This is a genomic window from Streptomyces sp. NPDC046215 (assembly GCF_040646215.1).
Lineage (GTDB): Bacteria > Actinomycetota > Actinomycetes > Streptomycetales > Streptomycetaceae > Streptomyces > Streptomyces stramineus.
This window is the reverse complement of sequence record NZ_JBEYZW010000063.1, coordinates 1-42,588: the sequence shown is the minus strand read 5'-3', so window position 1 is coordinate 42,588 and position 42,588 is coordinate 1. Positions and strand designations below refer to the sequence as shown.

At 72.6% G+C, this 42,588-nt stretch carries 40 protein-coding genes; 23 read left to right on the top strand and 17 right to left on the bottom strand.

What is annotated here, in order from left to right:
- Positions 1-116: 116 nt before the first annotated feature.
- Together ABZ951_RS24205 and pyk are read left to right on the top strand one after the other, a co-directional pair.
- Positions 117-1,328 carry an acetate kinase gene (locus tag ABZ951_RS24205; protein WP_344092758.1) on the top strand — a complete coding sequence of 404 codons (1,212 nt, stop codon included), beginning with the start codon at positions 117-119 and terminating at the stop codon, positions 1,326-1,328.
- Between the two features lie 84 nt (positions 1,329-1,412).
- Positions 1,413-2,840 carry a pyruvate kinase gene (pyk, locus tag ABZ951_RS24200; protein ID WP_344092755.1) on the top strand — a complete coding sequence of 476 codons (1,428 nt, stop codon included), beginning with the start codon at positions 1,413-1,415 and terminating at the stop codon, positions 2,838-2,840.
- A gap of 80 nt (positions 2,841-2,920) precedes the next feature.
- Here the strand turns inward: pyk and ABZ951_RS24195 are convergent, their stop codons facing one another.
- From ABZ951_RS24195 to ABZ951_RS24180, 4 genes are all read right to left on the bottom strand, one after another.
- Entirely contained in the window at positions 2,921-4,297 is a 1,377-nt protein-coding gene (locus ABZ951_RS24195) for a hypothetical protein (RefSeq protein ID WP_344092752.1), read from the bottom strand.
- Positions 4,287-4,799: a DUF6114 domain-containing protein gene (locus tag ABZ951_RS24190; RefSeq protein WP_344092750.1), complete on the bottom strand. Its 513-nt coding sequence runs from the start codon at positions 4,797-4,799 to the stop codon at positions 4,287-4,289. Before ABZ951_RS24190 ends, ABZ951_RS24195 begins: the two co-directional genes overlap by 11 nt.
- Positions 4,800-4,912: 113 nt before the next feature.
- A complete protein-coding gene (locus tag ABZ951_RS24185) occupies positions 4,913-5,548 on the bottom strand; it encodes a DUF6230 family protein (RefSeq protein WP_344092747.1) in 636 nt (211 codons plus the stop codon).
- Between the two features lie 592 nt (positions 5,549-6,140).
- The gene (locus ABZ951_RS24180) at positions 6,141-7,115 is read right to left on the bottom strand and encodes a tetratricopeptide repeat protein (RefSeq protein WP_344092745.1); all 975 of its coding nucleotides are present in this window, start codon (positions 7,113-7,115) and stop codon (positions 6,141-6,143) included.
- A gap of 234 nt (positions 7,116-7,349) precedes the next feature.
- Between ABZ951_RS24180 and ABZ951_RS24175 the strand changes: the two genes are divergently transcribed.
- Positions 7,350-8,000: a TetR/AcrR family transcriptional regulator gene (locus ABZ951_RS24175; RefSeq protein ID WP_344092743.1), complete on the top strand. Its 651-nt coding sequence runs from the start codon at positions 7,350-7,352 to the stop codon at positions 7,998-8,000.
- A 6-nt stretch (positions 8,001-8,006) separates the two neighbouring features.
- On the opposite strand, the gene ABZ951_RS24170 is transcribed toward ABZ951_RS24175, so the two are convergent.
- The 3 genes from ABZ951_RS24170 to ABZ951_RS24160 all read right to left on the bottom strand — a co-directional run bounded on the left by ABZ951_RS24170 (position 8,007) and on the right by ABZ951_RS24160 (position 10,780).
- Positions 8,007-9,707 carry a methylmalonyl-CoA mutase family protein gene (locus tag ABZ951_RS24170; protein ID WP_344092741.1) on the bottom strand — a complete coding sequence of 567 codons (1,701 nt, stop codon included), beginning with the start codon at positions 9,705-9,707 and terminating at the stop codon, positions 8,007-8,009.
- A gap of 139 nt (positions 9,708-9,846) precedes the next feature.
- Entirely contained in the window at positions 9,847-10,179 is a 333-nt protein-coding gene (locus ABZ951_RS24165; protein ID WP_344092739.1) for a DUF3817 domain-containing protein, read from the bottom strand.
- Positions 10,180-10,234: 55 nt separating this feature from the next.
- Positions 10,235-10,780, bottom strand: a complete 546-nt coding sequence (locus ABZ951_RS24160; protein ID WP_344092737.1) for a MarR family transcriptional regulator — start codon at positions 10,778-10,780, stop codon at positions 10,235-10,237.
- A gap of 182 nt (positions 10,781-10,962) precedes the next feature.
- Here ABZ951_RS24160 and ABZ951_RS24155 point away from each other — a divergent pair, with 182 nt between their 5' ends.
- Together ABZ951_RS24155 and ABZ951_RS24150 are read left to right on the top strand one after the other, a co-directional pair.
- Complete coding sequence (locus ABZ951_RS24155; RefSeq protein ID WP_344092735.1) at positions 10,963-11,250, top strand: hypothetical protein; 288 nt, start codon at positions 10,963-10,965, stop codon at positions 11,248-11,250.
- Positions 11,247-11,645, top strand: coding sequence for a hypothetical protein (locus tag ABZ951_RS24150; RefSeq protein ID WP_344092733.1), 399 nt, complete (start codon positions 11,247-11,249; stop codon positions 11,643-11,645). The genes ABZ951_RS24155 and ABZ951_RS24150 overlap by 4 nt, the downstream gene beginning before the upstream one ends.
- Positions 11,646-11,747: 102 nt before the next feature.
- On the opposite strand, the gene ABZ951_RS24145 is transcribed toward ABZ951_RS24150, so the two are convergent.
- Positions 11,748-12,959 (bottom strand): MFS transporter, encoded by a 1,212-nt coding sequence (locus ABZ951_RS24145; protein WP_344092731.1) that lies wholly within the window; start codon positions 12,957-12,959, stop codon positions 11,748-11,750.
- Between the two features lie 72 nt (positions 12,960-13,031).
- On the opposite strand from ABZ951_RS24145, the gene ABZ951_RS24140 reads away from it, so the two are divergent.
- The 4 genes from ABZ951_RS24140 to ABZ951_RS24125 all read left to right on the top strand — a co-directional run bounded on the left by ABZ951_RS24140 (position 13,032) and on the right by ABZ951_RS24125 (position 16,183).
- Complete coding sequence (locus ABZ951_RS24140; protein WP_344092728.1) at positions 13,032-14,024, top strand: DUF5937 family protein; 993 nt, start codon at positions 13,032-13,034, stop codon at positions 14,022-14,024.
- Between the two features lie 23 nt (positions 14,025-14,047).
- A complete protein-coding gene (locus tag ABZ951_RS24135) occupies positions 14,048-15,259 on the top strand; it encodes a helix-turn-helix transcriptional regulator (RefSeq protein WP_344092726.1) in 1,212 nt (403 codons plus the stop codon).
- 115 nt (positions 15,260-15,374) lie between these two features.
- Positions 15,375-15,701: a hypothetical protein gene (locus ABZ951_RS24130; RefSeq protein WP_344092724.1), complete on the top strand. Its 327-nt coding sequence runs from the start codon at positions 15,375-15,377 to the stop codon at positions 15,699-15,701.
- Positions 15,698-16,183, top strand: coding sequence for a hypothetical protein (locus ABZ951_RS24125; RefSeq protein ID WP_344092722.1), 486 nt, complete (start codon positions 15,698-15,700; stop codon positions 16,181-16,183). Before ABZ951_RS24130 ends, ABZ951_RS24125 begins: the two co-directional genes overlap by 4 nt.
- A 5-nt stretch (positions 16,184-16,188) precedes the next feature.
- Here the strand turns inward: ABZ951_RS24125 and ABZ951_RS24120 are convergent, their stop codons facing one another.
- Positions 16,189-16,485, bottom strand: coding sequence for an MTH1187 family thiamine-binding protein (locus tag ABZ951_RS24120; RefSeq protein ID WP_344092720.1), 297 nt, complete (start codon positions 16,483-16,485; stop codon positions 16,189-16,191).
- Positions 16,482-16,826: a DUF3817 domain-containing protein gene (locus ABZ951_RS24115; protein WP_344092718.1), complete on the bottom strand. Its 345-nt coding sequence runs from the start codon at positions 16,824-16,826 to the stop codon at positions 16,482-16,484. The genes ABZ951_RS24120 and ABZ951_RS24115 overlap by 4 nt, the downstream gene beginning before the upstream one ends.
- 158 nt (positions 16,827-16,984) lie before the next feature.
- Here ABZ951_RS24115 and ABZ951_RS24110 point away from each other — a divergent pair, with 158 nt between their 5' ends.
- The 4 genes from ABZ951_RS24110 (at position 16,985) to ABZ951_RS24095 (ending at position 19,612) form a co-directional block, all read left to right on the top strand.
- Positions 16,985-17,623 (top strand): AIM24 family protein, encoded by a 639-nt coding sequence (locus tag ABZ951_RS24110; protein WP_344092716.1) that lies wholly within the window; start codon positions 16,985-16,987, stop codon positions 17,621-17,623.
- Complete coding sequence (locus tag ABZ951_RS24105) at positions 17,623-18,273, top strand: AIM24 family protein (protein ID WP_344092714.1); 651 nt, start codon at positions 17,623-17,625, stop codon at positions 18,271-18,273. The genes ABZ951_RS24110 and ABZ951_RS24105 overlap by 1 nt, the downstream gene beginning before the upstream one ends.
- Complete coding sequence (locus tag ABZ951_RS24100) at positions 18,270-19,034, top strand: AIM24 family protein (protein ID WP_344092712.1); 765 nt, start codon at positions 18,270-18,272, stop codon at positions 19,032-19,034. Before ABZ951_RS24105 ends, ABZ951_RS24100 begins: the two co-directional genes overlap by 4 nt.
- A 101-nt stretch (positions 19,035-19,135) precedes the next feature.
- Positions 19,136-19,612, top strand: coding sequence for a MarR family transcriptional regulator (locus tag ABZ951_RS24095; RefSeq protein WP_344092796.1), 477 nt, complete (start codon positions 19,136-19,138; stop codon positions 19,610-19,612).
- A 44-nt stretch (positions 19,613-19,656) separates the two neighbouring features.
- Here ABZ951_RS24095 and ABZ951_RS24090 read toward each other — a convergent pair whose 3' ends face one another.
- From ABZ951_RS24090 to ABZ951_RS24070, 5 genes are all read right to left on the bottom strand, one after another.
- The gene (locus ABZ951_RS24090) at positions 19,657-21,690 is read right to left on the bottom strand and encodes a transglycosylase domain-containing protein (protein WP_344092710.1); all 2,034 of its coding nucleotides are present in this window, start codon (positions 21,688-21,690) and stop codon (positions 19,657-19,659) included.
- 120 nt (positions 21,691-21,810) lie between these two features.
- On the bottom strand, positions 21,811-22,722 hold the full coding sequence (locus ABZ951_RS24085; protein WP_344092707.1) for a nitroreductase/quinone reductase family protein: 912 nt from the start codon (positions 22,720-22,722) through the stop codon (positions 21,811-21,813).
- Between the two features lie 312 nt (positions 22,723-23,034).
- Positions 23,035-25,224, bottom strand: coding sequence for an FUSC family protein (locus ABZ951_RS24080; protein ID WP_361280657.1), 2,190 nt, complete (start codon positions 25,222-25,224; stop codon positions 23,035-23,037).
- 123 nt (positions 25,225-25,347) lie between these two features.
- The gene (gene meaB / locus ABZ951_RS24075) at positions 25,348-26,304 is read right to left on the bottom strand and encodes a methylmalonyl Co-A mutase-associated GTPase MeaB (RefSeq protein ID WP_344092702.1); all 957 of its coding nucleotides are present in this window, start codon (positions 26,302-26,304) and stop codon (positions 25,348-25,350) included.
- A gap of 57 nt (positions 26,305-26,361) precedes the next feature.
- Positions 26,362-27,537, bottom strand: coding sequence for an acetyl-CoA C-acetyltransferase (locus ABZ951_RS24070; RefSeq protein ID WP_344092794.1), 1,176 nt, complete (start codon positions 27,535-27,537; stop codon positions 26,362-26,364).
- Between the two features lie 172 nt (positions 27,538-27,709).
- Between ABZ951_RS24070 and mce the strand changes: the two genes are divergently transcribed.
- The 8 genes from mce to ABZ951_RS24030 all read left to right on the top strand — a co-directional run bounded on the left by mce (position 27,710) and on the right by ABZ951_RS24030 (position 39,490).
- Positions 27,710-28,150, top strand: coding sequence for a methylmalonyl-CoA epimerase (mce, locus tag ABZ951_RS24065; RefSeq protein ID WP_344092700.1), 441 nt, complete (start codon positions 27,710-27,712; stop codon positions 28,148-28,150).
- A gap of 179 nt (positions 28,151-28,329) precedes the next feature.
- On the top strand, positions 28,330-33,204 hold the full coding sequence (gene scy, locus ABZ951_RS24060) for a polarized growth protein Scy (RefSeq protein WP_361280655.1): 4,875 nt from the start codon (positions 28,330-28,332) through the stop codon (positions 33,202-33,204).
- 114 nt (positions 33,205-33,318) lie between these two features.
- Entirely contained in the window at positions 33,319-34,257 is a 939-nt protein-coding gene (locus ABZ951_RS24055; protein WP_215081657.1) for a cellulose-binding protein, read from the top strand.
- A gap of 132 nt (positions 34,258-34,389) precedes the next feature.
- Positions 34,390-35,373, top strand: a complete 984-nt coding sequence (locus ABZ951_RS24050) for an ATP-binding cassette domain-containing protein (RefSeq protein ID WP_344097658.1) — start codon at positions 34,390-34,392, stop codon at positions 35,371-35,373.
- Positions 35,374-35,377: 4 nt separating this feature from the next.
- Positions 35,378-36,148, top strand: coding sequence for an ABC transporter permease (locus ABZ951_RS24045; RefSeq protein ID WP_344097655.1), 771 nt, complete (start codon positions 35,378-35,380; stop codon positions 36,146-36,148).
- Positions 36,149-36,302: 154 nt separating this feature from the next.
- The gene (locus ABZ951_RS24040) at positions 36,303-37,250 is read left to right on the top strand and encodes a hypothetical protein (protein WP_344097653.1); all 948 of its coding nucleotides are present in this window, start codon (positions 36,303-36,305) and stop codon (positions 37,248-37,250) included.
- Positions 37,251-37,328: 78 nt separating this feature from the next.
- Complete coding sequence (locus ABZ951_RS24035) at positions 37,329-38,549, top strand: ATP-binding cassette domain-containing protein (protein WP_344097650.1); 1,221 nt, start codon at positions 37,329-37,331, stop codon at positions 38,547-38,549.
- Entirely contained in the window at positions 38,546-39,490 is a 945-nt protein-coding gene (locus ABZ951_RS24030) for an ABC transporter permease subunit (RefSeq protein WP_344097648.1), read from the top strand. The genes ABZ951_RS24035 and ABZ951_RS24030 overlap by 4 nt, the downstream gene beginning before the upstream one ends.
- Before the next feature lie 17 nt (positions 39,491-39,507).
- Here the strand turns inward: ABZ951_RS24030 and ABZ951_RS24025 are convergent, their stop codons facing one another.
- Positions 39,508-39,840 carry an ATP/GTP-binding protein gene (locus ABZ951_RS24025; RefSeq protein ID WP_344097645.1) on the bottom strand — a complete coding sequence of 111 codons (333 nt, stop codon included), beginning with the start codon at positions 39,838-39,840 and terminating at the stop codon, positions 39,508-39,510.
- A gap of 201 nt (positions 39,841-40,041) precedes the next feature.
- Between ABZ951_RS24025 and ABZ951_RS24020 the strand changes: the two genes are divergently transcribed.
- Positions 40,042-41,067, top strand: a complete 1,026-nt coding sequence (locus tag ABZ951_RS24020) for an LLM class flavin-dependent oxidoreductase (RefSeq protein WP_344097643.1) — start codon at positions 40,042-40,044, stop codon at positions 41,065-41,067.
- Between the two features lie 138 nt (positions 41,068-41,205).
- On the opposite strand, the gene ABZ951_RS24015 is transcribed toward ABZ951_RS24020, so the two are convergent.
- Entirely contained in the window at positions 41,206-41,598 is a 393-nt protein-coding gene (locus ABZ951_RS24015; protein WP_344097641.1) for an SCO5389 family protein, read from the bottom strand.
- A 212-nt stretch (positions 41,599-41,810) separates the two neighbouring features.
- On the opposite strand from ABZ951_RS24015, the gene nucS reads away from it, so the two are divergent.
- On the top strand, positions 41,811-42,473 hold the full coding sequence (gene nucS / locus ABZ951_RS24010) for an endonuclease NucS (RefSeq protein ID WP_344097639.1): 663 nt from the start codon (positions 41,811-41,813) through the stop codon (positions 42,471-42,473).
- The last annotated feature ends 115 nt before the right edge of the window (positions 42,474-42,588 follow it).

Genomic DNA, 42,588 nt, shown 5'->3' with positions numbered 1-42,588 from the left:
CCCCGCCCCCGCGCCCCGGCCCGCCCGCCCCCCGCCGCGGCCCGGGGGGGGCCCCCCCCCCCCCCCCCACGGCCCCCACGACGCCCCGTCACCGCACCCGACCCGGAAAGCCCTTCATGACTGCCAACCCCACCCGAGTCCTCGTCCTCAACTCCGGTTCCTCCTCGGTCAAGTACCAGCTGCTCGACATGGCCGACGGCGCCCGGCTGGCCGTCGGCCTGGTCGAGCGCATCGGTGAGGAGACCTCCCGGCTGGCGCACACCCCCCTCGCCACGGGCGGCGCCAAGCGCGAGACGGAGGCGCCGATCGCCGACCACGAGGCCGCGCTGCGGGCCGTCGCCCGGGAGCTGGCCGAGGACGGGCTGGGGCTGGACTCCCCCGAGCTGGCCGCGATCGGCCACCGTGTGGTGCACGGCGGCCTGAAGTTCACCGAGCCGACCGTGATCACCGAGGAGGTGGTGGCGGAGATCGAGCGGCTGGTCCCGGTCGCCCCGCTGCACAACCCCGCCAACATCACGGGCATCCGGACGGCCCAGGGCCTGCGCCCGGACCTGCCGCAGGTCGCGGTCTTCGACACCGCCTTCCACACCACGATGCCGGAGTCGGCCGCGCGCTACGCGATCGACGTCGAGACCGCCGACGCCCACCGCATCCGGCGCTACGGCTTCCACGGCACCTCGCACGCCTACGTCTCGCGCGAGACCGCGAAGCTGCTGGGCAAGGACCCCTCCGAGGTCAACGTCATCGTGCTGCACCTGGGCAACGGCGCCTCCGCCTCGGCGGTCCGCGGCGGCCGCTGCGTGGACACCTCGATGGGCCTGACCCCGCTGGAGGGCCTGGTCATGGGCACCCGCTCGGGTGACATCGACCCGGCCGTCATCCTGCACCTGTCCCGCAACGCGGGCATGTCCACCGACGAGATCGACTCGCTGCTCAACAAGAAGAGCGGTCTGATCGGTCTGTGCGGCGACAACGACATGCGCGAGATCCGCCGGCGCATCGACGCGGGCGACGAGCGGGCGGCGCTGGCCTTCGACATCTACGTGCACCGGCTGAAGAAATACATCGGCGCCTACTACGCCGTGCTCGGCAAGGTCGACGCCATCGCCTTCACCGCCGGTGTGGGCGAGAACGCCGCACCCGTCCGGGAGGCGGCCGTCGCGGGTCTCGCGGAGCTCGGCCTGGCCGTGGACGCCGACCTCAACGCCGTGCGCGGCGACGAGCCGCGGCTGATCTCCCCGGCGTCCGCCCGGGTCGCGGTCGCCGTGGTGCCCACCGATGAGGAGCTGGAGATCGCCACCCAGACGTACGCCCTGGTCAGCGCTTGATCGTCGACCGGTCCACGGTCCGGTTCCCGTCCTTTCCCACAGCTCGAATATTCCGCTCCGAAACAAACCGATAGGATCTGCCCCATGCGCCGTTCCAAAATCGTCTGCACCCTGGGCCCCGCCGTCGACTCCTTCGAGCAGCTGAAGACGCTGATCGAAGCCGGTATGAACGTGGCCCGCTTCAACATGAGCCACGGGACCCACAAGGAGCACGAGGAGCGGTACGACCGTCTCCGCAAGGCGGTCGACGAGACCGGCCGTGCCGTCGGTGTCCTCGCCGACCTCCAGGGCCCGAAGATCCGCCTGGAGACCTTCGCCGACGGTCCGGTGGAGCTGGTGCGCGGTGACGAGTTCACCATCACCACCGAGGACGTCCCGGGCGACAAGACGATCTGCGGCACCACCTACAAGGGCCTGCCGGGCGACGTCTCCAAGGGCGACCAGATCCTGATCAACGACGGCAACGTCGAGCTGCGCGTCACCGAGGTCGAGGGCCCGCGGGTCAAGACCATCGTGATCGAGGGCGGTGTGATCTCCGACCACAAGGGCATCAACCTGCCCGGCGCGGCGGTCAACGTCCCGGCGCTGTCCGAGAAGGACATCGACGACCTGAAGTTCGCCCTCGCGATGGGCTGCGACATGGTCGCGCTGTCCTTCGTCCGCGACGCCTCCGACGTCCTGGACGTCCACCGCGTCATGGACGAGGTCGGCCGCCGGGTCCCGGTCATCGCCAAGGTCGAGAAGCCGCAGGCCGTCGCCAACATGCAGGACGTCGTCATGGCGTTCGACGGTGTGATGGTGGCCCGTGGTGACCTCGCGGTGGAGTACCCGCTGGAGAAGGTCCCGATGGTGCAGAAGCGCCTCATCGAGCTCTGCCGCCGCAACGCCAAGCCGGTGATCGTCGCGACCCAGATGATGGAGTCGATGATCACCAACTCGCGGCCGACCCGCGCCGAGGCGTCCGACGTCGCCAACGCCATCCTCGACGGCGCCGACGCGGTGATGCTCTCCGCCGAGTCCAGCGTGGGCGCCTACCCGATCGAGACCGTCAAGACGATGTCCCGCATCGTCGAGGCGGCCGAGGAGGAGCTGCTCTCCAAGGGCCTCCAGCCGCTGGTGCCGGGCAAGAAGCCGCGCACGCAGGGCGGCTCGGTCGCCCGCGCGGCCTGCGAGATCGCCGACTTCCTGGGCGCGAAGTCGCTGGTCGCCTTCACCCAGTCCGGTGACACGGCCCGCCGGCTGTCCCGCTACCGCACGGCCCAGCCGATCCTGGCCTTCACCACGGACGTCTCGACCCGCAACCAGCTCGCGCTGAGCTGGGGCGTGGAGACCTACGTCGTCCCGCACGTGGAGAACACGGACGCCATGGTCGACCTGGTCGACGCCGAGCTGCTGAAGCTCAAGCGCTACAGCGAGGGCGACACGATGATCATCACGGCGGGTTCCCCGCCCGGCGTGCCCGGCACGACGAACATGGTGCGGGTGCACCACCTGGGCGGCGAGGGCCGCTAGTCCCGCCCCCCCCCCCCCGCACGGCCGTGGCCGCCACCCCCTTCTTCCGGGGGCGGCGGCCACGGCCGTTTCCGGCGGCGTTACGGATACGTGCCGTCGGTGATGGTCTGCCGGAGGTTCGGGATGTGCAGGGTCCCGCCGAACTGACCCGCCTGACGGATCTTCACATCGGTGAAGAAGATGGGGATGGGCAGCTTCACCCCGGGGATCAGCGGCGGCAGGCTCGTCGGGCTCTGGGTGGAGGGGATGAGACCGAGGAGCTTGCCCTTCAACTCCTCGGTGTACATGGTGATCTCGCCGCCGCCGACCGTGGACTGCGTCCCCGCGCCCGCGACGTGGTACTGCTTGCCACCCTTGTTGACGATCTGGTGCAGGTCCTGGATGGCCAGGGCGTCGGCGGTGAACTTCAGGACGCGCTTCTTCTCGTTGTTCACCATCGTGATCTCTTGGACGCCCCGGTAGGTCAGCCCGGTCAGCGTGAGCTTGCCGGCCTCCAGGTACCAGGGCTGGTGGGGGAAGGCGTGACCGTCGTTCCCGTCCGCCGCCGCGCCCTTGGGACAGGGCGGCAGCCCGCCCGGCCCCGGGGAAGCGGACGCGGAGGGCGACGGGGACGCGGACGAGGAAGCGGACGGGGACGCGCCGGAGTCCGCCTTCCGCGTGGGCGTGCCGCCCGACGGCTTCGCGGACGGCTCGGCGCCCGCCTTGCCCCGGGGCGTGGCCTTGCCGTCCTCGGGCGTGGCCTTGCCGGAGGGCGTCCCGCCGGGCGCGGGCGCCGGTTTGCGCGTGGCCCCCGAGGCGGACGGGGACGGTGAGGGGGCGGCCGGGGGCTTCGCCCCGGTCCCGTCGCCGCCGGTGAGGATGTCCTTGAGCTTGTCGCCGAGCCCCAGGGGGTCCAGCGGGTCGGTCGCCTTCGACGCCGAGGGGGCCGGGGAGGACTCACCGGCCGGGCCCGGCTTCTTCCCGTCGGGCTCCGGGGACGGCAGCGTGCCGGGCGGAATGAGCTTGTCGATCGCTTCCCTGGCCTTCTCGGCGGCTTCCCTGGCCTTCTCGGCCGCGTCCTTCGCCGCGCCCTTGGGACGCTCGGGGTCGACGGGGTCCTTGGGCGGCTCGGGGGCCGCGGGGCCGCCCTTGCCGTCCCCGGCGCTCTTCGACGGGCCGGGGGCCGGGCTCTTGCCCGATTCCTTGCCGGCGCCCGCGCTCGGTGAGGCGCCGGGGGAGGGTGATTCGTCCGGCGCCGTGGCGCACTGCCCCTCGAAGGGTTCCGGCAGCGGCGGCTTGGCCAGGGCCAGTTGCGGCGTGAGCCCCATGCCCATCAGGACCGCGCTGGGCATGGCCGCCAGGGCCACGGCCTTGCCCGCGGGCATGTGCAGGCGGTGCAGCAGCGGCTTCCTGGGGGCGGCGTGCCGTGGACCGGTTCTCGCACGGCCCGCGGCCTCTCGGGTTTCGTCAGTGGGCACCGTGACCCCCGTCGGTCTCCTTTATGAGGCTCAGCCCGGGCAGCTCCGTGCGGGTCCCGTCGTCCCCCGCCGGGTCCCCGTCCCCGGGCGCGGCTCCGGCGGCCGGCTTCCCCGGCATCCAGGAGACCCCGAGGGCCCCGCCCACGAGGGCGAGCAGGAAGCCGATGAGGAAGGCCCCGAAGTTGGAGACGACCAGGGAGACGAGGGCCAGCAGGATCGCCGCGACACCGGCGAAGATCCGCGACTGCTGCTGGAACCAGAGCGTGAGGCCGAGGACGACCAGCAGCACTCCTATGATCAGCGACCCGGCGCCCGCCGTGGTGGCCATGCGGAGGTGCAGATCGCCCAAGGTCATGGTCTGGTACGGGATGTACATGATCGGGATGCCGGACAGCAGGGTCCACAACCCGCCCCAGAACGGGCGCCGCCCGCGCCAGTCCCGGAAGGAACGGCGGGCGCGGCCGAACGAGGCTGTCTGCAGGGGTCGCGTGTCGGCGCTCATGTCGTACAGCTCCTCGGGACTGGCGAACTCGGTGGTACGCGTCGTTCACATGCGGCGCGGTGGAGGGGCGTACGGGCGCGGGGGCGGTTTCCCGGGGCCCCGCGCCCGCACCCTCATTCCAGCTCCGAGTCCTTGAAGCACTCGTTCTTGCCGAAACTGACGCCCATCTTCAGGCCCTTGAGGTTGAACGTGCCGGCCGTGGTGGCCCAGGCCCGCTGCTTGGCGTCCTTGAAGATCACTTCCTTCGCCTGCTGGGCGAAGGACCCCTTCTCGATCAGGTCCCCCGGCGCCGGGCCGGGCCCCTTGGTGCTGCCGTCGACCGGCACGCCGATGTCGATGTCCTTGAACGTGGCGTCGGCCTTGAGGACATCCGCGTCGATGTACAGCGTCTGGGCGGTGACCTTGTCCTTGCCGCCACCGGCCGAGAGCTTCATGGACACGTCTTTGTTGAGCATCGGGATCGGGATGACCACCGACTGGCAGAGGTTGCTGATGGTCGCGCTCTTCAGGCCGACCACGGCGACGGGGTGGGCACCCGACTTGTTCTTGTCGAGGGCTCCGTACTGGACGAAGTCCTGGCCCACCAATTCACCCGCCTGGACCTTGAACTGCTGGCCCGACACACTGAACGACGCCGCGAGCGCACCCTGCGCCACCGCCACACCGATCGCGGCCGTCGCCGCGACGCTGGGCACCATGACGACGGCGAACCGCCGCCATCTGGTCCCACCACGAGTCTGGGACTCCATGACTTGCCTCCTTCTCGGACGTACACCCCCGGCCCGGATCCCGTGGTGCGGATCCGCGCCCGGAGATGGGAGACGTGCTACGTCCTCGGGAAGAAGAGCGCCGCCGCACGACCGGTGGCGGCAGAACCCCTCCGGCGACAACGGCGATCACCCCCGAGCGACAACCACAGGCCGCGCCTGCGCGCAACCGCCGGGACAGGCAGTGCCGTTGACGGCACCGACCCCCCTGTCCCCGGGCCGGCCCCGGCTCGGGTCCGGCCCGCCCGGTGGGGACCCATGTCCCGCACACCGACCGGCTGCCGGGTGGGGAATGGACCGAGCTTGGCCGATCGTGGTCCATTCCCGGCCGGGGCACAAGAGGTTCATTACTAGCGAGTAACGGGCCGATAACCGTGGGGAGACCAGTGCGCATCGGCCGGTATCGGGGGACTGCCGCACCGTGTCCGGAAGGAAGGGGAGATACAAGAAAAACCCGGGCGAAAGCCCGGGCTTTTCTTACTCGCAGTAACGGGGCGCGGGTTTACCAAGTTTTGGCAAAGTGCCGCCGTTGTGCCGCTTGTTGCACAGGGGGAGGCGAGGGCCCGTCAGACCCTCAGAACAGCGCGCGGGACAGCGCGGTGCGCGCCGCGCCCACCCGCGGATCGTCCGCCCCGATCACCTCGAAGAGCTCCAGCAGCCGCACGCGCGCGGCGTCCCGGTCCTCCCCCGCCGTGCGCTTCACCGTGTCGATGAGCCGGCCGAAGGCGTCCTCCACATGACCGCCCACCAGGTCGAGGTCGGCGGCGGCGATCTGCGCCTGCGCGTCGGCGGCGTTCTCCGCGGCGGCCTTGCGGACCTGCTGGGGGTCCATGTCCTGCACGCGGCGCAGCAGCTCGGCCTGAGCGAGGCCCAGCTTGGCCTCGGCGTTGCCCGGGTCGTCCGCCAGCACGTTCTTGTACGCCTGGACGGCGCCGCCCAGGTCACCGGCGTCCAGCGCCTGGTGGGCCAGGCCGAGGGCGTGCTCGTGCGGGCCCGCGGGGGCCTCCTGCGGCACGGCGGCCGCGTCGGGGGCCGCGTCGGCCGTGAGCGGCGGGCCCACGATGCCGAAGCGCTGCTCGGCCACCTGGATCAGCTGGTCGAGGACCTGGCGGACCTGGGCCTCGGGCGCGGCGCCCTGGAAGAGCGGCAGGGCCTGCCCGGCCACCACCGCGAAGACCGCGGGGATGGACTGCACGCCGAACTGCTGGAAGAGCATCTGGTTGGCTTCGACGTCGACCTTGGCGAGGACGAACCGGCCGGCGTATTCCTGCGCCAGCCGCTCCAGCAGCGGGCCGAGCTGCTTGCACGGCTCGCACCAGTCGGCCCAGAAGTCGATGACGACGGGCACCTCGGCGGAGCGCTGGAGGACGTCCGGCTCGAATCCGGCCTCGTCGGCATCGAAGATCAGGGGCTGTGCGCCGGCCGCGGGCACCCCGCCCTGGCGGGCCGCTTCGGCCCGGGCCTGCTCCGCCTTCTGCTTGGCTTCCCCGGCCGCCTTCACCGCGGCGAGGTCGACCACTCCACTCATGGACATGTTCCGTGGCTGCATGGGCCTATCCTCCCCCCTTCGCGCGGCGATCGGAAAAGCGCGTCGTGAAGTGAGCTCTGAAGCGGTCTCGAAGCGGTGCGGTCGGCGCCGGGTCCCCACCTGGCGCCTGTGGTTGTCGCTGTTTCGCTACGAGTCGTAGCGTAACTGCCCGGGGCGCCCCGGCGGCAAGCGGTGGCGAAGCTTTTGCGTGATCTGGCTCATACCGCCGGAGCTACTCGGCGGTAAGGTCGCGGCATGACTTCCGCCCCTCCCCCCGGCTGTGCCGGGCGGCGCGTCCGGGGGCGCACGGGACGGCCGCGCAGCCCCGAGACCGACCGCGCCATCCTCGACGCGACGCGCGCCGCGCTGGTCGAACTGGGCTGGGGGAAGCTGACGCTGGGCGACGTCGCGGCGCGCGCGGGGGTCGCGAAGACCACCCTCTACCGCCGCTGGGCGGGCAAGAACGAGCTGGTCGTGGACGCCGTGGCGGCCCTCTTCGACGAGCACCTCGAACTGCCGGACCGGGGCAGCCTGCAGGCCGACGTGGAGGGCGTCGTCCTGCAGTTCGCCGCCCTGCTGGAACGCCCCGAGGCCAAGACGGCCCTGATGGCGGTGGTCTCCGAGTCCACCCGGGACGACGCGCTGCGGGCCCGGATCCGCTCCGCGATCGTGGACCGGCAGAAGACGCTGGTGCTGCTGGGCCGCCGGCGGGCGCAGGCGCGCGGCGAGCTGCCGTTCGAGGAGTCGCCCGCGGCGGCGGCCCGCGACGCCGACCTGATCTTCGACGTGATCGCCGGGGCCGTCGTCCACCGCGCCCTCGTCAGCGGGGAGCGGGTGGACGCGGAGTGGACCGGCGCTTTCGTCGCCCTCCTGCTGTTCGGCCTGGCGGGGCGGACCGCCACCTGAAGCCTTTCAGAACCCGGCCGGTTCGGTGTACGTGCCCCATTCCTCGCGCAGGGCGTCGCAGATCTCGCCGAGCGTCGCCTCGGCCCGGACGGCCTCCAGCATCGGCCCGATCATGTTGGAGCCGTCGCGGGCGGCGGCCAGCATCCGCTCCAGCGCCGTGGTGACCGCCGCGTCGTCCCGCCGGGCCCGGCGGCCGGCGAGCTCGCGCACCTGCTCGCGCTCCACCTCGTGGCTGACGCGGAGGATCTCCAGGTCGCCGGTGACCGAGCCGTGGTGGCAGTTGACGCCGACGACACGCTTGGCGCCCTTCTCCAGGGACTGCTGGTAGCGGAAGGCGCTCTCGGCGATCTCCCCGGTGAACCAGCCGTCCTCGATGCCGCGCAGGATGCCGGACGTCATCGGCCCGATGGGGTGCTTGCCGTCCGGTACGGCCAGGGCGCCGCGCTCACGGATCCGTTCGAAGATCTTCTCGGCGTCGGCCTCGATCCGGTCGGTGAGCTGCTCGACGTACCACGAACCGCCCAGCGGGTCGGCGACGTTGGCGACGCCGGTCTCCTCCATGAGCACCTGCTGGGTGCGCAGCGCGATCTCGGCGGCCTGCTCGCTGGGCAGGGCCAGGGTTTCGTCCAGGGCGTTGGTGTGCAGGGAGTTGGTGCCGCCGAGGACGGCGGAGAGGGCCTCCACGGCGGTGCGGACGACGTTGTTGTACGGCTGCTGGGCGGTGAGGGAGACCCCGGCCGTCTGGGTGTGGAAGCGCAGCCACTGGGCCTTGTCGGTCCGTGCCCCGTAGACCTCCTTCATCCAGCGGGCCCAGATGCGGCGGGCGGCGCGGAACTTGGCGATCTCCTCGAAGAAGTCGAGGTGCGCGTCGAAGAAGAAGGAGAGGCCGGGCGCGAAGGCGTCGACGTCCAGGCCCCGGCTGAGGCCGAGCTCGACGTAGCCGAAGCCGTCGGCGAGGGTGTACGCGAGCTCCTGCGCGGCCGTGGCCCCGGCCTCGCGGATGTGGTAGCCGGAGACGGAGAGGGGCTTGTAGGCGGGGATGGCGCGGGCGCAGTGCTCCATCAGGTCGCCGATCAGGCGCAGGTGGGGCTCGGGCGGGAAGAGCCACTCCTTCTGCGCGATGTACTCCTTGAAGATGTCCGTTTGCAGGGTGCCGTTGAGGACGGCGGGGTCGACGCCCTGCCGCTCGGCGGCGACCAGGTACATGCAGAAGACGGGGACGGCGGGGCCGCTGATCGTCATGGAGGTGGTGACGCCGCCGAGGGGGATGTCCCGGAAGAGGGTCTCCATGTCGGCGGCGGAGTCGACGGCGACGCCGCAGTGGCCGACCTCGCCGAGGGCGCGGGGGTCGTCGGAGTCGCGGCCCATGAGGGTCGGCATGTCGAAGGCGACGGAGAGGCCGCCGCCGCCGGCGGCCAGGATCATCCGGTAGCGCTCGTTGGTCTGCTCGGCGTTGCCGAAGCCGGCGAACTGGCGGATGGTCCAGGTGCGGCCCCGGTAGCCGGTGGCGTACAGGCCGCGGGTGAAGGGGTACTCGCCGGGCCAGCCGATCCGCTCGAAGCCTTCGTAGGCGTCGCCGGGGCGGGGGCCGTAGACGGGGTCGACGGGATCACCGGAAAGAGTGGTGAAGTCCGCGTCACGCTTGCGTGCCGCGTCGTAGCGGGCCTGCCAGCGACGGCGGCCTTCGTCGATGCGTTCGGCGTCCATGACACCAATTTACTTGGACGTCCTAGTAAATGTCGACGGCAAAGCGGTGGACAGAACGGCGGGAAATGACGGGCCGCCCGCACCCAGGGGGTACGGGCGGCCACGAACCCACGGCCGGCGGCGGGCCGGCTCCGGCGTGTCAGGCGCGGGCGACGCCGCCCTCGGCGTCGGCGATCAGCGGCTCGACCTCGCGGACGACCTTGCGCTCCACGAAGAAGGCGGCCGTCGGGATGGTGCCGGAGACCAGCACCCACAGGAGCTTGCCGAACTTCCACCGTGCCTTGGAGCCCAGGTCGAAGGCGAAGATCAGGTAGATGATGAAGAGCACGCCGTGGATCTGGGAGATCACCAGCGTGAGGTCCGCGCCCTTGTCGAAGCCGTACTTGAACACCATGCTGACGCACAGCACCAGCAGCATCACGGCGGTCAGGTAGGCCATCACCCGGTAGCGGGTCAGCACGCTTCGCTTCATGCCCACGAGCCTAACCGCCCGTTCCGGGGCGATCTTCGCCACCCCCGGCCGCGCTTCAGTCCCGCGCCGGCTCCCGCTCCCGTTCGGCCGGCCGGTCCTCCGCGAAGTCCCCCGCGGCGACGCGCAGCGGCCGCAGGATCTCGAAGATCTCCCCGCACGCCTCGGCGTCGTAGGCCCCGAGCCCGAAGTCGATCGCCATCAGGTCCCGGGTGGCCGACTCGACGACCTCCCGGCCCTTCTCGGTGATCGACGCGAGCGTCCCGCGGCCGTCGTTGGGGTTGGGGCGCTTGGCGACCAGCCCGGAGGTGACCAGCCGGTCGACGGTGTTGGTCACCGACGTCGGGTGGACCATCAGCCGCTCGCCGATCTTGGACATCGGCAGCTCGCCCTCCTTGCTGAAGGTGAGCAGCACCAGCGCCTCGTAGCGGGCGAACGTCAGCCCGTACGGCTTGACGACGGCGTCGACCTGGCCGAGCAGGATCTGGTGGGCACGCATGATCGAAGTGATCGCCGCCATCGACGGCACGGGCCCCCAGCGCTGCTGCCAGCGCTCGTCCGCTCGGGCGATGGGATCGAAGGGGAGGCTGAGGGGCTTCGGCACGGGATGAGCCTACCGTCCGGTCATATCGTGGTCACCGGTATCTCAGATCTCGGGACGCGCGGGCCCCGCCGGGGCCGCCTCGGGCAGCTGATCACCGCGAGCGTACGACGAGCGGCACGGCGAGTGCGCGGGGCCCGTGAATTCCGGCCACCCTCGCACCATAGAAGGTCTATGGTGGCGCTATGGCCACGACGACGATTCAGGTGCCCCGGAAGACCCGTGATCATCTCGCCGAGCTCGCGAAGGAGCGCGGCTTGAGCATCGGCCAGCTGGTCGACGCCCTGGCCGCGGAGCAGCCGACCGCCGCACAGCGCGCCGAGCGGCTGGCCGCCGACCGGGAGGTCGTGCGCCACGTGATCGGTGTCGACATCAGCGAGCAGGAGTTCGACCGCGCGTCGGACGTCAGGGCGAACCTCTACAGGATCGCCGCCGAGAAGGCCGCCCGGGCCGCCCGGGGTGACACCGCGTGATCATTCTCGACACCAGTGCGGTCAAAGCGCTCGCCGGTGGCCACAAGACCCTGAACCTGCTCGCGGGCAACATGGCGCACACGCCTGGTGATCACCTGAGCATCCCCGCTTTGTGTCTGACACAAGCCGAAGCGGACGAGGAGGGCGTCTCCCGCCGGGTGCTCGCCTTCTCCTCCGCGGTCGTCGACACCCTCGACGCGATCGCCTCCGTCAGCGTCGGCACGATGATCCGCGACGGCTACGGCGGCGCGGACACGTGCCACGCCTTGTACTGCGCGCTTCCGCGCCCGGAGTTCACCGGAATGTCCATCCTGCTGACCGGCAACGAGGGCGCCTATCCGCCCGGCGTGGTCACCGTCGGCATCGACTCCCCCGGCATGCTGGGCTTCAACTGAGGCTCACCCGCCCGCCTATGCCCGTGCACGGGCACGGGCACGGGCACGGGCACGGGCACGGGCACGGGCACGGGCACGGGCACGGGCACAAGTAACTCCTGATCACCGCGAGCGTACGACCAGCCGCACCGCGAGCCCCACCGCCAGCGTGCCGAGCGCCCCGGTCCCGGCCACCACGAAGTGGGCCGGCGCGAACTCGGCCGCCGCGCCGGCGAGGGCCATGCCCAGGCCCTGGATCGTCATCACCCCGGCGGTCTGGAGGGTCATCGCCCGGCCGCGGAGCTCCTCGGGCACGGCGGCGATGAACCACTGGTCCAGCCCCAGGGTGTAGGCCACGCCCGTACCGGCCAGGGCCACCACGAGCAGCGCCCAGCCGAGGGAGGGCCGCAGGACGTACGCGAGGAACGGCAGCAGGGTCACGGCCGCCAGCGGCAGGACGCAGCGTTCCCGGGCCCGCGGGCTCAGCAGCGAGCCGGCGAGCACCTCGCCCGCGATCGACCCCACGGGCATCCCGGCCATCAGGAGCCCCAGGCCGACCGGTCCGGCACCGATCGCGTCGGCGTACGGGGCCGCCAGCGCCTCGGGGGCCACGATGAAGAACGGCGGCAGCCAGGACAGCAGGAGCAGCGCCCGGATCCGCCGGTCGGCGAAGAGCCGGCGCGCCCCGGAGAGCGAGGACTTCAGCAGCGCCGCCCCCTCCCCCGCGCGCCCGGGCCTGCGCCGGGTGCCCAGGCGCAGCAGCAGCGCGGTGGCGAGGAATCCGGCCGCGGTGGCCAGGAGCGCGGTGCGCGGCGCCAGGGCCGTCAGCAGCAGTCCGCCCGCGGCGAAACCGGCGAGCTGGGCTCCCTGGCTGACGATGCGGATGAGTGAGCGGCCGAGGATGAAGAGATCGCCTTCGCCGAGGATGTCGCCCATCGTCGCGGCCCGGGTGCCGGCGAGCACGGGCCCGATCGCGGCGGTGGCGCAGCGCAGGGCGAGCAGCGCGGGCACGGGCGTCCCGGGCAGGGCCGTCGCGGCAGCGGCGGTGGCGCACAGCAGGTTGCCCACGACGAGCACGCGCCGTGCCGGGTAGCGGTCGGCCACCGCGGACAGCAGGGTGCCGCCGGCGGCGTAGGGCAGGAAGCCGAGGGCGAAAGCCAGGGCGCTCATCAGCGGGGACCCGGTCAGCTGGTACACGAGGACGGAGAGGGCGAGTTCGCCGACGACGAGGCCGAGCAGGGACAGCAGGTGGGCGGCGAAGACCGCCCGGAACTCCCGGACCGCGAAGACGGACCGGTAGCCGGCGGCGGCAGGGGCGAGGAGTGGCGAGGACATGACGGGAAGCGTGCCGAGGGCGCCCCGCTCGGCCTAGTGTTTCGGTTCGGGCCGAATCAAGGGGGTGCCGTCATGCCGCTCCGCATGCGGTTGGGAACGTCGGACCTGCTGCGGTGCCGCTTCGGCATCTCCCCGCTGTGGGAGACGCACCAGGCCGTCCACGCGCTGCTGAGCCCGGAGCGGCACGGCTACCACCTGCCGTGGCTGCGGCGGCACCGGGCCGCGGCTGCGCGGCTCGACGCCCGGTGGCTGGCGCTGCTGATGCCGTCCCGCGGGTACCACCCGGATTTCCTCTGCCCGCCGCCGGAGGGGCCGCTGTCGTCGTTCGAGGACGAACTGGCGCGGGTACGGGCCACCGACCCCGCGGTCGCGCGCCGGGACCTGGCCCGGTCGCTGGCGGAAACGCCGGGTGCCGCGCGGAGCTCGGCGGGACGGGCGATGCTCGCGGACCCGGCCCGCGCCGTGCGGGAGCTGACGCAGGTGCTGGAGCGGGCGTGGCACACCCTGCTCGCCCCCGACTGGCCGCGGCTGCGCTCCCTGCTGGAGGCCGACGTGGCCTTCCACACCCGGCTGTTGGCGGAAGGCGGCCTGGAGCGGCTGTTCGCGGATCTGCACCCGTCCCTGGTCTGGGCGGAGAACACCCTCACGCTCACCAAGCCCGGCCACCACAGCCGCGAGCTGGACGGGCAGGGCCTGATGCTGGTCCCGAGCGTCTTCGCGTGGCCGGAGGTGATCGGCGGTTTCGACGCGCCGTGGCAGGCGACGGTGGTCTACCCGGCACGCGGCATCGGCGGCCTGTGGACGGACCGCCCGGCGGGAACGACGCAGGCACTGGCCCGCCTCATGGGCCCGAACCGCGCGGCGATCCTGGCGGGCCTGACGGAACCGTCGTCGACCACGGCCCTGGCCCACCGCCATGGTTTGGCCCCGTCGTCGGTGTCGGCCCACCTGTCGGTACTCCAAGCGGCGGGCCTCCTGACGTCCCGCCGCCACGGCCATCAGGTGCTGTACGAACGCACGCCGTTGGGCATGGCGCTGGCGGCCGGTGCGTGGGAGGGGGAATAGGCCCGGAGCGGTAGCTTGGCCCCATGGCTGAGCACCTGGGCGATCGACTGGGCCGACTGCGCCGACTCGCCGACCTCACGCAGGAAGGGCTGGCGGACACGTCCGGGGTATCGGCCGACGTGATCCGGAAGCTGGAACAGCGCCGCAAGCACAGCGCCCGCCTGCCGACGCTCCATTCGCTGGCCCGGGGGTTGGGCGTCGAGCTCACCGCTCTACTCGGTGACCCGCCGGGGGTGCCGTCCAGCGGCGAAGCCGACCCGCCCCAGTTGGTCGCCGTGCGGCGCGCGATCATGCCCCCACTGTTCGCCCCGCCCGTCGAACCTGCGGGCGCTGAGATGCTCTCCCCGGCCCTTCTGCGGGCCGAACTGGCCGGGGGCTGGACGCTGTACCACGCCGCCGACTTCGGCCGCCTCATGGACGTGCTGCCGGGCATCATCGCGGACGCGCGGCTCATGACCGCGGTCGGCACCCCGGAACAACGCGCCCTCGGGCAGGCCGCGTTGGGGAAAGCCTTGCAACTGGGCGGACACCTGGCCATCCGGCTGGGCAAGACCGACCTCGCGCTGTCCGCTCTGGAGCGCGCCTATCTCGCCGCCGGGGATTCGTCGGACCCGCTGCTCGCCCCGATGGTGTCCAACTCCGCCGCGTGGGCGTACCAGCGCCAGGGCCGGCTGGACGATGCGCGCAACCTTGCCGTGCACGCCGCCGACGGGGTGGAGCGGGAGCACACGGGCACGTCGGAGGGTGTGCGCGTGTGGGGCGGCCTGCTGATGTCCGCGGCTACGTCGTACGCCCGAAGCGACGACTACGAGACCGCCAACGAAATGATGGTGACAGCGGAGAAAGCGGCCGGTCGGCTGGCCAAGCTTCCGCCCCCGGCAGACGGCAAGCTCGTTTCCGTGTTCAGCCGGTCATCGGTGCGCATCGAGCGAGTGCGTCTCGCTGTCCAGCACGAGCGGCCGGAAGAGGCCCTGACGCTGGCGACGGGCATACGGCTCAGCAAGGACACTCCACCGTCGTGGCGAACGTGGCTGCTGCTGGACGTGGCGCGGGCGCACACCGACCTCGGGGATTCCGCGGGTGCGGTGCGGACGCTGGAGAGGCTGCGGAAGGTAGCCCCGGCGTGGATGCGGCACCACACGCTGGCGGTGGCGATCATGTCGGACCTGTGGGCGGGCTCACGTCACACCCCCGGCTTGCGGCGACTCGCGGAGTTCTTGAGGGTCGCCAAGTAAGAACGGCTGCCGGGAGCGAGCCGCGGTTCGCTCCCGGCAGCCACCCGACACAGACGCCCGCCCGGAGCGCGAGCAAACGCTTGGCGGGGCGTAATACGCGTCATACACTACGACTGTGGCAAAGACCAGGATCAGCATCAGCCTTGAGCAGCAGCAGGCCGAGCGCATCCGGCGGCATGCCGAGCGGGCCGGCCTCGATCTCTCGGCGTACCTCGTGCATGCCGCGACCCGGCAGATGGCGGAGACCGAGGCCGTAGAGGCACAGTTCGCCGGCGTGGACGCCTTGATCGCGGCGACGGAGGCCGAGGCCGCGAGCGTTCCTCCGGAGCCGGATGCGGCGGTCGGGGAGCTGACGGAAGAGGAGCGGCTGGAAGTCGAAGCCGCCCTCGGCCTCGTCTACGGGCCGGATCGAACGGGTGCACGGCCAGGTCAGGCCGCGTGAGTACGAGAATCCCCGTCTACGACAGCGGGATGCTCATCGCTCTCGCCGACCGCAAGGCCAAGGCGGTGCACCTGCATGAGGCGCTGAAAGCCACTCCGCACCGCGCCCTTGTCCTCGGACCCGTGCTGGCTCAGGTGTGGCGCCCGAACCCGGCGCTGGTCCACGCGCTGGCCACGGTACTCAAAGACTGTTCCGTGCCGCAGGCGCGCGGCTCGGCCCCGCCGATGCGCGAGACGAAGGCAGGCCGACCCGAGTGCGTCGCGTGCGCGACGGGCTTCGACCTGACGGACTGGCGCCGTATCGGCACCACCCTGGGCCAGGCCGAGCTCCCCGCGAAGAAGCGGCCGGACGCGGTGGACGCTTGTGTGGCCCTGGCCGCCGCGAAGCACGGCAGCGCGGTGATCTTCACCAGCGAGCCGGAGGACATCGCCGCGTACCTGGCGGTGCTGAACCCCACCGATGTGCACGTACACGCCGTGTGAGCGCGTCAGCCCTCGGCGAGGTACCGCTCCACCGTCTCCACCTTCGACGTCAGGCCGTCCGTGACGCCCGCCCGGATGTCGGCCTTCAGGACGAGGGACACCCGGCCCGCCCGTGCCTCGACCGCCGCGACGGCGCGCTTGACGACGTCCATGACCTCGTCCCACTCGCCCTCGACGGACGTGAACATCGCGTCCGTACGGTTCGGCAGGCCGGACTCCCGCACCACGCGCACCGCCTCGGCGACGTACTCGCCGACGTCCTCACCCACACCGACCGGTGAGACGGAGAATGCGACGATCATGCGTTGACCACGCCTTCCTTGCGGGCGCGGGCGGCGATGAGGCTCGCCTCGGCCTCGCGGCGCAGCATGCGCTCGGCGAAGAAGCCGCCCGTGGGCAGGACGGAGAGGACGAAGTAGAGCGCGGCGGTCTTCACGCTCCACTTGGTCTTGTTCCAGGCGTCCGCCCAGAAGATCACGTAGATCACGAACAGGATGCCGTGGATCGCCCCCATGACCGGCACCCCGTTGAAATCGGTGGTGCGCTTGAGCACGGAGCAGACCATCAGCAGCAGAAAGGAAACGGCCTCCGGTGCGGAGACCAGGCGGAGCCGGCGCAGGGCGGAGGCGGTCTTGATGTCCACGGGGGCACACACCTTCGTGAGTGGCAGGGCGACTACAGCTTGTGACGGCATTCACAAGCCGGTCCATTGTCGCAGCTCGGATGTCGATCAAGAGATCCGGGTCCGATCCGGGACCAAGGGCCTGTCGGAGGGGCGGGCCGTGCCGCTAGCGTCATGGGGTGGCTCAGTTTCGGCTCCAGGGGAGCAAAGTACTCGCCGTCGATCTCTCGGGCGACGCGGTCAAGGCCAAGAACGGGGCCATGGTCGCGTACGAGGGCGAGATGGCGTTCAAGAAGATGACCGGTGGCGGTGACGGCCTGCGCGGCATGGTCACCCGCCGGCTCACCGGCGAACAGATGGAAGTCATGGAGGTGAAGGGCCACGGCACCTGCTATTTCGCCGACCGGGCGAGCGAGGTCAACCTCGTCACGCTGAGCGGCGACACGCTGTACGTCGAGGCCAGCAATCTGCTGTGCACGGACGCGTCCCTGCGCACCGGCACCTCCTTCACCGGGCTGCGCGGCGCCTCCCAGGGCACGGGCCTGTTCACCACCACCGTCGAGGGCACCGGCCAGGCGGCGATCATGTCGGCGGGCACGGCGATCGTGCTGCGGGTGACCCCGGCCATGCCGCTGCAGGTCGACCCGGGCGCGTACATCGCCCACACGGGCAAGCTCAAGCAGCACTTCCAGTCGGGTGTCAATTTCCGCACGGTCATCGGCGAGGGATCCGGCGAGGCGTTCCAGATCCGCTTCGAGGGCGACGGACTGGTGTACGTCCAGCCCAGCGAGCGCAACACCATCGGAGGCGACGTCTGATGCCCTTCCGGCTCCTCAACTCGCGGATGGTCGAGGCCCACGTCGTCCCCGGGCAGCGGATGTTCAGCCAGCGCGGCGCGATGCTCGCCTACCGGGGCGACGTCTCCTTCACGCCCAGCATCACCGGCGGCCAGGGCGGTGTGATGGGGATGATCGGCCGCCGGATCGCCAATGAGGCGACGCCGCTGATGACCGTCGAGGGCAGCGGAACGGTGATGTTCGGCCACGGCGGCCACCACGTCCAGGTGGTGGAGCTCGCCGGCGAGACCCTCTACGTGGAGGCCGACCGGCTGCTCGCCTTCGACGGCTCCCTCCAGCAGGGCACGATGTTCATGGGGTCGCAGGGCGGCGTGATGGGCATGGTGCGCGGCCAGGTGAGCGGCCAGGGGCTGTTCACCACCACGCTCAAGGGGCACGGCGCGGTGGCGGTCATGGCGCACGGCGGGGTGATCGAGCTGCCGATCCGGCCCCAGCGGCCCGTGCACGTGGATCCGCAGGCGTACGTCGCCCACCGCGGCGAGGTGCGCAACAAGCTCTCGACGGCGATCGGCTGGCGCGACATGGTCGGCCGCGGCTCGGGCGAGGCGTTCCAGCTGGAGCTGTCGGGCGAGGGCACGGTGTACGTGCAGGCATCGGAGGAGAAGCTGTGAACGGCCCGGTCATCCATGACGCCGCGACGCTCCCGGCGGACGACAACGTCAACCCGTACGCCTTCAGCGTGGACCTCGACGGCCAGTGGTTCCTGCAGAAGGGCAAGATGATCGCCTACTACGGGCGCATCGAGTTCAACGGCATCGGCCACGGCCGCCTGGACCGGCTGATCGCCTCCAGCTTCCACTCCCCCCTGCACGCCGCCGACTGGGTGGTCGCCGAAGGGCAGGGCAAGATGCTCCTCGCGGACCGCTCCTTCGACGTCAACTCCTTCGATCTGGAGGACGGCAACCTCACGGTCCGGTCGGGCAATCTGCTGGCCTTCCAGCCGTCGCTCTCCCTCAAGCAGTCGATCATCCCGGGCTTCCTGACGCTGATCGGCACGGGCAAGTTCGTGGCGGCGTCCAACGGTCCGGTCGTCTTCGTGGAGCCGCCGATCCGGGTGGACCCGCAGGCGCTCGTCGGCTGGTCCGACTGCCCGTCGCCGTGCCACCACTACGACCACCAGTACCTGCGCGGGGTCCTGGGCGGGGTGCGGGCGCTGACGGGCGTGGGGGGCACCTCCGGTGAGGAGCACCAGTTCGAGTTCGTCGGGGCGGGCACGGTGCTGCTGCAGTCCACCGAGCAGCTCATGGCGGAGATCGCGACGGGCGCGACGCCCCAGCAGGCCGGCGTCCCGGGCGCAAGCCCTGCGAATCAGCCATCCACCCCTCGCATGCCCGGCCAGCTGGGGGACCTCCAGCGCCGCTTCGGGCTGTGAGCGGTACCCTGCAGAGTGTGACGGGTCGAACGCCTGACCTGACACCTCGCGTCCTTAGTGGTTAATCTTTCAACTTTCTTAGGTAGAATTCCTCTATGTCTATGGACACCGAGAACGGCACCCGCTGGCTCAGCGAAGAGGAACAACGCGCCTGGCGCGCCCACCTGGACGTCAGCCGGCTGCTGATGCACCAGCTGGAGCGGGATCTCCAGCCGTTCGGCCTCACCAACAACGACTACGAGATCCTCGTCAACCTCTCGGAGTCCGAGGACCACCGGATGCGGATGAGCGACCTCGCGACCGCCACCCTGCAGTCCAAGAGCAGGCTCTCGCACCAGATCACCCGCATGGAGAACGCGGGCCTGGTCCGCCGCGAGAACTGCGAGTCCGACCGGCGCGGTCTGTACGCGGTGCTCACCGAGCAGGGCTGGGAGACGATGCGGGAGGTCGCACCGCACCATGTCGCCTCCGTGCGGGAGCACTTCATCGATCTGCTGGGCGAGGCGGATCTGAAGTCCCTGCACGCGTCCCTGGCGCCGGTGGCCCAGCATCTGCGGTCCGCGCGGGGCCGGTCCTAACCCGAGCGGCGCACGGCGGGAGGCCCGCCGTGCGCCGGCCGCTCTCAGGAGCGCGCGGCGCCCGTGTAGTCGCCCCAGATCCGGGCGGGGAAGACGTTCCCCCGCCGGGAGTCCTCCCCTCCGACGTCCGACATCGGCAGCAGCTGCGGCTCGGTCGGCTTGGTACGGAACATCGTCACGGCGGTGGACAGCTCCTTCGTGCTGCCGACGAACCACGCGGACCTCAGCCGGTCCTGGTCGCCGGTCCGCCCGGCCGCGAACGCGCCGGCCTTCGCGGCGGCGGCCGGGTCCATGTCCTCGACGCTCTTCGCGCCCACTTCCCGGAGCGTGTCGAAGACGTCGTCGGCCACGTCCTTCGGAAGGGCCCGCCGGGCCTTGGCCCGGCTGTCGAAGCCGCCGACGGGGGTGCCGTCCTTGAGGAGCTTGGTCACCGAGTACGGGTCGTTCTGCAGGCCGCGGTTGGCGAACGTGCCGTACGCCCCGGCCATCCGGATCGCGCTGGGGGTCGAGGTGCCGATGGGAAAGGTCTGTTCCAGCTTGGCCATGCTGTCCTTGAGCAGGCCGGCGCCGACGGCGGTGTCCCGGACGTTCTCCAGGCCCACGTCCCGGCCGAGCCGGCCGTAGGTGGCGTTGCCGCCGGTCGCGAGGGCCTGTCCCAGGGTGGGGTGCGCGTCGTCGGGGCCCTCGGGCGAACCGGCCGGGGCGCCCTCGTCCGCGGCGTCCTCCGAGGAGTCGTCCGCGGCGGGCCGCAGCTTGCCGTCCTTGCCGTAGAAGCTGCCGGGTGTCACCTCCCGCCGCTCGTCGTCGCCCGCCTCGGGGCGCGCGCCGTGCCGGAGCGCCGCCGCGAGGACGAACGGCTTGAAGGCCGACCCCGCGGGCACCCCGGCGGTGTCGGCGTTGTTGGCGAAGTGCTTCGTGGCGTCCGGGCCTCCGTACAGGGCGAGGACGGCGCCGTCCGAGGGCCGCACGGAGGCGGCGCCGACCTGGACACCGGCGTCCTCGGGGCGCTTGCCTTCGTCGATGTTCCGGTCCAGGACGCCCTGGACGGCCTGCGTCAGCTGCCGCACCCGGTTCTTGTCGAAGGTGGTGTAGATCTTGTAGCCGCCGTGGGCGAGATCCTGGTCGGTGAGCATCGCGCGCTGCTTGATGTTCTTGTTGGCGACGTCCACGAGGTAGCCGGTCTGGCCGCCGAGGCTGGTGGACAGGGACTGCTTGCGGGGCTCGGGGTACTCCCGGTAGGTGTCCCGCTCCTTCTGCGGGAGCAGGCCGACGGCCACCTGCCGGTCGAGGATCCACTTCCAGCGGTCCACGGCGCGCCGGTGGTTCCCCTCGCTCACCGACGGGTCGTACAGCTCGGCGCCCTTGAGCAGGGAGGCGAGCACGGCGCTCCTGCTCGGGTCGAGCTTCTTGGCGGGGATGCCGTAGTACGCCTGTGCCGCCGCCTCGATGCCGTAGGCGCCGCGCCCGAACCAGCTGGTGTTGAGGTAGCCCTGGAGGATGTCGTCCTTGCTCTTCGTCCGGTCCACCTTCAGCGAGATGACGAACTCCTTGACCTTCCGGGAGACGGTCTGCTCCTGGGAGAGGTAGGTGTTCTTCACGTACTGCTGGGTGATGGTGGAACCGCCCTGGGTCTCCTCCCCCTGGGCGGTGCTGGCGAACGCCCGGAGGATGCCCTTGAACGACACACCGGCGTCGCTGTAGAAACTCGCGTTCTCGGCGGCTATCACGGCGTTCCGGGCGCTCTCCGGCACGTCGGACAGCTTGACGATGTTCCGGTTCACCTCCCCCAGGCTCACCATCTGGGAACCGTCCGACCAGTAGTAGGTGTTGGCCTCCTGGCGGGCGGCCGCGTTCTCGTCCGGGATGTCGACGGCCGCGTAGACACAGGCGAAGAGGCCGGCGACGCCGCCCACGAGGACGGCGACGACGGCGAGGACCTGCCGCCACGACGGGAGCCAGCGCCGCACACCGCGCCGGCCGCGCCGCGGGTAGTCGACGAAGCGCCTGCGAGCCTTGTCGGCCGTCTTCTCCCTCCTGGTGCGGCGGGGGCGCGCTGTGGTGGTCCGGTGCTTGCTCAAGGGTCGGTCGCTCCTGAACGAGGCGTCTCCCTGCGGAAAGGGCTGTACAGAGAAGGACGACCTTGAACAAGGTCCGGTTCGATCATGTGTATGAGCGTTGTGTGACATCCCCCCGCCGGGTCAGGCGGCCGGCGGGCCCGGGGGCCAGGGGATCTCGGCGAGGACGGGGATCAGCGACTCTTCCTCGTAATCCAGATGGGCCGTCAACTGCCGTGACATGCGTCGCAGTTCGGTGCGGAAACGGGTCGGGTCTGCGGTGCCGATGTCGGCCAGCAGCGCGGCCAGTTCGCCCTGGACGGCCGCGACCGTGCGGTGTTCGTCCCGGATCCGCTCCAGCGCCCCGCGCAGGTGGGGGTGGTGCTGGGCCAGAGCCGGGAAGAGGTGCGCGTCCTCGGTGGTGTGGTGGAACTCCAGGGACTGGCAGAACGCCAGGCAGTGCTGCCGGATCTGGAGCCCCAGCCCGGGCGGCGGCGGCGCGCCCGGCCCCCGGTGGGCGGCCCGGGCGGCGAAGTGGGCGTCGGTCTCGGCGCGGACGTGCCGCAGCTGCGCGCGCAGCCAGGTGTGGACCTCCAGGAGCTTCTCCGCGAGGTTGGTGACCTCCCGGGCGGCCTCCCCGGCCGGGACGCGCTCCAGCGCCACGACGGGCAGGATCCGGCTCGTGCGCTCCTGGTACTCCCCGTACCCCGGCTCGACGTCCGCCACGTGCGCGAACAGCCGGTCGCGGCGCTCGCCCTCGGCGGGCACGGCGACCGCTTCGTACTCCTCGGTGCCGATCTCCACGCTCACCACGGGGTGGGCGAGGAGGTTGTGGTACCAGGCGGGGTGCCGGGGCGCGCCGAGGTTGGACCCGATGATCAGCAGCAGGCCGTCGTGGCGGACGTAGCCGAGCGGGGTGGTGTGCGGCTCGCCCGACTTGGCGCCGGTGGTGGTCAGCAGGAGGAGGTCGGCGCCCTCGAAGGGGCCGCCGACCTTTCCTCCGTCGGCCCGGAACTCCTCGATGACGGACTGGTTGAAAGATGTGGGCGTGGACATGCGGATGCGGTCTCCGGTGAGGTGTGGTCCGCGGTGGCACGCGCGGCGGCGGCACGGGCCGCACGGGGGCGCCGGGCCCGCGGATCGATCAAGGGAAGACGTACGGACGCGCCGACGTCGGGACGTCGGGGCAGGCGGCTGGGCCTGCGGGTACGTCAGACGCGGGGTGCGGAGGATGAGCTCATGGCGTGGTCCCTCGATGATGGTGTTCGCCCGATCGCCGTCCTGCCCACTGCTCTTCGGTCGGCGTCACGCGACACGTGATCATTGAAACCACCCGGGCGGCCGCCTGTCAACGCCGCGGGCCGGCGGTCAGCCGGGGTGTCTCGCGGCGCGGACCGTCGCCCGGCGGGCTCGTTCCGCGTCGTGGGCCACTCCGGTCAGCCACGCCTCGATGTCGGTGATCAGCAGGGCGTCGTCCACCGTCATCCCGTGCGCCTGCGGGTGACAGGCCAGCCGCAGGGGCCCCGACGCGCTAGCGGGGTACGGGTGCGGCGGCGCGTCCGGGGCCGGGGGCGGCGGGGTCCGCAGGGTGTCGGCGGTGCGCAGGCACTCCGCGGCCACCCGGTCGGCCAGCGTCGACAGTTCGGCGGCCGCCTCCACCGGCAGCGGCTCCCCGGCACCCTCATGACGGCGCGTCAGCATCAGTTCGCCGCCGACGACGACGTGGCGGCCGGGCAGCATGACGGCCTCCCAGGACGGGTCGGCGGCGTGCCGGGAGGCGGTCTCCGTGCGGTACTGGAGGTAGCAGGACCCGGCCAGATCCTGCTCTCTGCGGAGCGGCTTCAGCCGCGCTCCCGTGAGGTCGCGGCCGTCGGACAGCTGGGCGGTGACCGCCTTCACCCCCTCGGCGGCCAGGCTCAGGAAGTCCCGTACGACGCAGCGCAGTTGCCCGTGGCCGCCGCGCGGCCAGGCGAGCAGGCTCGCCGCCATGCCCAGGGAGCCGCCCACCAGGACGTCGACGAGCCGCACGGCGGGCAGCTGCCACTCGGGGGGCGCGATCTGGGCGAAGAGCACCATGAAGGTGAGGGTCATCGCGGCCTGCGTCCAGGCGGGCCCGAGGACGGGGCCGACGCTGAAGCCCACCAGGATGACGACGGGGGTGGCGACCGCGTAGAAGACGGGCACGTCCCCCACCAGCATGAGCAGCAGGGTGGCGACGGCGCCGCCGAGGGCCGTGCCCACGAAGGCGGGGACGAGCGCGCCGCGGGTGTCGGCCGCCGAGGTGCGCATCAGGCTCAGGGTCCCCAGCAGCACCCAGAAGCCGTGCGGCAGGTCCAGGACCCCGGCCACCAGGCGGGCGCAGGCGAGGGCCACAGCCAGGCGGAGGGCGTTCTGCAGGAGCACCGAGCGGAGCGTCAGGTGCAGGCGGAGCCGCCGCCACCAGCGCCTCAGGGGGCCGGCGAGGGCGTAGGCGAACGGGCCGCCGGGGTCGCGCCACCTCGGGCCGGGCTGTGCCCCGCACGCGATCCGGGCGGCCTCGCAGGCCAGCAGGGCACCCTCGGCCGCCGACCGGACGACCGCGCCCTGCCGCAGCCGTTCGGGCGTGACGCCGCCGTGGTGCTCGGCGCGCGCGGTGTCGAAGGCCCGCACGGCGCCGGACAGGGTGTCGCCGCCGGGCTCGGGCGTCCCGGCCCGCAGGGTGCGCGCGGCCTGCCGCAGGGCCTCGGCGGCCGCCTCCAGCAGGCGGGCGGCGGCGGGGTCGGGGACACAGCCGCCGAGGGGGCCCCGGCCGAGGCTGTCGAGCTGGTTGCGGAGGTGCCGGGCGGCGGCGCGGGAGTGGTTGAGGGCACGGTCGCGCAGGGAGGCGGCGGTGGGGCGTTCCGTCGGGGGCACCTGCGAGAGCCGGGTGGCGTGCAGGGCCCGGTCGGCCGCCTCGCCCAGCTCCCGGACGGCGGGCCCGGGCCCGCCGTCCGCCAGGAGCCGTCCGACGGCGCCGCAGTAGCCGGCCAGGGCGGCCGTCGCGTCGGCGAGGCGCACCCGGTACGGGCGCGGGGCCGGGTCGGCCCACAGCAGCCGGTCGGCGACGGTGGTGAGCAGGATGCCGGCCGTGAGCCCGGCGAGCCGGTCGCCCAGCGTCTCGGGGGCGTAGGGCGGGAAGCACGGGAGGACGTAGTAGAGCTGGAAGGCGGCGGCGGGCCCGGCCGGCCGCGGGGCGCCGATCCCCAGGAACGAGACGGCGAAGCCCACCACGAGCATGCCGCAGGCCGCGGCCCAGTCGCTGACGGCGAGCAGGGTGCCTGCGGTGACCAGCGCGCAGCCGACGGGCAGCACCACCAGGAAGACCGGGGTGCGCTGCCGCGCGGGCCCGGGGAGCTGCGCGAAGAGGACGAGGGGCAGCGCGCCGAACATGGCGTAGAGGGCCATGACGCGCTCGTCCAGGGCGTAGGCCAGGGTGTAGAAGCCGGTGCAGCCGGCCACGGTCACCCAGACGGCGCGCCGCACGGCCGGCGGCCCCTCCTCGCGGCTCAGGAGCCGGCGGACGGGCCGGGTCACGTCCACGGGTGGGCCCGGGGTGCCGGGCCCGGGCGCAGGGGGCGCGGGGCCGAGCCGGTCGTCGGGGGGCGGATCACACTGTCACCCTCGGGCGGGCCGCCGGTCACCGCAACCGGAGCGCCCCCGGGCTCAGGTCTCGGTGATCCCCGCGACCAGTTCGTCCGCCGCGGTGTACGGGTCGAGGGTGCCGGCGACGATCCGCTCGGCGAGGGCGCCGAGCCGCCGGTCCCCGTGGAGGTCGCCGATCCGCTCGCGCAGGGTGGTCACCGCGATGGTCTCCACCTCGCGGGCGGCCCGGGCCGCGCGCCGCTCCGCGAGGATGCCGCGCTCTTCCATCCACGCCCGGTGCTTCTCCAGGGCGGCGACGACCTCGTCGGTGCCCTCGCCGCGGGCGGCCACCGTCTTGACGACGGGGGGCCGCCAGTCTCCGGGGCCGCGGGAGGCGCCCAGGCCCAGCATGTGGCCCAGCTCGCGGACGGTGGCGTCGGCGCCGTCGCGGTCGGCCTTGTTGACGACGTAGACGTCACCGATCTCCAGGATGCCCGCCTTGGCGGCCTGGATGCCGTCGCCCATGCCGGGGGCGAGCAGCACCACGGACGTGTCGGCCTGGGAGGCGATCTCCACCTCGGACTGGCCGACGCCGACGGTCTCGACCAGGATCACGTCGCAGCCCGCCGCGTCCAGCACCCGGATGGCCTGCGGGGCGGCCCAGGCCAGCCCGCCGAGGTGGCCGCGGGTGGCCATCGAGCGGATGTAGACGCCGGGGTCACAGGCGTGGTCGGACATCCGCACCCGGTCGCCCAGCAGGGCGCCCCCGGAGAAGGGGGACGAGGGGTCGACGGCCAGCACCCCGACGCGCTTGCCCGCCCGCCGGTAGGCCGAGACCAGGCCCGACGTGGAGGTCGACTTGCCGACCCCGGGCGAACCCGTCAGCCCCACGACGTACGCCCCGCCGGTCAGCGGGGCGAGCGCCGCCATCACCTCGCGCAGGAGCGGAGACGCCCCCTCCACCAGGGAGATCAGCCGGGCGACGGCGCGCGGCCGGCCTTCCCGGGCCTGCTCGACCAGTGTGGGGACGTCCGCCATGTCTGCTCCGATCCGCGCTTTCGGGGTGCTCCCGGCCCGCCGGTTACCTACCCCCGGTCACTTCTTGGGCACGCGGACGATCAGGGCGTCGCCCTGGCCGCCACCGCCGCACAGGGCGGCCACGCCGACGCCGCCGCCGCGCCGCTTGAGCTCCAGCGCCAGGTGCAGGACGGTGCGCGCGCCCGACATGCCGATGGGGTGGCCGAGCGCGATGGCACCGCCGTTGACGTTCACCTTGTCGGGGGAAACGCCGAGGTCCTTGATTGACTGCACGAGGACGGCGGCGAACGCCTCGTTGATCTCGATGAGGTCGAGGTCCTCGACGGTCAGCCCCTCCTTGCGCAACGCGTGGTTGATCGCGTTGGAGGGCTGGGAGTGGAGGGAGTTGTCGGGGCCGGCCACGTTGCCGTGGGCGCCGATCTCGGCGATCCACGCGAGGCCCAGCTCCTCGGCCTTGGCCTTGCTCATCACGACGACGGCCGCGCCGCCGTCGGAGATCTGCGAGGAGGTGCCGGGGGTGATCGTGCCGTCCTTGGCGAAGGACGGGCGGAGCTTGGCGAGGACCTCGACGGTGGTGTCGCCGCGGACGCCCTCGTCCTTGCTGAAGACGACCGGCTCGCCCTTGCGCTGCGGGATCTCCACGGGGGTGATCTCCGCCTCGAAGACGCCGTTCTTCTGGGCGGCGGCGGCCCGCTGGTGGGAGCGCGCGCCGAGCTCGTCCTGCGCGGCGCGGCCGATGCCGAGGCGGGTGTTGTGCTTCTCGGTGGACTCGCCCATGGCGATGTTCTCGAAGGAGTCCGAGAGGCCGTCGTGGTGCATCGAGTCGAGCATCTCGATCGAGCCGTACTTGTAGCCCTCACGGGACTTGGGGAGCAGGTGGGGGGCGTTGGTCATCGACTCCATGCCGCCCGCCACGACGATCTCGAACTCGCCCGCGCGGATGAGCTGGTCGGCGAGCGCGATGGCGTCGAGGCCCGAGAGGCAGACCTTGTTGACGGTCAGGGCGGGGACGCTCATGGGGATGCCGCCCTTGACGGCCGCCTGGCGGGCGGGGATCTGGCCCGCGCCGGCCTGGAGGACCTGACCCATGATCACGTACTGCACCTGGTCACCGCCGATGCCCGCCCGGTCCAGCGCGGCCTTGATGGCCAGGCCGCCCAGGTCGGCCGCGGAGAACGACCGCAGGGACCCGAGCAGCTTGCCCATGGGCGTACGGGCGCCCGCGACGATCACGGAGGTGGTGCCGGTCGAACCGTTCGTACCAGACATGAGGCGCGGCCCCTTCGAGCGAGAGGTTAACGATGGTTTCCGTCAATGTACTGAGCGGTAGGCGCCCGGTCACCGGGCGGAAGGTGTGATCGCGCGCACGTTGCGTAACCGAGCCGGAGGGCGGTGCACTGGTTCCATGCTGACGCGCATCGACCACATCGGGATCGCCTGCTTCGACCTCGACACCACTGTCGAGTTCTACCGTGCCACTTACGGCTTCGAGGTGTTCCACACCGAAGTCAACGAAGAGCAGGGCGTACGTGAGGCCATGCTCAAAATCAACGAGACCTCCGACGGCGGGGCCTCCTACCTCCAGCTCCTGGAGCCCACCAGGGAGGACTCGGCGGTCGGCAAGTGGCTCGCCAAGAACGGCGAGGGCGTTCACCACATCGCGTTCGGTACGGCGGACGTGGACGGCGACGCCGCGGACATCCGGGACAAGGGCGTCCGGGTCCTCTACGACCAGCCGCGCACCGGTTCCATGGGCTCCCGCATCACCTTTCTCCACCCCAAGGACTGCCACGGCGTACTGACCGAACTGGTCACCTCGGCACCCCCCGCGGACCCTGAGCACTGACCCGCACCTCCCCCGGCCGGTAGAGTGCTGGTTCGGCCGGGGTTCATGGGGTGGGGGCCCGGCCCAGGCTGTACCGATGATCTGACACCATTTCTTCGGAAGGGCGGGCTCCGGGTTCCACCGGTTACGCGGGACAGGGCCGGCCGCCAACGCGACCAGGGGACGGATGGGACCGCGCAGTGCGGGGCAACGACCGCTACGAGGCTGACGACCACCTCTCGCAATTCGAAGCCGAGATGGAGCGGCTGAAGAAGGAGCGGGAGAAGGCGGTCCAGCACGCCGACGACCTCGGCTACCAGGTCGAGGTGCTGCGCGCCAAGCTCCACGAGGCGCGCCGCAATCTCGCCCATCGCCCGGCGTACGACACCGCCGACATCGGGTACCAGGCGGAGCAGTTGCTCCGCAATGCCCAGATTCAGGCCGAACAGCTGCGCACCGACGCCGAGCGCGAGCTGCGGGAGGCGCGCGCCCAGACGCAGCGGCTGCTGCAGGAGCAGGCCGAGCGCCAGGCCCGGATGGAGGCCGAGCTCCACGCGGAGGCGGTCGCCCGCCGCCAGCGCCTGGACGAGGAGCTCAACGAGCGCCGCCAGACCGTCGAGTCGCACGTCAACGAGAACGTCGCCTGGGCCGAGCAGCTGCGCGCCCGCACGGAGTCCCAGGCCCGCAGGCTGATGGAGGAGTCCCGGGCCGAGGCCGAGCAGTCGCTCGCCGCGGCCCGCGCGGAGGCCCAGCGCCTGACCGAGCAGGCCCGCGGCCGGCTCAACGCCGCCGCCGAGGAGGCCCGCGCCGAGGCCGAGGCCCTGCTGCGCCGGGCCCGCGCGGACGCGGAGCGGCTGCTGGCCGCCGCCTCCGCCCAGGCCCAGGAGGCCACCGACCACGCCGAGCAGCTGCGCACCGCGACCAGCTCCGAGTCCGACCAGGCCCGGGCGGCCGCGGCCGAGCTGACGCGCGCCGCCGAGGCGCGGATCCAGGAGGCCGACACGGCCCTGCGCGAGGCGCGGGCCGAGGCCGAGAAGGTCCTCGCTCAGGCGAAGGAGTCCGCCACCCGGCAGCTGTCCTCCGCCGAGTCGGAGAACGAGCAGCGCACCCGCACCGCCAAGGCGGAGATCGCCCGCCTGGTCGGCGAGGCCACCAAGGACGCCGAGGCCCTCAAGGCCGAGGCCGAGCAGCTGCGCGACGACGCCAAGGCGCAGGCCGACCGGCTGCTGGCCGAGGCCACCGAGAAGGCCCGCAGCGCGGCCGCCGAGGACTCCGCCGCCCAGCTGGCCAAGGCCGCCCGGACCGCGGAGGAGATGCTGACCAAGGCGTCCGAGGACGCCCGGGCCGCCACGAAGGCGGCCGCGGCCGAGGCCGAGCGGATCCGCCGCGAGGCCGAGGCGGAGGCCGAGCGGCTGCGCGGGCAGGCCGCGGACACCGCCGAGCAGCTCAAGGGCGCGGCCAAGGACGACACCAAGGAGTACCGCGCCAAGACCGTCGAGCTCCAGGAGGAGGCCCGGCGGCTGCGCGGCGAGGCCGAGCAGCTGCGCGCCGACGCCGTCGCCGAGAGCGAGCGGATCCGCGGCGAGGCGCGCCGGGAGGCGCTCCAGCAGATCGAGGAGGCGGCCAGCACCGCCGAGGAGCTGCTCGCCAAGGCCAAGGCCGACGCGGAGGAGACCCGCGGCGGGGCGAGCGCCGAGAGCGAGCGCGTGCGCGCCGAGGCCGCCGAGCGGGCCGCCGGGCTGCGCAAGCAGGCCGAGGAGGCCCTGGCCCGGGCCCGGGCCGAGGCCGAGGAGATGGCCGAGGAGGCCGAGGACCACGCCGAGCGCACCCGGACCGAGGCCGCCGAGGCCGCCCGGCAGCTGCGCGAGGAGGCCGAGCGGGCCGCCGGGGCGCGGCGCGAGGAGGCCGAGGCCGAGCTGACCCGGCTGCACACCGAGGCGGAGACCCGCGTCGAGGCCGCGGAGGAGGCGCTGCGCGAGGCCCGTGCGGAGGCCGAGCGGCTGCGCCGGGAGACCGCCGAGGAGACCGAGCGGCAGCGCACGGAGTCCGCGGAGCGGGTGCGGACCCTGCGGGAGCAGGCGGAGACGGAGGCGGAGCGGCTGCGGGCCGAGGCCGCCGCGGAGGCCGCCGCCGCCCGCGCCGAGGGCGAGAGCGCCGGCACCCGGCTGCGCGCCGAGGCCGCCGCGGAGGCGGAGCGGCTGCGCTCGGAGGCTCAGGAGAAGGCCGACCGGGTGCGTGCGGAGGCGAACGCCGCCGCCGAGCGGACGGCCGCCGAGGCCGCCGAGGCGCTCACGGCTGCCCAGGAGGAGGCCGCCCGGCGCCGCCGGGAGGCGGAGGAGCTGCTGGGCGACGCCCGGACCGAGGCACAGGCCGAGCGCGAGGCCGCCCGCGAGCAGAGCGAGGAGCTGCTGGCTTCGGCCCGCAAGCGGGTCGCCGAGGCGCAGGAGGAGGCGCAGCGGCTGGTCGAGGAGGCCGAGCAGCGCGCCTCGGAGCTGGTCTCGGCCGCGGAGCAGACAGCCCAGCAGGTGCGGGACGCCGTCGCGGGGCTGCACGAGCAGGCCGAGGAGGAGATCGCCGGGCTGCGTTCGGCCGCCGAGCACAACGCCGAGCGGACGGTCACCGACGCCCAGATCGAGGCGGACCGGGTCCGTGCCGACGCCTACGCCGAGCGGGAGCGGGCCGGCGAGGACGCCGCCCGGACCCGCGCGGAGGCGCAGAGCGCCTCCGAGGCCGCCAAGGCGCTCGCCGAGCGCACGGTCGCCGAGGCGATCGAGGAGGGCCGGCGCCTGGAGGCGGAGGCCGCCCGGACCCTGGACGAGGCCCGCGAGGCCGCGGGGGCCCGCCGCACGGAGGCCGCCGAGCAGGCGGACGAGTTGCTCGCCGAGGCCATGGCCGAGGCGGAGCGGATGGTCACCGAGGCCGAGGCGGCGGTGGAGACCGCGCAGCGGGAGGCCGCCCGCACGGCCGACGAGGCCCGGGCGGCGGCCGATGCCCGCCGCACGGAGGCCGCGGAGCAGGCGGACGCGCTGCTGGCCGAGGCCACGACGGAGGCGGAGCGGCTCGTCACCGAGGCGGCCCGCACCGTCGACGAAGCCCGCAAGACCGCCGAAGCCCACCGCACCGAGGCCGCCGAACAGGTCGACGCGCTGCTGGCCGAGGCCACGACGGAGGCGGAGCGGCTCGTCACCGAGGCGGCCCGCACCGTCGACGAAGCCCGCAAGACCGCCGAGGCCCACCGCACCGAGGCCGCGGAGCAGGCCGACGCCCTGATGGCCGAGGCCGTCGCCGAGGCGGATCGGCTGCAGGCCGAGTCGGCGCGCACGCTGGAGGAGGCCCGCGAGGCCGCCGCGGCACAGCGGGCGGAGGCCGCGGCCGAGGCCGAGCGGCTGGTGGCCGAGGCGGCCCGCACGGTGGACGAGGCCCGCGAGGCCGCCAACGCCCACCGCACGGAGGCGGCCGAGCAGGCCGACGCGCTGATCGCCAAGGCCACGGCCGAGGCGGAGCGGATGGTCTCCGACGCGTCCGCGAAGGCGCAGCAGATGCGTACGGACGCCTCCGACGCGCTGGCGGCGGCCGAGCAGGACGCGGCGCGGGCGCGCGCCGAGGCCCGCGAGGACGCGAACAAGATGCGTTCGGACGGCCACGCCGAGGCGGAGCGGATCGTCAACGAGGCGACCGAGCTGACCTCTTCCGCGCAGGACGACGCGGACCGCATCGTCGACGAGGCGCGGGAGGCGGCGAACGCCCACCGCACGGAGGCGGCCGAGCAGGCCGACGCGCTGATCGCCAAGGCCCAGGAGGAGGCCGAGCGCATGGCCGCCGAGGCCGCCGCGGCCATGGCGAAGGCCCGCGAGGCCGCGAAGGCCCACCGCGCTGAGGCGGCGGCCGAGGCCGAGCGGACGCGGGCGGACGCCGCGGCGGAGGCCGAGCGGCTGCGGGCCCAGGGCGCCGAGGCGCTGGAGCAGGCCCGGGCCGAGGCGACCCGTACGGCGGACGAGGCCCGGGAGGCAGCGAACGCCCGCCGCTCGGAGGCCGCCGAGCAGGCGGACACCCTCATCGCCGAGGCCACGGCCGAGGCCGAGCGGATGGCCGCGGAGGCGGCGGAGGCGCTCAGCTCGGCGCAGGAGAACGCCAACAGCACCCGGGCGGACTCCGCGAAGCTCAAGGCCGACGCCGTCATGGAGGCGGAGCGGCTGCGGGCCGAGGCGCGGGCCGAGGGCGAGCGGACGGTCGACGAGGCGCGGGAGGCGGCCGCCACCCGGCTCAACGAGGCCGGCGAGAAGGCCGACGCGCTGATCGCGAAGGCCCAGGAGGAGGCCGTGCGCACCGCGGCGGCCGCCGAGGAGCAGGCCGACACCATGGTCGGGGTGGCCCGCCGGGAGGCGGAGCGCATCGTCGCCGAGGCCACCGGTGAGGGCAATGCCCTGGTGGAGCAGGGCCGGGCGGACGCCAACACCCTGCTCGCCGAGGCGCGCGGGGACGCCACCGCCATAAGGGAGCGCGCCGACGAGCTGCGCACCCGGGTGGAGAGCGAGGTCGAGGAGCTGCACGACCGGGCGCGCCGGGAGGCGTCCGAGGCCATGCAGTCGGCGGGCGAGCGCTGCGACAAGCTCGTGGCGGCCGCGACGGAGCAGCTCGCGGAGGCCGAGGAGAAGGCGAAGAAGATGGTCTCCGACGCCAGCAACGAGGCGAGCAAGGTCCGGCTCGCCGCGGTGCGCAAGGCCGAGGGGCTGCTGAAGGAGGCGGAGCAGAAGAAGGCCGCCGTCCTGCGCGAGTCCGAGGCCATGCTCAAGGAGGCCGAGCAGCGGAAGAACGCCGCTGTACGCGAGGCGGAGCGCCTGCGCACCGAGGGTGCGGAGGAGGCCAAGCGCCTCGTCGAGGAGGGAAAGCGGGAGTTGGGGGTGCTGGTGCGCCGCCGCGAGGACATCAATGCCGAGATTTCCCGTGTCCAGGACGTGTTGGAAGCGTTGGAGTCTTTTGAAGCCCCGGGGGCGGGAAGCGCCAAAGAGGGCGGGGTGAAGGCAGCAGCGGGTGCGGGTGCAACTCGATCGGGTGGCAAGCAGTCACAGAAGTAGCCACTCAAACGGGGGGACATTCTCCGGATCTGCCAACCATCTACTCGATGACACGCCGCTCGCACCCCTAGGATTCCCTCTATCACCTCACCGGTCTCTTATGACAGGAACCCCATGAGTGACACTTCCTCCCCCTTCGGCTTCGAGCTCGTGCGGCGTGGATACGACCGCGGCCAGGTGGACGACAGAATCACCAAGCTCGTCGCCGACCGTGACAGCGCACTCGCGCGCATCACCTCTTTGGAAAAGCGCATCGAGGAACTGCACCTCGAAACGCAGAATGCTCAGGCCCAGGTCAACGACGCGGAGCCGTCCTACGCGGGGCTGGGGGCCCGGGTCGAGAAGATCCTGCGGCTGGCCGAGGAAGAGGCCAAGGATCTGCGGGAGGAGGCCCGTCGCGCGGCCGAGCAGCACCGCGAGCTCGCCGAGTCGGCCGCTCAGCAGGTGCGCAACGACGCCGAGTCGTTCGCCGCCGACCGCAAGGCGAAGGCGGAGGACGAGGGCGCCCGGATCGTCGAGAAGGCCAAGGGCGACGCCGCCACCCTGCGCGCCGAGGCACAGAAGGACGCGCAGTCCAAGCGTGAGGAGGCGGACGCCCTCTTCGAGGAGACCCGTGCCAAGGCCGCCCAGGCCGCCGCGGACTTCGAGACCAACCTCGCCAAGCGCCGTGAGCAGTCCGAGCGCGATCTGGCGTCCCGTCAGGCCAAGGCCGAGAAGCGGCTGGCGGAGATCGAGCACCGGGCCGAGCAGCTGCGCCTGGAGGCGGAGAAGCTGCGGACGGACGCCGAGCGCCGGGCCCGCCAGACGGTGGAGACCGCGCAGCGCCAGGCCGAGGACATCGTGGCCGACGCGAACGCCAAGGCGGACCGGATCCGCAGCGAGTCCGAGCGCGAGCTGGCGGCGCTCACCAACCGCCGCGACTCCATCAACGCCCAGCTGACCAACGTCCGCGAGATGCTCGCCACCCTGACCGGCGCGGCCGTGGCCGCGGCCGGGGCCCCCGGTGACGACGAGCCGATCTCCCGCGGCGTCCCGGCCCAGCAGAGCCGCTGACCGCGACGACCCCGTACGCCGACGCCCCGTGTGACGCCTGAGGTGACGCCCGGGGCGCCGGCGCGTGCGGGGGTTCATCCGGACGGCCCGACACCGGTGGCGGGCCGGCGCGGGTGCCCTTACCGTGGCTGAATGATCGAGCTGCGGGGTCTGACCAAGCGCTACGGCGACAAGCTCGCCGTGGACGGCCTCACCTGCACCGTGCGGCCCGGGATCGTCACGGGCTTCCTGGGCCCCAACGGCGCGGGCAAGTCCACGACGATGCGCATGATGCTCGATCTGGACAACCCGACGGCCGGCACGGTGCTCATCGACGGCCGGCACTACCGGCAGCTGAGGGATCCCTTGCGGACCGTCGGCGCCCTCCTGGACGCCAAGGCGATGCACGGTGGTCGCAGCGCCTACAACCATCTCCTCTGTCTGGCGCAGAGCAACGGCATCCCGCGCGCCCGGGTCCGGGAGGTTCTGGACACGGTGGGGCTCTCCTCGGTGGCCGGAAAGCGCTCCAAGGGCTTCTCGCTCGGCATGGGCCAGCGGCTGGGCATCGCGGGCGCGCTGCTGGGCGACCCGCAGATCCTGATGTTCGACGAGCCGGTCAACGGCCTGGACCCCGAGGGCATCCACTGGATCCGCAATCTGATGAAGAACCTGGCGTCCCAGGGGCGTACGGTCTTCGTCTCCTCGCACCTGATGAGCGAGATGGCGCTGACCGCGGACCACCTGGTGGTCATCGGCCAGGGCCGGCTGCTGGCGGACACCAGCATGGCCGACTTCATCGCGCAGAACTCCCGGTCGTACGTGCGGCTGCGCTCCCCCGACCGCGAGCGGCTGCTGGACGCCCTGGCGCAGGACGGCATCGCGCACGTGACGGGGGTGGACGGCTCGCTGGAGGTGGACGGCGGGGACGCCGCGCGGCTCGGTGAGCTCGCGGCGCGGCACCGGATCGTGCTGCACGAGCTGAGCCCCCAGCGGGCTTCCCTGGAGGAGGCGTTCATGCAGCTCACCGCCGAGTCGGTGGAGTACCACGCGCACAGCGGCCCGGTCCCGCCGCCGGGCCCGGGGCAGCCGCCCCCGGGAGCCGGCTGGGGATCCGACTGGCGCAAGAAGGGATCCTGAGCCGATGTCCCTGGTGACGCAGGTACTGCGATCGGAATGGACGAAGATCAAATCTGTCCGTTCCACGGTGTGGACGCTCGGTCTTGCCCTGGTGGTGACCGTCGGACTGGGCGCGTTGATCAGCGCTTTCACCAAAAGCAACTTCAAGGATCTGTCCACCGAGGACCGGCTGGCTTTCGATCCGACGTTCACGAGTTTCGCGGGTATGGGTCTCGGCCAGCTCGCAATGATCGTTTTCGGGGTGCTGGTCGTCTCCAACGAATACAGCACGGGAATGATCCGGACTTCCCTGGCCGCGGTTCCGCAGCGCGGCATCTTTCTCTTCAGCAAGATCGCCGTCGCCACTCTGCTGGTATTCGTCGTCGGCATGATCACGAGTTTCGTGGCGTTCTTCGTCGGCCAGGCGATGCTCGGCAGCCACCGGGCCGATCTCGGCGATCCCGGGGTCCTGCGGGCCGTCATCGGCGGCGGGCTCTATATGACGCTGATCGCGATGTTCTCGATGGGGGTCGCCACGATGCTGCGCAGCCCCATGCTCTCGCTCGGCATCCTCATGCCGTTCTTCTTCCTGATCTCGGCCATCCTGGGCAATGTCTCGGCCACCGAGAAGGTCGGCCAGTACTTCCCCGACCAGGCCGGTCAGAAGGTCATGCAGGTCGTCACCTTCAACGACGACAAGCCGTACGGGCCCTGGGGCGGGTTCGCGATCATGGTGGTGTGGGTGGTGGCCGCCCTGATCGGCGCGTACGTGGTGCTGAGGAAGCGTGACGCTTGAGGCGCTGCGGGGCGGGCGGCACCCCGGGACCGCCGCCCGCCCCGCGGGACCGGAGCCGTCCGCCCGGAAAGACCGGAAAGACCGGCAGGACGGGCAGGGCCGGCAGGACGGGCAGGGCCGGCAGGACGGGAAGAGCCGGAAGGACCGGAGCCCGGTGACCGACCGCAGCCTGGCGGCGCTCGGCCTGGCCGGCGCGCCCGCCGAGCTGCCGCTGACCTACCCCGGCCGGCCGGTCACCGAGCCCGCCCTGCTCACCGGCGGGGAGCTGCTCCCGCTGCGCGTGGCGGCGGGCGCCCGGCTCGGCGCCTGGACGGTGGTGGCGGCCATGGACCACCCGCGCAGCGCGCCGGACGGCGACCCCGAGGAGGAGCCGGAGCTCGACCGCCTGCTCGGCCACCTCGGCCTCCCCGCGGCCGACGCCCGGTACCCCGTCGTCGCCGTGGGCTCCAACGCCTCCCCCGCCCAGCTCCACCACAAGCTCGACGGCGCCGGCCTCTCCACCACCGTGCCGATGGTCCCGGTGTTGGTGCGGGGCCTGGCCGTGGGCTGCTCCGGGCACATCGGGCGGCACGGTTACGTAGCCGCGACGCCCTACGCCGATCCGGCCGGCGAGCAGGCCCTGGTGATCAGCTGGCTGGACGGCGCGCAGCTCGCCGCGGTCGACGCGACGGAGCTCAACTACCGGCGGGTGCTGCTGCCCGGCACCGGCTTCCCGATGGCCATGCCGTCCGGGGAGCGGCTGGCCGGCGCGTACCTCTACGTCAGCTCCCACGGCGTCCTGACCGACCCCGCCACCGGGCTGCCCCGCCCCGGCGGCGGTGACCAGCGCGCCCTTCTGACCCGACTGCTCGCCGGCTCCGCGGCCCTGCGCCGCCTCCTGGGGCCCGGCCCCGAGGTCTGGGTCGCCCGGGCGGCGGCGGATCCGGCCGCCCGTGAGGCGGGGAAGCAGGTGTTCCGGCGCGAGGGCTGGGTCCGGACGGCCGACGGCCTCCCGGCGCCGCCGGCCGACGGCGCCGCGCCCGCCGACCGCGCCTACGGGGAGCTGCCACCGCTTCTCACCGAGAGTGATGCGGCCTTTACCTCATCCGTAAATCTCACATAACGGGAACCGTCAGTTCGTCGTTATGCTCCTAACCCTTACGGGGGCCCATGCCCCGCAACAGCTCGCGAGGGGCGGAGAATGATCGAGGCAGTCGGTCTGACGAAGCGCTACGGCGCCAAGACGGCCGTGCACAATCTGTCGTTCCAGGTGCGGCCGGGGGCCGTCACCGGCTTCCTGGGCCCCAACGGGTCCGGCAAGTCGACGACGATGCGCATGATCCTGGGTCTGGACACGCCCACCTCGGGACACGTCACCATCGGCGGCCACCCCTTCCGGGGGCTCGCCAACGCCCCCCGCCAGGTCGGTGCCCTCCTCGACGCGAAGGCCGTGCACGGCGGGCGCAGCGCCCGGCTGCACCTGCTCTCCCTCGCCCAGCTCGGGGGCATCCCGGCCCGCCGGGTGGACGAGGTGCTCGGCGTCGTGGGCCTGCAGAACGTGGCGCGCAAGCGCTCCAAGGGCTTCTCGCTCGGCATGGGCCAGCGCCTGGGCATCGCCGCGGCGCTGCTCGGCGACCCTCAGGTGCTCCTCTTCGACGAGCCGGTCAACGGTCTGGACCCCGAGGGCATCCTGTGGGTCCGCAACCTCATGAAGCAGCTCGCCGCCGAGGGCCGCACGGTCTTCGTCTCCTCGCACCTGATGAGCGAGATGGCGGTGACCGCCGACCACCTCATCGTCATCGGGCGCGGCCAGCTGATGGCCGACATGAGCGTGAAGGACTTCATCTCGGCGAACTCCGCGGACTTCGCGCGCGTCCGCACCCCCGACACCGAGCCGGAGGGCCGCGAGAAGCTCGCGGCCGCCCTCGCCGAGGCGGGTGCCCAGGTGCTGTCCGAGCCGGACGGCGCGCTGCGCGTCACCGGCGTCCCGCTGCCCCGCATCAGCGACATCGCCCACGACAGCGACATCCGGCTCTGGGAGCTCTCTCCGCACCAGGCTTCCCTGGAGGAGGCGTACATGCGGATGACCCAGGGCGCCGTCGACTACCGCTCGACGGCCGACCAGAAGGCCGGCCTCCAGCAGCCCGCGGGCCCCTACGGGTACGCGCCCGGCGCCCCGCAGCAGCAGGGCTGGGGAGCGCCGCAGGGCAATCCCTACCCGGCGCTGCCCGGCGAGCAGCCCAACCCGTACGCCCAGCAGCAGCCGCAGCAGCCCGCTATGGCCCCGGCCGTCACAGCGGCCCCCGCAGCCCCGGCCGCACCGCCGGCACCTCCCGCGCCCGAGGCCCCGGACGCACCTGTGGACGCACCCGTATCCGCCCCCGCCGACCTGACCAAGCGTGACAGCGAGGACGCCCGATGACCGCCCCCCAGCCTCCGATGCCCCCGCAGGCCGCACCGCAGGCGCCCCCGCCGGCGCCCGCGCCGGCCGGTGCCTACGCGCAGCCCGTGCCGCACCAGCGGCCCGGCGCCGCGCCCATGGCCGGGTACGTCTCCCCCATCCCGATGCGCAGGGCGACCCTCGGGGACGCCCTCGCCTCGGAGTGGACCAAGATCCGCTCGGTGCGGTCGACGCTCTGGACGCTGGGCGTCATGGTCGCGCTCATCCTCGGCATCGGCGTGCTGTTCTCCGCCATCGCCGCCGCGTCGGGCGACGACATCGACGCGGGTGACGCCTCGCCGCTGGGCTTCGGCGTCTTCGGCGTGCTGCTGGGCCTGCTGTGCGTGGTCACCCTCGGGGTGCTGACGATCTCCGCCGAGTACGGCACCGGGATGATCCGTACGACGCTGACCGCCTGCCCCGACCGGGCGCGGGTGCTCACGGCCAAGGCGCTCGTATTCTTCCTGCTGGTCTTCGCGACCACCGTGGTGTCCACCCTGCTGGTCGCGATGATCGGGTCGTCGCTGCTGGCCGATCACGGCCTCCGCGAGGCGAACGGCTCGGAGTGGCTGCGCGGCACGGTCGGCGTCAGTCTGTTCGTGGCCCTGGTGGGTCTGATCGCGCTCGCCATCGGCACGCTGGTGCGGCACTCCGCCGGTGCGATCACCGCGATGCTGGGCGTCGTCCTGCTGCCGCTGATCCTGACGATCTTCATGGCCGGCGAGACCCTCGCGGACGTGCGGGAGTTCCTGGCGACGTACTCGATCCCGGTCCAGCTCTTCGCCCTCTACAGCGGCAACAGCGACGACATCAGCGGCGACGTCCTGCCGTTCGGCACCTGGTCCCCGGTGTTGATCATGCTGGGCATCGCGGCCGCCGCGCTGGCCGCCGCGTACGCCTCGCTGCTCAAGCGCGACGCGTAACGACCCGCCCGCCGCGGTCAGTAGCGCGGCGCCTGACGAGACCGCTGGAGCCGCGCGCTCCGGCGGTCTCGCGCGTTCCAGCACGCCTTGTGCCAGTGGCGCCGGTCCTCCACCCCGCTGCCGTACTGCGGCCAGGCGACGAGGTGCGGGACCCCCGGCGGGATCTCCTGGTCGCAGCCGGGGCAGCGGTAGTGCTTGGCGGCCGCGCCGCCGCCGATGGTGCGGACGGCCCACTCCTCCCCCTGCCAGCTCTCCGAGCGCTCCAGTCCGTAGCGCTCGGCACCACCCTCGCGGGGAGCGTCTGCGGGCTTGTCTGCGCCGCCTCGCGGGCGGTTTCGGCGCGGGGACACGGGGCACCTCGAAGGTCTGGGGAGCTACGGGCCGTGACCAGGTTACGCGTCACGGTGACCATCCCCGACAGGCGTCCCCCCGGCGCCCACCGCACGTTCTCCGATCATCATGAAAACTTCACGCCGGGCCGTGCCCAGGGCACGTGTCAGGCGTTATTTCCGTGGGGGATGCCGCGTCGGTCGCTAGGAGGAGTAAGAGCGATGCGCGTTGGAGCATTCGTCGTAGCCGCACAGTTCCCCGGTCAGGGGCACGGGGAAGCACTGCACCGCGCCGTGCGGTCGGCCGTGGTCGCCGAGGAGGCCGGGCTCGACGCCGTCTGGCTCGGCGAACACCACTTCGTCCCGTACGGCGTCTGCCCGTCCGCGGTGACCCTGGCCGCCCTGCTGCTGGGCCGCACCCGCCGGATCGAGGTGGGCACGGCGGTGAGCGTCCTGCCGACCGCGCATCCGGTCGCGCTGGGTGAGCAGGCCGCGCTGCTGCACCTGACGTCCGAGGGCAGGTTCACCCTGGGGGTCGGCCGCGGGGGCCCGTGGGTGGACCTGGAGGTCTTCAACACCGGTCTGGGCGCCTACGAAGAGGGGTTCCCGGAGTCCCTCGAATTGCTGATGCGCTGGCTGCGCGAGCCCCGGGTGAGCGCCACCGGGCCGCGCTTCACCTTCCGCGAAGTCCCCGTCGTGCCGCGCCCCGACGACCTGGAGGATCGTTCCGTCCCGCCGGTGATCGTGGCCTGCACCTCGCCCGCGAGCGTCCGGCTGGCCGCCGGGCAGGGGCTGCCGATGCTCCTGGGGATGCACAGCGGGGACGAGGAGAAGGCGGAGATGGTCGCCCTGTGGCGCAAGTGCGCCCGGGAGGCGGGGCTTTCGCCGGAGGCGGTGGCGGGCGCCGGTCATGTGGCGGCGGGCGTCGCCCAGGTCGGGGACCGGCCGCGGGAGGCCGCGGAGCTGCTGCTCAAGACCCTGCCGGGCTGGTTCCACCACGGCCTGGCCGCGCATGTGACCGTCGACGGCCGGGCCCGCCGGATGCGCGACCCGCTGGAGTACACGCGGCTGCTCTGCGAGCTCCACCCCGTGGGCACGCCCCGGCTGTGCGCGGACCGCCTCGCCGCCACCGCCGAGCGCACGGGCATCACCCGCTTCGCGCTCCTCACCGAGGGCTCCGGCGATCTGGCCGCCACCGAGGACAACGTCCGCCGGCTGGGCTCCGAGGTGCTCCCCCTGCTTGTCTGATACTCGTCCGGCCCGGGCCGCTTCCGCGGCTCCGCAATCCACACATCACTCGCACTGCGCCCGCGCGCGCCGCCGATCACGCGGGGGAGCTGCCGCTCCTCACTGATTCGCCTCCCGCGTGCGGAGCGGCAGCGATATTCAGCAGTCCCGCAGCTCAGGAGACTGGTTCAGCAGCTGGCCGCGGATGGAGGTGAAACGGGCGAGGCGGTCGTCGACCGAAGGGTCGAGAGGGAAAACCGCTACTCGATGGCAGTTCTGGAACGCCAGGCGCACTCCGAAGTGCCGCTCCAGCGCACCGCGGATCGCGTCACTCGCCAGGGCGCGCAGCAGCTGCCCGCGGGCCCGCTCGTCCGGCGGAGGCGTCTGATTGTCGGCGAACTCACCACCGTCGATCTTCAGCCGGGCCACCAGGGAGCTGATCATCTCCCATGCGTACGGCAGGGAGGTCCGGACGCAGTCGACGAATTCCGCTTCGTCGACCTCGCCTCGCTCGGCCTGTTCAAGGAGGGCCGGTGAGACGTCGAGCGACATGAGTTCTCCTTTGCTCACAACCCCAGCGAGCAGGGTCTAGGGATGGGCGAGCGGACGACGACGCCCTGTGCCCGCACGCCGGCCGCCCGCATCAACGGTAAATCGGCCACTGCGGGGGCACCAGGAGAACGCACCGACAACCAGCCACGCCCGGAGCGGGTTTAGAGGGGCGAATCGCGTCAAGTGGCCGGTGTCGAGTAGCGTGGTTCACCATGCGTCTCGTCATTGCCCGTTGCTCCGTGGACTACGCGGGCCGGCTCACCGCCCACCTCCCTTCCGCCCCGCGACTGATCCTCGTCAAGGCGGACGGCAGCGTGTCGATCCACGCGGACGACCGTGCCTACAAACCCCTCAACTGGATGTCCCCGCCGTGCACCCTGAAGGAGGGCGACGGGGACGTGTGGACGGTGGTCAACAAGGCGGGCGAGAAGCTGATCATCACGATGGAGGAAGTCCTCCACGACTCCTCGCACGAGCTCGGCGTCGACCCCGGCCTGATCAAGGACGGGGTGGAGGCGCACCTGCAGGAGCTCCTCGCGGACCGCATCGAGATCCTCGGCGACGGCTACACCCTGATCCGCCGCGAGTACCCCACGGCCATCGGCCCGGTCGACATCCTGTGCCGGGACGCCGACGGCGCCACGGTGGCGGTGGAGCTCAAGCGGCGCGGTGACATCGACGGCGTCGAACAGCTCACGCGCTATCTGGAGCTCCTCAACCGCGACCCGCACCTGGCTCCCGTGCGCGGCGTCTTCGCCGCGCAGGAGATCAAGCCGCAGGCGCGCGTGCTCGCGACGGACCGGGGCATCGGCTGCGTCGTGCTGGACTACAACGCGATGCGGGGCATCGAGGACGACAAGTTGCGGCTGTTCTGATCGGTGGGGGGCGCCCTGCGCCGGCGGCCGCGGTCGCGACGGCGGTCAGGGTCACCGCGCCGCCCATGACCAGCAGCCGGGTCCGCTCGGCCCGCACGCCCAGGGCGTAGGCCGC

Bases quoted from the DNA above. Each gene is read 5' to 3' on its own strand.
- ABZ951_RS24205 (WP_344092758.1), top strand. From the start codon at position 117: ATGACTGCCAACCCCACCCGAGTCCTCGTCCTCAACTCCGGTTCCTCC.
- pyk (WP_344092755.1), top strand. From the start codon at position 1,413: ATGCGCCGTTCCAAAATCGTCTGCACCCTGGGCCCCGCCGTCGACTCC.
- ABZ951_RS24190 (WP_344092750.1), bottom strand. From the start codon at position 4,799: ATGAGCGCCGACACGCGACCCCTGCAGACAGCCTCGTTCGGCCGCGCC.
- ABZ951_RS24185 (WP_344092747.1), bottom strand. From the start codon at position 5,548: ATGGAGTCCCAGACTCGTGGTGGGACCAGATGGCGGCGGTTCGCCGTC.
- ABZ951_RS24180 (WP_344092745.1), bottom strand. From the start codon at position 7,115: ATGCAGCCACGGAACATGTCCATGAGTGGAGTGGTCGACCTCGCCGCG.
- ABZ951_RS24175 (WP_344092743.1), top strand. From the start codon at position 7,350: ATGACTTCCGCCCCTCCCCCCGGCTGTGCCGGGCGGCGCGTCCGGGGG.
- ABZ951_RS24170 (WP_344092741.1), bottom strand. From the start codon at position 9,707: ATGGACGCCGAACGCATCGACGAAGGCCGCCGTCGCTGGCAGGCCCGC.
- ABZ951_RS24165 (WP_344092739.1), bottom strand. From the start codon at position 10,179: ATGAAGCGAAGCGTGCTGACCCGCTACCGGGTGATGGCCTACCTGACC.
- ABZ951_RS24155 (WP_344092735.1), top strand. From the start codon at position 10,963: ATGGCCACGACGACGATTCAGGTGCCCCGGAAGACCCGTGATCATCTC.
- ABZ951_RS24145 (WP_344092731.1), bottom strand. From the start codon at position 12,959: ATGTCCTCGCCACTCCTCGCCCCTGCCGCCGCCGGCTACCGGTCCGTC.
- ABZ951_RS24140 (WP_344092728.1), top strand. From the start codon at position 13,032: ATGCCGCTCCGCATGCGGTTGGGAACGTCGGACCTGCTGCGGTGCCGC.
- ABZ951_RS24135 (WP_344092726.1), top strand. From the start codon at position 14,048: ATGGCTGAGCACCTGGGCGATCGACTGGGCCGACTGCGCCGACTCGCC.
- ABZ951_RS24120 (WP_344092720.1), bottom strand. From the start codon at position 16,485: ATGATCGTCGCATTCTCCGTCTCACCGGTCGGTGTGGGTGAGGACGTC.
- ABZ951_RS24105 (WP_344092714.1), top strand. From the start codon at position 17,623: ATGCCCTTCCGGCTCCTCAACTCGCGGATGGTCGAGGCCCACGTCGTC.
- ABZ951_RS24095 (WP_344092796.1), top strand. From the start codon at position 19,136: ATGGACACCGAGAACGGCACCCGCTGGCTCAGCGAAGAGGAACAACGC.
- ABZ951_RS24085 (WP_344092707.1), bottom strand. From the start codon at position 22,722: ATGTCCACGCCCACATCTTTCAACCAGTCCGTCATCGAGGAGTTCCGG.
- meaB (WP_344092702.1), bottom strand. From the start codon at position 26,304: ATGGCGGACGTCCCCACACTGGTCGAGCAGGCCCGGGAAGGCCGGCCG.
- mce (WP_344092700.1), top strand. From the start codon at position 27,710: ATGCTGACGCGCATCGACCACATCGGGATCGCCTGCTTCGACCTCGAC.
- ABZ951_RS24055 (WP_215081657.1), top strand. From the start codon at position 33,319: ATGAGTGACACTTCCTCCCCCTTCGGCTTCGAGCTCGTGCGGCGTGGA.
- ABZ951_RS24050 (WP_344097658.1), top strand. From the start codon at position 34,390: ATGATCGAGCTGCGGGGTCTGACCAAGCGCTACGGCGACAAGCTCGCC.
- ABZ951_RS24045 (WP_344097655.1), top strand. From the start codon at position 35,378: ATGTCCCTGGTGACGCAGGTACTGCGATCGGAATGGACGAAGATCAAA.
- ABZ951_RS24035 (WP_344097650.1), top strand. From the start codon at position 37,329: ATGATCGAGGCAGTCGGTCTGACGAAGCGCTACGGCGCCAAGACGGCC.
- ABZ951_RS24030 (WP_344097648.1), top strand. From the start codon at position 38,546: ATGACCGCCCCCCAGCCTCCGATGCCCCCGCAGGCCGCACCGCAGGCG.
- ABZ951_RS24020 (WP_344097643.1), top strand. From the start codon at position 40,042: ATGCGCGTTGGAGCATTCGTCGTAGCCGCACAGTTCCCCGGTCAGGGG.
- ABZ951_RS24015 (WP_344097641.1), bottom strand. From the start codon at position 41,598: ATGTCGCTCGACGTCTCACCGGCCCTCCTTGAACAGGCCGAGCGAGGC.
- nucS (WP_344097639.1), top strand. From the start codon at position 41,811: ATGCGTCTCGTCATTGCCCGTTGCTCCGTGGACTACGCGGGCCGGCTC.